This window comes from Parabacteroides leei (assembly GCF_023369805.1).
Taxonomy (GTDB): Bacteria; Bacteroidota; Bacteroidia; order Bacteroidales; family Tannerellaceae; genus Parabacteroides; species Parabacteroides leei.
Genome location: NZ_JAMBQG010000014.1, coordinates 1 through 57,671, shown reverse-complemented (window position 1 = coordinate 57,671; position 57,671 = coordinate 1). Strand labels below are relative to the sequence as shown.

The 57,671-nt window shown below is 43.5% G+C and carries 41 protein-coding genes (1 of these 41 running past the window's edge); 8 read left to right on the top strand and 33 right to left on the bottom strand.

The features are described 5' to 3' along the window. Both M1P97_RS18265 and M1P97_RS18260 read left to right on the top strand, forming a co-directional pair. Positions 1-687 carry the 3' end of an aryl-sulfate sulfotransferase gene (locus M1P97_RS18265; protein ID WP_195373383.1) on the top strand. Its footprint begins 1,113 nt before the window's first position, so the window shows 687 of its 1,800 coding nt (coding positions 1,114-1,800); its start codon lies off the left edge, out of view; it ends in the stop codon at positions 685-687. Positions 688-720: 33 nt separating this feature from the next. Then, positions 721-1,896, top strand: a complete 1,176-nt coding sequence (locus M1P97_RS18260) for a glycoside hydrolase family 130 protein (protein WP_249389821.1) — start codon at positions 721-723, stop codon at positions 1,894-1,896. 67 nt (positions 1,897-1,963) lie between these two features. Here the strand turns inward: M1P97_RS18260 and M1P97_RS18255 are convergent, their stop codons facing one another. The 3 genes from M1P97_RS18255 to M1P97_RS18245 are packed head-to-tail and all read right to left on the bottom strand — an operon-like array spanning position 1,964 to position 6,350. Continuing rightward, positions 1,964-2,635, bottom strand: coding sequence for a DUF2461 domain-containing protein (locus tag M1P97_RS18255; protein WP_129731396.1), 672 nt, complete (start codon positions 2,633-2,635; stop codon positions 1,964-1,966). A 40-nt stretch (positions 2,636-2,675) separates the two neighbouring features. Beyond that, the gene (locus M1P97_RS18250; RefSeq protein ID WP_249389820.1) at positions 2,676-4,085 is read right to left on the bottom strand and encodes a sialate O-acetylesterase; all 1,410 of its coding nucleotides are present in this window, start codon (positions 4,083-4,085) and stop codon (positions 2,676-2,678) included. Positions 4,086-4,136: 51 nt separating this feature from the next. After that, positions 4,137-6,350 carry a patatin-like phospholipase family protein gene (locus tag M1P97_RS18245; protein WP_195373380.1) on the bottom strand — a complete coding sequence of 738 codons (2,214 nt, stop codon included), beginning with the start codon at positions 6,348-6,350 and terminating at the stop codon, positions 4,137-4,139. Between the two features lie 95 nt (positions 6,351-6,445). Here M1P97_RS18245 and M1P97_RS18240 point away from each other — a divergent pair, with 95 nt between their 5' ends. Next, positions 6,446-10,471, top strand: coding sequence for a glycoside hydrolase family 2 TIM barrel-domain containing protein (locus tag M1P97_RS18240; RefSeq protein WP_249389819.1), 4,026 nt, complete (start codon positions 6,446-6,448; stop codon positions 10,469-10,471). Positions 10,472-10,581: 110 nt separating this feature from the next. Here M1P97_RS18240 and M1P97_RS18235 read toward each other — a convergent pair whose 3' ends face one another. Genes M1P97_RS18235 through M1P97_RS18205 form a run of 7 tightly spaced genes read right to left on the bottom strand, consistent with a single transcriptional unit; the run spans position 10,582 to position 18,827 of the window. Continuing rightward, positions 10,582-11,151, bottom strand: coding sequence for a hypothetical protein (locus tag M1P97_RS18235; protein WP_249389818.1), 570 nt, complete (start codon positions 11,149-11,151; stop codon positions 10,582-10,584). 1 nt (position 11,152) lies between these two features. After that, entirely contained in the window at positions 11,153-12,364 is a 1,212-nt protein-coding gene (locus tag M1P97_RS18230; RefSeq protein WP_249389817.1) for a 6-bladed beta-propeller, read from the bottom strand. Positions 12,365-12,401: 37 nt separating this feature from the next. After that, positions 12,402-13,598: a 6-bladed beta-propeller gene (locus tag M1P97_RS18225; RefSeq protein WP_249389816.1), complete on the bottom strand. Its 1,197-nt coding sequence runs from the start codon at positions 13,596-13,598 to the stop codon at positions 12,402-12,404. A gap of 25 nt (positions 13,599-13,623) precedes the next feature. Then, positions 13,624-14,859 carry a TlpA family protein disulfide reductase gene (locus M1P97_RS18220; RefSeq protein WP_249389815.1) on the bottom strand — a complete coding sequence of 412 codons (1,236 nt, stop codon included), beginning with the start codon at positions 14,857-14,859 and terminating at the stop codon, positions 13,624-13,626. Positions 14,860-14,894: 35 nt separating this feature from the next. Further along, positions 14,895-16,415 carry a tetratricopeptide repeat protein gene (locus tag M1P97_RS18215; protein WP_249389814.1) on the bottom strand — a complete coding sequence of 507 codons (1,521 nt, stop codon included), beginning with the start codon at positions 16,413-16,415 and terminating at the stop codon, positions 14,895-14,897. Between the two features lie 21 nt (positions 16,416-16,436). After that, a complete protein-coding gene (locus M1P97_RS18210) occupies positions 16,437-18,443 on the bottom strand; it encodes a M56 family metallopeptidase (RefSeq protein ID WP_249389813.1) in 2,007 nt (668 codons plus the stop codon). Positions 18,444-18,464: 21 nt separating this feature from the next. Next, on the bottom strand, positions 18,465-18,827 hold the full coding sequence (locus M1P97_RS18205) for a BlaI/MecI/CopY family transcriptional regulator (RefSeq protein WP_195373373.1): 363 nt from the start codon (positions 18,825-18,827) through the stop codon (positions 18,465-18,467). Positions 18,828-19,010: 183 nt separating this feature from the next. On the opposite strand from M1P97_RS18205, the gene M1P97_RS18200 reads away from it, so the two are divergent. Continuing rightward, the gene (locus tag M1P97_RS18200) at positions 19,011-20,198 is read left to right on the top strand and encodes a DUF418 domain-containing protein (protein ID WP_249389812.1); all 1,188 of its coding nucleotides are present in this window, start codon (positions 19,011-19,013) and stop codon (positions 20,196-20,198) included. Between the two features lie 94 nt (positions 20,199-20,292). Here the strand turns inward: M1P97_RS18200 and M1P97_RS18195 are convergent, their stop codons facing one another. Both M1P97_RS18195 and M1P97_RS18190 read right to left on the bottom strand, forming a co-directional pair. Beyond that, the gene (locus M1P97_RS18195) at positions 20,293-20,511 is read right to left on the bottom strand and encodes a hypothetical protein (protein WP_249389811.1); all 219 of its coding nucleotides are present in this window, start codon (positions 20,509-20,511) and stop codon (positions 20,293-20,295) included. After that, positions 20,498-20,926 (bottom strand): helix-turn-helix domain-containing protein, encoded by a 429-nt coding sequence (locus M1P97_RS18190; protein WP_249389810.1) that lies wholly within the window; start codon positions 20,924-20,926, stop codon positions 20,498-20,500. The genes M1P97_RS18195 and M1P97_RS18190 overlap by 14 nt, the downstream gene beginning before the upstream one ends. A gap of 201 nt (positions 20,927-21,127) precedes the next feature. On the opposite strand from M1P97_RS18190, the gene M1P97_RS18185 reads away from it, so the two are divergent. The 4 genes from M1P97_RS18185 (at position 21,128) to uxaC (ending at position 24,833) form a co-directional block, all read left to right on the top strand. Then, positions 21,128-21,571 carry a hypothetical protein gene (locus tag M1P97_RS18185; RefSeq protein WP_195373369.1) on the top strand — a complete coding sequence of 148 codons (444 nt, stop codon included), beginning with the start codon at positions 21,128-21,130 and terminating at the stop codon, positions 21,569-21,571. 118 nt (positions 21,572-21,689) lie between these two features. Continuing rightward, positions 21,690-22,733, top strand: coding sequence for a sugar kinase (locus tag M1P97_RS18180; RefSeq protein WP_075559324.1), 1,044 nt, complete (start codon positions 21,690-21,692; stop codon positions 22,731-22,733). A 24-nt stretch (positions 22,734-22,757) separates the two neighbouring features. Continuing rightward, positions 22,758-23,426 (top strand): bifunctional 4-hydroxy-2-oxoglutarate aldolase/2-dehydro-3-deoxy-phosphogluconate aldolase, encoded by a 669-nt coding sequence (locus tag M1P97_RS18175; protein ID WP_129731364.1) that lies wholly within the window; start codon positions 22,758-22,760, stop codon positions 23,424-23,426. A 3-nt stretch (positions 23,427-23,429) separates the two neighbouring features. Further along, complete coding sequence (uxaC, locus tag M1P97_RS18170; RefSeq protein ID WP_249389809.1) at positions 23,430-24,833, top strand: glucuronate isomerase; 1,404 nt, start codon at positions 23,430-23,432, stop codon at positions 24,831-24,833. Between the two features lie 215 nt (positions 24,834-25,048). On the opposite strand, the gene M1P97_RS18165 is transcribed toward uxaC, so the two are convergent. The 21 genes from M1P97_RS18165 to M1P97_RS18065 all read right to left on the bottom strand — a co-directional run bounded on the left by M1P97_RS18165 (position 25,049) and on the right by M1P97_RS18065 (position 57,486). Beyond that, a complete protein-coding gene (locus M1P97_RS18165) occupies positions 25,049-26,536 on the bottom strand; it encodes a RagB/SusD family nutrient uptake outer membrane protein (protein ID WP_249389808.1) in 1,488 nt (495 codons plus the stop codon). A 19-nt stretch (positions 26,537-26,555) separates the two neighbouring features. Continuing rightward, complete coding sequence (locus tag M1P97_RS18160; RefSeq protein ID WP_249389807.1) at positions 26,556-29,774, bottom strand: SusC/RagA family TonB-linked outer membrane protein; 3,219 nt, start codon at positions 29,772-29,774, stop codon at positions 26,556-26,558. Between the two features lie 468 nt (positions 29,775-30,242). Next, positions 30,243-33,716 (bottom strand): type IX secretion system periplasmic lipoprotein PorW/SprE, encoded by a 3,474-nt coding sequence (porW, locus tag M1P97_RS18155; RefSeq protein ID WP_249389806.1) that lies wholly within the window; start codon positions 33,714-33,716, stop codon positions 30,243-30,245. A 47-nt stretch (positions 33,717-33,763) separates the two neighbouring features. Next, a complete protein-coding gene (locus M1P97_RS18150; RefSeq protein ID WP_195370271.1) occupies positions 33,764-34,570 on the bottom strand; it encodes a metal ABC transporter permease in 807 nt (268 codons plus the stop codon). A gap of 169 nt (positions 34,571-34,739) precedes the next feature. Continuing rightward, the gene (locus M1P97_RS18145; protein ID WP_075559329.1) at positions 34,740-35,159 is read right to left on the bottom strand and encodes a phospholipase; all 420 of its coding nucleotides are present in this window, start codon (positions 35,157-35,159) and stop codon (positions 34,740-34,742) included. A gap of 1 nt (position 35,160) precedes the next feature. Beyond that, positions 35,161-36,390, bottom strand: a complete 1,230-nt coding sequence (locus tag M1P97_RS18140) for a 3-phosphoshikimate 1-carboxyvinyltransferase (RefSeq protein WP_249389805.1) — start codon at positions 36,388-36,390, stop codon at positions 35,161-35,163. A 75-nt stretch (positions 36,391-36,465) separates the two neighbouring features. Continuing rightward, complete coding sequence (locus M1P97_RS18135) at positions 36,466-37,713, bottom strand: uroporphyrinogen decarboxylase family protein (RefSeq protein WP_249389804.1); 1,248 nt, start codon at positions 37,711-37,713, stop codon at positions 36,466-36,468. A gap of 44 nt (positions 37,714-37,757) precedes the next feature. Then, positions 37,758-38,786 carry an L-rhamnose/proton symporter RhaT gene (locus M1P97_RS18130; protein ID WP_249389803.1) on the bottom strand — a complete coding sequence of 343 codons (1,029 nt, stop codon included), beginning with the start codon at positions 38,784-38,786 and terminating at the stop codon, positions 37,758-37,760. 5 nt (positions 38,787-38,791) lie between these two features. Next, positions 38,792-39,493 (bottom strand): vitamin B12 dependent-methionine synthase activation domain-containing protein, encoded by a 702-nt coding sequence (locus M1P97_RS18125; RefSeq protein ID WP_249389802.1) that lies wholly within the window; start codon positions 39,491-39,493, stop codon positions 38,792-38,794. Continuing rightward, positions 39,490-40,488 carry a uroporphyrinogen decarboxylase family protein gene (locus M1P97_RS18120; protein ID WP_195370275.1) on the bottom strand — a complete coding sequence of 333 codons (999 nt, stop codon included), beginning with the start codon at positions 40,486-40,488 and terminating at the stop codon, positions 39,490-39,492. Before M1P97_RS18120 ends, M1P97_RS18125 begins: the two co-directional genes overlap by 4 nt. Before the next feature lie 6 nt (positions 40,489-40,494). Then, positions 40,495-41,163 (bottom strand): cobalamin B12-binding domain-containing protein, encoded by a 669-nt coding sequence (locus M1P97_RS18115; RefSeq protein WP_195370276.1) that lies wholly within the window; start codon positions 41,161-41,163, stop codon positions 40,495-40,497. Positions 41,164-41,209: 46 nt separating this feature from the next. Continuing rightward, on the bottom strand, positions 41,210-41,533 hold the full coding sequence (locus tag M1P97_RS18110; protein WP_249389801.1) for an L-rhamnose mutarotase: 324 nt from the start codon (positions 41,531-41,533) through the stop codon (positions 41,210-41,212). Positions 41,534-41,707: 174 nt separating this feature from the next. Then, complete coding sequence (locus M1P97_RS18105) at positions 41,708-43,255, bottom strand: RagB/SusD family nutrient uptake outer membrane protein (protein WP_195370278.1); 1,548 nt, start codon at positions 43,253-43,255, stop codon at positions 41,708-41,710. A gap of 17 nt (positions 43,256-43,272) precedes the next feature. Beyond that, positions 43,273-46,518: a TonB-dependent receptor gene (locus M1P97_RS18100; RefSeq protein WP_249389863.1), complete on the bottom strand. Its 3,246-nt coding sequence runs from the start codon at positions 46,516-46,518 to the stop codon at positions 43,273-43,275. Between the two features lie 51 nt (positions 46,519-46,569). Beyond that, the gene (locus M1P97_RS18095; RefSeq protein ID WP_229058325.1) at positions 46,570-47,568 is read right to left on the bottom strand and encodes a FecR family protein; all 999 of its coding nucleotides are present in this window, start codon (positions 47,566-47,568) and stop codon (positions 46,570-46,572) included. A gap of 241 nt (positions 47,569-47,809) precedes the next feature. After that, complete coding sequence (locus M1P97_RS18090) at positions 47,810-48,424, bottom strand: RNA polymerase sigma-70 factor (RefSeq protein ID WP_195370279.1); 615 nt, start codon at positions 48,422-48,424, stop codon at positions 47,810-47,812. Positions 48,425-48,626: 202 nt separating this feature from the next. Next, complete coding sequence (locus tag M1P97_RS18085; RefSeq protein ID WP_249389800.1) at positions 48,627-50,576, bottom strand: glycoside hydrolase family 97 protein; 1,950 nt, start codon at positions 50,574-50,576, stop codon at positions 48,627-48,629. Between the two features lie 9 nt (positions 50,577-50,585). Beyond that, on the bottom strand, positions 50,586-52,208 hold the full coding sequence (locus tag M1P97_RS18080) for a SusD/RagB family nutrient-binding outer membrane lipoprotein (protein WP_195370281.1): 1,623 nt from the start codon (positions 52,206-52,208) through the stop codon (positions 50,586-50,588). A 14-nt stretch (positions 52,209-52,222) separates the two neighbouring features. Then, a complete protein-coding gene (locus M1P97_RS18075) occupies positions 52,223-55,567 on the bottom strand; it encodes a SusC/RagA family TonB-linked outer membrane protein (RefSeq protein WP_195370282.1) in 3,345 nt (1,114 codons plus the stop codon). Between the two features lie 241 nt (positions 55,568-55,808). Continuing rightward, entirely contained in the window at positions 55,809-56,825 is a 1,017-nt protein-coding gene (locus tag M1P97_RS18070; RefSeq protein WP_195370283.1) for a FecR family protein, read from the bottom strand. Positions 56,826-56,889: 64 nt separating this feature from the next. Beyond that, positions 56,890-57,486, bottom strand: a complete 597-nt coding sequence (locus tag M1P97_RS18065) for an RNA polymerase sigma-70 factor (RefSeq protein WP_195370284.1) — start codon at positions 57,484-57,486, stop codon at positions 56,890-56,892. Between the last annotated feature and the right edge of the window lie 185 nt (positions 57,487-57,671).

The following is a 57,671-nucleotide window of genomic DNA, read 5'->3' as shown; positions in this document are numbered from 1 at the left end:
GTCCCGGCAGGTGACACGATCGCGGTTTTTGGTAACTGGGCTCATGGTAATGCAGTCATTTATTCGGAAGACGATGATTGCATCATCGTGTCCTGTCGCTATCAGGGAGTCGCCAAATTGACCCGTAACAATCAGCTTAAATGGATCCTAACGCCTCATAAAGAGTGGAAAAATTCGCTCACCCTTCTGATGCCTTTAGATGCAAAGGGCGAGAAGATAACAGATATAGAAATCCTTAACGGAGAAAAAAATCATGATGATTTCGAATGGTGCTGGGGACAACATTGTCCCGTATTCATGCCCAACGGAAATATATTGCTCCTTGACAATGGTTTCTACCGTAACTATCAGACCTACGATAAAGACAGGGAAAAAGCGTATACCCGTTCCGTTGAATACAAGATTAATGAAGAGCAAAAAACAATACAACAAGTATGGGAATATGGGAAAGAAAGAGGAAAATCTTGTTTTGCCATGGGAGTATCTTCTACACAATATTTACCGGAAACGGACCATGTGTTATTCTGTCCGGGAGTTGGGACTCCGACTGTTAATGGGCTTGGAGGCAGAGTCATTGAAGTTGACTATAAAACCAAAGAGGTTATTTCTGAAATACATTTTTCAGTACCTAACTATTTGGCATTTCACCGTGCCAAACGAATTTCACTTTATCCGGAGAACTTATAACATTAATATATACGAAGCTGAAAAACTAGAAAAATGAAAATTTTCAAAGAAAAACTAGAAAAATTACAATACTTGCATAAAGTTCTCATATTACGAAAAAATATAAAAGAAGAGAATGATAACGGTATTGTCACCCGTTATACCTATCCGGTAATCACCCGCGAACACATACCCCTGGAATGGCGTTACGACCTCAACCCGGCTACTAATCCGTATTGTCTGGAGCGTATCGGGGTGAATGCCTGTATGAACTCCGGAGCGATAAAGTGGAAGGATAAGTATCTACTGATGGTCCGTGTGGAGGGTTGGGACCGTAAATCGTTCTTTGCCATTGCCGAAAGTCCGAACGGGGTGGATAACTTCCGGTTCTGGGAACGACCGGTCAACCTGCCGGATATCGATCCGGAGGAGACAAACGTGTATGACATGCGCCTGACCGCCCACGAGGACGGTTGGATATACGGTATCTTTTGCAGCGAACGCCATGATCCGGCTGCCGCTCCGGGAGATTTGTCGTCAGCTGTTGCCAAAGCCGGAATTGTCCGTACCAAAGATTTGATCGACTGGGAAAGGCTACCGGACCTGAAATCAAAAAGCCAGCAGCGTAATGTAGTCCTTCATCCGGAATTTGTCGACGGGAAGTATGCATTATATACCCGTCCGCAGGATGGCTTTATCGATGCCGGAAGTGGCGGAGGTATCGGCTGGGCGCTCATCAATGATATTACACACGCAGAAGTTCTCTCTGAACGAATAATAGATAAACGCTACTATCATACAATCAAGGAGGTCAAGAATGGGGAAGGTCCGCATCCCATCAAGACTCCACAGGGCTGGTTACACCTCGCCCACGGGGTCAGGGCATGCGCTGCAGGACTACGTTATGTACTTTATCTGTACATGACGTCCCTGGAGGACCCCACCAAAGTGATCGCACAGCCCGGCGGCTACTTCCTCGCACCTGTCGGGGAAGAACGCATCGGGGATGTCTCGAACGTCTTATTTACCAATGGATGGATTGCAGACGAAGACGGAAAAGTATTTATCTACTATGCATCCTGCGATACACGGATGCATGTAGCAGTATCGACGATAGAAGTTTTGGTCGATTACTGCATGAACACTCCGGAAGACGGTCTTCGGTCGGCCGCTTCTGTTGCCAGAATAAATGAACTGATTGATAAAAATAAAAAGTACAAAGGAGTATGATTTAAGGCAATAATGTGAAAAGAGTCTGAAGCCTTATGTAACACATTACGGCTTCAGACTCTTTATTTTATACCCGCCCTAAAAATTCGTCAACCGTATAATTCAGGAAGTTATTAAACGGGAGTAACTGTTCGAAATGCTTGATCGCCTGGTCCATCCAATCGTCCGTCATAAAAAACTCGTCCGGTTTAACGGTAGCAAAACAGTAATCCTTGTGCCGCATGATCTCACTATATTTGAAATCCGTCGGATAGCCGGCCGGCATACGTTTCAACACTTCGCCCTCCATTACCGGAAAAGCCTCTTTAAAAGACGGATTTTCAATGATACCTACAAACTCGTCGATATGATCGTAAATATCCTGACGAAGCATCTTCAACAGTTTAGGAGGAGGACACCATACACCACCGGACAGCATACAATTACCCGGCTCCAGATGAATATAATATCCACCCCGTTCACTGGCACGTCCGCCTTGCGCCATATAAGCGGCGAAATGAATTTTATAAGGGGTCTTATCCGGAGAAAAACGCAAATCCCGGTAGATACGGAACTGGCAGTCTTTCGCTTCCAGCCCGGCCACCTGCGGATCGAACAGGGCGATCCGGTTGATCAGTTGCTGTACCTCATCGAGAAACCCTTTATGCAATACATCGTAGCGGTCTTTATTTGCCTGAAACCACTCCCGGTTATTGTTCTGACTTAATTCCTTCAGGAATTGTATTATTTCTGCATTCATAAATCTCTGTTTGTTTTACAGGCAAAGATACAGAATAATATCATTCATTACCCCAGTTTCTGTCCGTACGGAACGGAGCAACCGGTAAACCTTCCTTACCGAACAAGTTTCCAATAGTTGCATCATCAAAACAATAATGGACTGCAACCGGCTTTTTCACACGAGGGGAAGTTATGATAACGGTGTTATCCTTGATCTGAGCTTTTCCCGGTTCGAAAACACCGTCTTCTCCTGCAATCATAAACCCGGTCAGCTGTTTTCCTTTACACATTAGTCCGGCATCAGCATGAAGGAATGAAATAACCGCCTTGTTCTTGTCGACCGTCATTTTACTGAATACCGGGCTTTCGTAGCCGGAAGCGAGTTGTCCGTAAGTCTTTCCCAAAGCCATATTTGCCAGACGCAGGCCAACGTTTTGCTTATCTGTCGGATGAATATTCGTTACATCTGCAACACAGTCGGAGATTGCCACCATCCCTGTTCCGGGAACCGTGCGTGACACCCATTCCTGATATTCGCGAACCAAAGCAGCCCCGTTATCGTTTGAATTATATGTATGAGGTGCGATCTGCACCAGATAAAACGGGAAATCCTTCTTAAAACTCTTCCGCCAGCTTTCAATCATTGTCTTCAACAAAATACCGTAAGACGAAGCATGATCGCGATTTGACTCTCCCTGATACCAGATTGCACCGGCCAAGGCATAAGGTACAACCGGATTGATCATCTGATTATATAAAACACCCGGCTCCACCGGCCACCAGGGATATGTTTTATCCGGCATCACATCACGTATCTGAGGATTATTCATCACCAGTTCCTCCGGAGTCCAAACTTCTGCAGGAGTACCACCCCACGCAGAAACGATCAGGCCGACAGGTACGTTCAGATCTTTTTGCAGATCACGACCAAAGAAATAAGCCACAGCACTGGTAGTTTTCATTACATCAGGAGTACAGGCAGCCCAGGATGCTTCACAATCGTTCTGAAGAGTTTTTGCTCCGCGTTTAGGGATATGAAAAAAACGAATATTCGGATAATTAGCGGCAGCGATCTCTTCATCACGGTTATCTATATTGCTCATGGGCGTCCATTCCATATTCGATTGCCCGCTACAAAGCCAGACTTCACCCAGCATGACATCTTTCAGTTCACAACTTCCATTGCCTAAGACAGATACCGTATACGGGCCTCCGGCTCCGGCTGTTTTCAGTGTCGTTTCCCAGGTACCATCGGAACGAACGACTGTTGTCGCCGTATCTTTCGGCGCCCAGCTTCCGACCACTTTGATCGTACCGCTTGCTACTCCCCAGCCCCATACGGGCACATCGCTTTTTTGTTGCAACACCATATGATCTGTAAAAACAGACGGCAAACTGATCTGGGCCTGTACACCGCCCATCAGCAGGGACAAGCCGACAGCCATCCCGGTAAATCGTGTTAGTTTCATGTATTCCTATATATTTGAATGATTAACTGATTAACAAATGTATAATAAAAATCAGAACGAGAATCCCAGATTCAAATAAAACTGAAGACTGGTATTCTGATTAGACATACTGAAATTGGCACTCAACGGTCCGGCGATACTATTATAGGCATACCCGATGCTACCGCCCCAAACGCTTTTCCCTTTTAACAGGTGAAGGAAGTCATCATGATGAATGGCATAGTTACCGATCAGCGAAATATAGTTTCGTCCGGCTATGCGTTGCCGAAAATGAAGGCGGGCCACCGCAATGGCATTGTCGAATATCTCCACCCGGTTGATACCGGCAAACGGCAATTGGTGGGGAACATATTTTCCTTCAACCTCTCCACCCACTGCATTCAGGAAAGGATAGGCCAGATTGCCTCCTATCAGTACACGCCCATAAAGAGACGGCAACACACTCAGATGGGAAGTGATGGGAATAACGGATGTGAAATTAAGCCCGACAGCCGAGAAAGGCGCATGACCGTTATAACTGACAAAGTTATCCGTATAAAAAGAATAATCGGCTTTCAGGGAAACACCTTTAGTCGGGAAATAACGGCGATCGAATGTCTCCAGATGTGCCAGAGCAAAATAACTGATGAAACCTTCCGGTTTAACCTCATACTCGTTGTTATTATCCCCTGTATACAAAAAGGAAGTATAGTTGAAATACTCATAACGTAAGCCCACCTTGAACTTGAAGTTCAGCCAGTTCATATCAGAGTACCCGAACTCCGCCAGATGATGTGTATAACTGGTATTAAAGGTTTTATCTCCTTTCCGATAAATATCCAGATCATTATAAGTAAACTGATATGCCAGATTCAGATTACGCAACGGATTCCGCTCGATCGCATAATCCAGCCGTCCATAGGAGATCTTTCCGCCGACACGTCCGGTAAAAGCCAGCCGGGAATGATTGCGTGCCCTATAATCTAAGGTAGCATTCAGCAAAACACCGATCACCTCTTCCGAATCGAAGCGGACACCCAGATTGATCGAACTGATCGACTTCTTCTGTGCCGTCAGTACCAGATCCTGTTGTTGTTCGCCTGTCAATTTATAATTTACATTCGAATAGGCATTTGAACCGACCAGGATCGACATAGCTTTATGCAACTCTTTCAAGGTGATATGACTATTTTCACGCAGGCCGCTGATCTGCATCAACCACTTCTCATCGCGCGGGTCGGTACCGGCAAAAGAGATATGCCGGATATAAAAACTGTCGGTAGGTAAAACCGGATATGACTTACGGGGTAATGTATGTTCCTCCGGGCGATAATCTTCCGGGATACCGATCTTCTTTTTCAATGCCATAATCTCATCCCAGCGGCCACGGGCTTCCTGCTCGCCACGGCGAATCAGCGTATCGAGTGCCGTCGTACTGAAACTGGCTGCATTATAAGGTGTCATATTCGGCCGGAATAACAAATCGGCCCTTTCTTTATTTTTCGCATACTTTTCATAACCATGCAGGGCTATGATCTGGCCGATTACATCGCCGGGGGTATTCAATCCCTCCAACACTTTCAGGTCGCTGGTCCCGAGATCAACGCCGATAATAATATCAGCCCCCATATTCAATGCGACATCGACAGGGAAATTATCATTCAATCCCCCGTCAACCAATACCATACTGTCCAGTCTTACCGGGGCAAACACAGCCGGAATAGCCATACTCGCACGCATAGCAAGAGGAAGGCTTCCCTTATGGAAAACATAATCTTTTCCATCCACGACATCTACCGCTACGCAGGCAAACGGTATATTGAGATTATTGAATTCAATGGAATCATGGTAGCCGATCGTGAGGTTTGAGAAAAGATTCTGCAAATTCTGGCCTTTGATCATACCGCTGATCACACGGTCCTTCTTCTCCTTCCCGAAAGGCAAAGAGAGAATATATCGCTCGGAATTTTCTTTTTCCGGAAACGACAGGCTGGTACGTGTCACCCGGTCACTCAGAAGCATTGTCCAATCCTGATGTATCACCATGCTATCGATCTCAGCCGGAGTATAACCGATCGCATATAATCCGCCTACAATAGCACCCATACTGGTTCCCGCCACATAATCGATCGGGATACCTGCTTCCTCCAGCACTCTCAACACGCCAATATGAGCTACTCCTTTTGCTCCTCCGCCACCCAACACGACCCCGACTTTCTTTCGTTGGGCCGTCAGAGAAGGCAAAGCGACCAGTAACATCAGCAAAAAGCAAAGTAACTTTTTCATCTGCACAATATTAATTTACGGCAAATGTAATCGGTTTACATCAAAAATTGTATTAAATTTGACCAAATTTCTCACCTTAAGAAGAAAAACTCAATATGCAAAAACTAGCATTATGTCTATTACTATGCAGCTTTACTTTTCAAAGCTTTGCAACAGTAGATCCATTGAAAGGCTATCAGTATGCCTCAGAACAAGCGCCTAAAGGGGACGAATGGGAATCACCCGAAAACATAGCGCTAAACAAAGAACAACCTCATGCCTGGTTTTTCTCTTTTAAAGATCCGGAAAGTGCCCGGAAAGTATTGCCGGAAAACAGCGCTTACTGGCAATCTCTGAACGGAGATTGGAAATTCAACTGGGTACGTACGCCGGAAGAACGTCCGAAAGACTTCTTCCAAACGAACTTCGATGTATCGGGATGGGACAATATCCCGGTTCCATCCAGCTGGAATATCGTCGGTCTCCAAAAAGACGGGTCGCAAAAGTACGGAACTCCTATTTACGTGAACCAGCCCGTTATTTTCCAGCATAAAGTGGCTGTCGACGACTGGCGAGGCGGGGTAATGCGCACTCCGCCGGAAAACTGGACCACCTTCAAAGACCGTAATGAAGTAGGTTCCTACCGCCGTGAGTTCACTATCCCTACGGACTGGGAAGGGAAGGAAGTATTTATCAATTTCGACGGAGTCGACTCTTTCTTCTATCTCTGGATAAACGGCCAATACGTCGGTTTCTCGAAGAATTCACGTAACACAGCCAGTTTCAATATCACACCCTACCTGGTGAAAGGGACGAACATCGTTGCAGCCGAAGTTTATCGTAGCTCCGACGGTTCTTTCCTCGAGGCACAGGATATGTTCCGCCTGCCGGGTATCTACCGCAGCGTATCGTTGACAGCCGTTCCGCAGTTACACGTTCGCGATCTGGTAGCGACTCCCGACCTGGATGCAACCTACACAAACGGTTCACTGAATATCCGGGCTGACATCCGTAACCTGGGTAAAAAGGCTGCTAAAAACTATTCGATCGTTTATTCGCTGTATGCCAACAAGCTCTACTCAGACGACAACACGAAAGTAGACAATGCCACGGCCTCTGCCCCCATTGCCCTTGTTGCAGCCGGACAGGAAATAGGAACCGAAACTGTGTTGACTGTACAAAATCCGAATAAATGGTCTGCCGAACAACCCTATCGTTACACCCTGGTAGGAGAGTTGAAAGATAAAAAAGGCCGTACGGTAGAAACGATCTCCACCACTGTCGGTTTCCGGAAAGTAGAGATCAAAGACACCCCCGCTTCGGAAGATGAATTCGGTCTGGCCGGTCGCTACTACTACGTAAACGGCAAGACCGTCAAGCTAAAAGGTGTCAACCGTCACGAAAGTAATCCGGGCGTAGGCCACGCTATCACACGTAAGATGATGGAAGATGAAGTGATGTTGATGAAACGTGCGAACATCAACCACGTTCGTAACTCCCACTACCCGGACGATCCGTACTGGTACTATTTATGCAATAAATTCGGTCTTTACCTGGAAGATGAAGCAAATATCGAATCGCACGAATATTATTACGGTGTAGCCTCTTTATCCCATCCGAAAGAATGGAGAGACGCCCATGTGGCACGTGTGATGGAAATGGTACATGCGAACATCAATAACCCGTCTATCGTTATCTGGTCGTTAGGAAACGAAGCCGGTCCGGGACAGAACTTCGTTGAAGCCTACAATGCACTGAAGAAAGCAGACTTGTCACGTCCCGTTCAATACGAACGAAACAATAAGATTGTAGATATGGGGTCTAACCAGTATCCGTCTATCTCCTGGGTACGTGGTGCCGTAAAAGGCGATTATGATATCAAGTATCCGTTCCATATCTCGGAATATGCCCACTCCATGGGTAATGCCTGCGGTAACCTGATCGATTACTGGGACGCAATGGAGTCGACCAACTTCTTCTGTGGCGGTGCCATCTGGGACTGGGTAGACCAATCACTCTATAATTACACACCGGATGGAAAACGTTATCTGGCTTATGGAGGCGACTTCGGTGATACGCCTAACGACGGACAGTTTGTTATGAACGGTATCGTATTCGGCGACCTGGAACCGAAACCGCAATATTATGAAGTAAAGAAGGTGTACCAGCACATCGGTGTAACAGAAGTCGATGCCTCCAAAGGCCTTTTCGAAATTTTCAACAAATATTACTTCAACGATCTGTCTGATTATGCCGTAAAATGGTCGCTGTACGAAAACGGGAAAGAGGTAGAAAGCGGATCATTGAATCCGGGCACAGTGGCTCCCCGTAAGCGTGTGCAGGTGGCCGTTCCTTATACTTACAGCAAATTGAAAGCCGAAAATGAATACTTCGTCAAGGTACAGTTCCTATTGAACGAAAATAAACCGTGGGCTGATAAAGGCTATGTAATGGCGGAAGAACAACTTCCTGTAAAAGCGGCAACAGACAAACCCGCTATTAATGAAGTAGCGAATGCCGCCACCGGCAAACTGACTATCGACAAACAGGCTGATCCACGTTTCTCCACCATCAAGGGAGATAACTTCGAAATTAAATTCGACAACGAGATCGGTACTATCTACAGTTTGAATTACAACAACGAAACAATCATCGCCGATGGTAATGGACCGAAATTGGATGCTTTTCGTGCCTTTACCAACAACGACAACTGGTTCTACGGAAGTTGGTTCGAAAACGGACTGCACAACCTGAAACATAGAGCTACAGCCTCTAAAGTTCTTAATAGAAAAGACGGTGCTATCGTACTGTTCTACACCGTAGAATCGCAAGCTCCTAATGCCGCCAAGATACTGGGAGGAACTTCCAGTGGCAAGAATAGTGTGGAAGAACTGACCGACAAAGTTTTCGGAGAAGACGACTTCAAGTTTACTACCGACCAGGTATGGACCATCTATCGCGACGGCTCCATTGAACTGCAGGCAAGTATCACATCCAACAACCCGAGTCTGGTTCTGCCTCGTCTGGGTTATATGATGAGAGTTCCTCAACGTTATGAAAACTATACTTATTACGGACGTGGCCCTGTTGAAAACTATGCAGACCGTAAAGTGGGGCAGTTCATCGAAATGTATAAATCGACTGTTGCCGACCAGTTTGTGAATTTCCCGAAACCACAGGACATGGGCAACCACGAAGACGTACGCTGGTGCGCCCTGACCGACAAGACTGGTAAAGGAGCTGTCTTTGTAGCAACAGACCGACTCTCTACTTCGGCATTACAATACTCTGCACTCGATCTGACACTGGCCGGACATCCTTACCAACTACCGAAAGCCGGTGATACCTATCTGCATCTCGACCTGGCCGTTACAGGTCTGGGAGGTAACAGTTGCGGACAGGGTGGCCCATTGGTACAGGACCGTGTGTTTGCCGGGCAAAATAACATAGGCTTCATTATCCGCCCGGCAGCGCAAGATCTTTCGGCAGTGGCACAGGTTTCAGCCGCAGGTGATATTCCTTTCTCTATTACCCGTAGCCGTACAGGTTTGGTAAAACTGTCGTCTATCGACAAAGAGGCCGTTATCTGCTACACGATCGGTAAAGACAAGAAAGCGAAAGAATATACGGAAGCCATCCCGATGCGTGAAGGTGGAACGATCACTGCCTGGTTCAAGAATAACCCGGAGGTCAAATCGACTAAAACTTTCAATAAAATGGAAAGTATACAAACGGAGGTCATCTATGCCAGTAGCGAAGAAGTGGACGGAGGTGATGCCAAGAACCTGGTAGACGGTGATCCGAACACGATCTGGCACAGTATGTATTCTGTTACCGTTGCCAAATATCCGCATTGGGTAGATTTGGATGCGGGTGAAGAAAAAGCACTCAAAGGCTTTATCTACCTGCCGCGTCAGGATGGCAGCAATGGTAACATCAAGGAATATTCCATCCAGGTCAGTCCAGATGGTAAGAATTGGGGAGAACCCGTTTGTAAAGGCCGGTTCGCCAACAACAAGGATGAAAAGAAAGTCCTTTTCGACAAACCGGTAAAAGGACGTTATATCCGCTTCACAGCCTTGAGTTCACAGAACGGACAGGATTTCGCAACAGGGGCAGAACTTACTGTTCTGAGTGAATAGAAAATCCATCTGTATAATTCTATACAGATAATACTTAAAAAGAAGAGCGATTAGAATCTATTCGCTCTTCTTTTTTGATCTATATTAAGGCTGGTCCAATCCTCATCACCTCACTTAATAATCAGATCAAACCATATGTATTCTTTCATATCGAACGCGTTATGCCATTCCTTAGGTGGTAACTTTGCATTACGGACGTCACAATAACTACCTGCCAATCTTAACTCCCCATCAACCATCACCTCCTGTAAAGCACCACTTGTATAGCCAATTAGAGGGATTGTATCATCTGAATGATAAAAGTCTGTCGGATATATTTCTAATAAAATACTATGTAAAACATCATCCACTTCTACTTTTTCCTTAACCTGCTTTTCTCCTTCAACAATAAAACATACCTCATGTGCATGGAGCGGTTCAGCTTCAATATGAATCAATAAAACTGTATCCTTTATTACATAAGAGGGGGCATTCAATATTTTATAAGATACAGTTCCTTCTTTGTAATGAGCCATCCGTATCCTATAAGTTTGTCCTTGTAATTCGCCGGATAACTTTATTTTTTGAATACTTGCCGGAGATTCAGTTTCTTCATATTGAAGACGAACTGGAAACGATTGTTTGTTGTCGCAACCAATCATTAACAGGAATAATACGATCAATTGAAAATATTTTACCATCTCATTTTAAATAAACAATCATCAAGACCGGGTTATCATCCTCTCCTATTCCTTTTAGTTGCTCCTGATTGAGAATTTCAGGATTCTTTTCGGCTTCTTTGAATATATCCTGTACTTCCCAAACATACAATAAAGTTTTACTATCTAATGATGCTACAGGACGAAGAGGTAATCCTCCGCTCAAATCATTTTTAATAACACCACCGATTAGTTTATAACAATCTCCGGTTTTCTTATCAAACATGGCCATTTGCTGTTTGCGTGCATTCTCACCCGCCCAGTTTGAATAAGGCATAAACAAATAAGGATCGGTTTCTATTGCCTGATACCTAATATAAGGAGCAGCAAGCGACTGGTATCGTTTATTATCTCCGTCCAGATATTCAAAACGACATTCAATAGGTAAAGAATATTTTCCCATTTGAAATATATAACGCGGTTCAAGTAAATCCTTTGTGACAATAAATAAAGTATCATTGTAATAATCCTTACAGCAAACCATATTTTCATATCGGAACATATAGCGGTCTGTGGAACTGCTCATCATCCATGAATACTGGCTATTGAGTTCAAACAAATCTGATCGCGGGAAAGTTTTCAACGTATCCCCTTTGATATCAGAAATATAAATACGAGTCTTTCTTTTCCCGTTTGTGTTACGTACAAATGTAACCGATGTCGTATCATTCAGCATGGAGAAATCACCCGATTCAATATCCGGACTTTTCATTGACCGAAGGAACTTTCCCGACTCCATATCATAAACATTAATCCGTTGAGAGGTTGTCATCATAAAAACCAGTCCTTTTTTTTCGTCGACATCTATTTGAGAGATCCAGACAAACTCACCAGGACCACTTCCTTTGCGCCCGATCTTACGGACAAATTTACCATCCGTGGTATACTGAAATAAAGTTTCGACCCACGGCAGAAAGAAATACTTATCTGTCTTCAAGATGTTCGCGTCTTTTAAAGCCCTGATCAGACATTTATCATTCGTCTCTAACGGTATATATTTTACAGAATCAGCAATTTCACTCAGTAATACTTCGCGCTCTGTCTCTATACCGGTTTCAAACGGAACAGTCATCGGATATACTGGAACTGCCGGCAATACCTCTACTTCTTCTGCAGGTTTCTCCGCCTTCTTTCCTCCGCAGGAAAACAGGAAAGAGGTAATAATTACTATTGATAAAATTTCAAATCGATCCATTCCGTATATATTTAAGTGATTACTAAACGATTCCTGTTCATTTTAAATAAACAATCATCAAAACAGGATTGTCATCCTCTTTCAGATTCTTTAATTGCTCATATTCCATAACAGAAGGATCTTCTTCTGCCAATTCCAACACTTCGGATACTTCCAGATAATAAAGCAATATATCATCTGCAATACGGGCTTCCGGATAGAAGGGCAAACCACCCTCCATATCGTTTTTAATCCGGTTATCCTTTACCTTGTAACAGTCACCCTTCTTTTTGTCATACATGGCCAACCGGGGAAGTTCACCTTTATTGGTTACGTCCCAGGAAGTATAAGGGAGGAATACCCAACTGGTAGTTTCAAGGAAGCCCGGTCGCAAATAAGCTTGTGCCGGTTCGGAATAGACAGTCCAGTTTCCTTCCAGCACTTCGAAACGCTTTTCTTTCGGTATCTTATACTTTCCCATATCCAGGATATACCGGGGTTGAAGTTCCTGCGGTGTAACAGTAAAGACAGTATCATTATAGTATTCTTTACAACAGGCTTCCTCTTTAAAAGAATATACATAACGGTCGTAGCTTCCCCACAGATAGTAATTCAGACCGTTGGCTATCGTGAACTGGTCGTACTGCGGATAAGACTTAAACGTCTCCCCTTCTTGATTAACCAGGAGAAGCCGATCTTTCTTTTGTCCCGTATTATTATAGATATAACCGACATAGGTGCTATCGCCCAATAAGGTGAATTGCCAGCAGAAAGGTATTCTGTTTTCCCCCACATACTTTCCATCGACAGAATAGATAAGGACCTTTCCGTTATCCATCAGATAAACCTGTTTCAGTTTGTCGTTTACTGCAATAAATCGTATAATGGCGTATTCACCCGGTCCTTGTCCCCGTTTGGCCACTGAACGGACAAATTTCCCGTCATCCGTAAACTGCAATAATCCTTCGCTACAAGGAATAAACAAGTTATGATCCACCATTTGTATCATTCCTTTACTCACCTTAGCCACCAGGCATTCCGGCTTCGTTTCCAACGGCACGATCTTTACCTCTTTGGCTATCTCGCTTAACAGAACTTCCTTTTCCGTATCAATACCTTTCGCAAAAGCGATCGTTACTGGATATTCCGGATCAAATACTGTTTCCGAAAGAGCTTGTTCACCGGATTTTTTTCCACCACAAGCCGCCAGGAGCAAACCAGCAGAAAATATAAAAGATATATAGATCTTATTCATAACCGTATCTGATTAATTATCCCGCTTATTTCGATAGTAATTCATTGATAATGCCAATAATCTCCTCATCCGTTGTATCCGTACTATACCCCTGTATGACTTTTCTGATTATCCGCTGACCATCGAGGATGAAAAAGAAAGGGAGTGCCCTTCCTGTTTGAAAAGCCTCGACGACATCATCGTCGGCAGCTAAGAAAGTATACCCTATTTTATGCTTGCCTACATAATTCTGAAGGGCATGTCCTTTCCGCCCCCATGTTTCTATGGCAACCACATCGACATCTTCCGTCTTGTAATTCTGTTTCAACTTATTCAGAAAGGGGATAGATGCCATGCACGGTCCACAACCGATTCCCGTCAACTGAATGAGCAAAACTTTGCTTCTGTCAAAATCAGACAACGAGACAGTCTTCTCATTAGCGTCTTTCAATGCCCAATCCGGCGTTTTCTTACCAACGAGATCAGACTTTCGCGTCGTGTCCCTCTCTTCCCCACATCGCCTGATCTCATAGCCTTTCGGAAAATAGCTGAACAAGTCGAAATCGGAGATTGATATATTATTTAATTCCGCATCCACACAGTTTGAAGAAGAAATGCTATGCGACATTTCCCTACGATATTTATAAGGTAAGTCATCTGATTTACTGAGCCATAACTCATAGACAGAAGTAGGATCTCCCAAATCGAACGGAGGCTTGGGAATATAATAAGCCTTTCCGAAAAACTCAACCTGCCTGTCCTCATGGATAACCAGTTTCAAATAACGGTAATCGTCGAACTCTTTCAAATCGGTCGATACACTATCGGCCGTCTGCAGGATATAGTTGACAATACTTTTGGTATAATTAAAAAAGGGAGGTGAAACAAGCCTGAATGGCAAATTTCTACTTGTAAAATCATCAATAACAATCTCCTCGTCTTCAGGATAGATTACAGCCCGTACTTCTCCATTATATCCACCCTTGAAACAGGTAGTATCCGTTCCTTCCAGTATAACATAACTGCTTCCGATAGCTGTATCCCGTAGATTCGTATATTCTTTACGGAACTGACGCACAGAATATATCGGGATCGTATCACCCGGTTCCCATGCTTTAACATCTTCATAATAGGTAGCCGAATTAATTTTATCCAACTTCTCCCATACCTTTTTCAGGTACTCTGCCGTACCGGCATCCATCTTTTTCTTTTGCCCTTCACAAGGTATGCAAAGGATAAGGGCAAGTAGCCATATACCCGCCATCCCAATCCGTTTTCCCATATTTATTCTTATTTAGGTTATTCAGACTGTTTCTCTTATTCGAGAGTTCCCCGGGCTGCTTTTCTCCCGGCATTAAAGTCGTTGGCCGAATCCTTCGAAGCAATCTTTTGCTGTTCCCGTTTCTTCATGGCAGCACGCATCTGTTCATGATGTTGCTTTTCTATTTCAGGAGGTTCGGGCAAGCTGTTAATCAGAGAACGTAAGTCGATCAATGAGAGTTTGCTCTTTTTCCCATCCGGAGCCAACATCGTCAACTCGCTGACACTACGGAAAAAAGCTTCCTGATACAAGTCTTCCAGGAAAAAACGATAACTATGAAGTCCTTTGGCCGATTCATTCCGATTAATATATTCGGTCAGGTAGATATACTTACTGAAAAGTGTCTTCTGCAATTTCACCTCATCCTCAAACAGGCCAGCTTCTATTCCCCAATAATTCTTACTGATCTCATACAGGAAATTCAGTTGCGTCGGATCTTTCTTCCAGGCCTCATAATACAACTTTTCCGCTTCTTTGAAACGACCGTCGCGTTCTAACGTACTCCCTCTGAAAGTTGTCAATAAATTGACAAAGAAGGACTTCGGTTTCATACATTCTTCCGCTTGATCGAATAGCTGATAAGCCCGTTGCCGATCGTATGTCTTACCTAATGAAGCACCGTAAAGAAGAACAGTTTCCACATCAGTAGAATCAATGTCATAAGCAAACCCTAAGGGCTCGACAGCATCCAGCGCATGGCCCGACATATAGCGGGCGGCTCCTGCATATTTGAGGTTAAGGAAAGAAGAATCGCCTTCGGCCAGTAAACCGGTATAGACCGTATCCGCTTTAAGATAATTCTTCGTCATATACAAAGCCATCCCCTGACTCTGTCGTATCTGACGATTATCCGGATTATAGAACAAAGCCGTATCGCATATCTGTAAAGCCCCCTTTCCATCTCCCATCCGAAGCAAGGTATTTATCAGGGAAGAAGCCACACGGATATTCTCTGGATTTATTTCCAAAGCACGTCCATACAAGGAAAGAGCGATCAAAGTATTCGGACCGGTTCCTTTTTTTATATGGCAATCGGCAAGGCCGGCAAGAATGGAAGGATTATCACTTTCGAAGGAAGCAAGCGTATGGTAATATTCCATCGACTGCCCGTAATCGCCTAACTGATAATAAAGACGGGCTAACTGATTATTGGCATAAAAGTTCAGCGTATCCGATTCCAGTACTTTCTGGAAACAACGCTTCGCCTCTGTTATTTTTCCAAAATTAATGGCTGCACGGGCAACTGCATTCAATGCATCCACATTGGTCGTATCCATCGACAGACAATGCCGGAAACATTGGTATGCCTCCTTATACCGGAGCATGCCTTCATAAGCCTGGCCGATAGCCGACATAGTAACATAGTCGGCAGAATCTGCCGCTGTAAGACTATCGGCCCGGGCTATCACCTTCGCAAACTGCTTTTTGTTTACCAGTTCCTGAAGCGATAAACTCTGTGCCTGCCCCATAAGGGACAGGACACCGAGAAGAAGTAAAACAGTATATTTATGCATCATCAGCTTTACTATGTTTTGTAATTACTGTAATCTGAAAGTAAGAGGAACAGTGTATTTTACTCTCACTGCTTGTCCACGCTGAGTACCCGGTGTCCACTTCGGCATTTCACCGATGACACGTAAAGCTTCCTTATCTAATGCAGGATCAAGTCCCCGAATAACCGCAACATCACTAAACGAACCATCCTTTTCTACTATAAACGAACAGACCACCACTCCCTGAATTCCTTTTTCCTGAGCTTCTTTCGGATATTGTATCGTTTTCGACAGGAAACTGATAAGAGCACTCTGTCCGCCAGGAAAGCCCGGCATCTTTTCTACCATTGTAAAGACCTGATTGGAGGAGTTTGACTGATTGTCTGAATTACTGCTACCATATCCCACTACCATGATGCCTTCGTTATCATTATCATCATTCGGAACAGGACTAGTACCATCCGCTCTTTGCAGGCGGAAGGTAACGGGTACTGTATATTTAACAGCCACGTCTTGTCCTCTTTGTTTTCCGGGGGTCCAGTTCGGCATTCCCGAAAGTACCCTGACTGCTTCTTTATCGAGTGACGGATCGACACCCCGGATCACCTCGATATCACGGATGGAGCCATCCTTTTCCACAATAAATGAAGCCGTTACACGCCCCTGGATACCATTTTCCTGGGCAATCACCGGATATTTAACACTCTTTGCCAGATATTTCAACAATTCCCCTTGTCCACCCGGATATTCAGGCATCACTTCCACTACGGTAAACACCTGATCCGACACTATTTGTGGTGTATTCGACGATCTCTGCGGAGTAGTTGACTGAGGTTGCGACTGCGGTCTGGAAGCTGTTCCATCCGAATACAACTGTACCTTCAAATCTCCCAATACATCTTTCACTGCCACTTCCTTTGACTTCGTCCCCGGAAATGAGAATACAAGAACTGCATTTTTCGTCGTCTCCAGAACAAATTTTCCATCCAAGTCCGTTATTGTCCCGATGTTGGTTCCTTTTACTATCACGTTCGCACCGATAACCGGTCCGTTAAAATCGTCTATCACCTGACCTTTCACCTTTACGACGTCTCCCGAAGCGATATTGAACTCGGTAGCTTCCTTCACTTCGGCAACGGCATCGGATGCAATTTTCCCTGTGATACGGGCAACCGCCTCGATGTTGCTAAGCAGCATCAGGAATGCCGCAAGAGGAATGAATATCAGGTATTTTGTTCTTCCGATCCCGTGGGTTCTCTTTTTATTCATCATACTGATTCTGTTTTTTAGATGTAATACGTTAAAACTATTATATAATGTTGCTGCAGCCTGATAATGATGGGCAAGGCCTAACAGGTGATACTGATAGCTCTTGCTGTCGTATCCGGATTGGATAACGGTATTGTCCGCCAGGTATTCCAGATTATGGCGTACTTCACGTTTCAGAAGCCACGCAAAGGGGTTCACCCAACATATAACGGTAATCAGCTCGCAAATCATCACATCTACCGAATGCCATTGGAATACGTGTGTACATTCGTGTGTAAGTATCTCATCTATCTCTTTATCCGAATGGCTTTCCGGATGTATAAATATCATTTGGAAGAACGAAAAGGGTCCGGCGGGTTTACTGAGCCGGTAGACCGGCACGCCATGTATAACTGTCCGTTGGCTGTTATAGGCCAGTAGCAGGATACTGCCGAACTGAACCAGAAAACGGACTAAAAGAAGAGCCATGACACCCCAGTAAAAATAGGAACTTGCCGAAAGCAGGATGCCCTTCCAGTCGGTCTTCACCACCACCTCGGGTGTTACAGTGATTTCCGGCAGGATGGCCGAATACATCTGTATCACTTCCGTCATCGGCTCCTGTTCTTTCACCCATTCCTGTATATTAAGTAAGGGGTAAAACAGCGCCAAGCCAAAGAAAGCAAGAAGGGAGATACGGCGCAACTTAAAGAACGTGTCCTTATAAAAGAGCAAACGATAGAAGGCATAAAAGAGTACAAAGGCTACATTCACCTTCAGAAAGTAGGCAAATTCCGGTGTCATGGTAATAAGGTGTTAAAAGGTTTATTCTTTTCCTTTTTCTATCAGATCGATGATATCTTTCAGATCATCCGTAGAGATCTTCTGCTCTTTGGCGAAGAAGGAAACCATCTCTTTATACGAGTCTTCAAAGTAGTTACGAACAACACCGCTCATAAAGGTACGTTTATATTCACTCTCCAGTATCAGCGGAGTATATTCGTACGTATTACCATAGCGTTTGTTCTTCACATACTTTTTACGTTCCAGATTTTTCACGATAGAAGCAAGCGTGGTGTAAGGGGGCTTCGGGTCCGGATACTTCGCCAGTATATCTTTAACGAAACAAGGACCAATCTGCCATATCCAGCGCATTACTTCTTCTTCCTGCATTGTCAATTTTTCCATGATTCTTATTTATTTACGATTATATCGCAAATCTACGAAAATATCGTATACATACAACAGATAAGAAGTTAATAAGTATTAAAGAAAATTTCCAAAAACGATCACGCACCTAACAATTCATCTCCAAAAATTCAATACATTTGTAATTCAATTCTAATACCATAATTTATAAAGATAGAGACTATGCAACAAACAACCCTTACAAAAATTCCACGCATCGAAGTGGTAGACGCCCTGCGCGGCTTTGCCGTACTGGCTATTATTCTTGTTCATAACCTGGAACACTTCATCTTTCCGGTATATCCCGACCCTGCCAACCAACCGGAATGGCTTAATATCCTCGACGAAGGTGTATTCAGTGTTACTTTCTCTCTCTTTGCAGGGAAAGCTTATGCAATCTTTTCGCTCTTATTCGGTTTCACATTTTACATTCAATATACCAATCAACTAAGAAAAGGAAAAGACTTCGGATATCGTTTCCTCTGGCGTCTGCTTCTGCTGGCAGGTTTTGCCACGCTAAATGCCGCCTTTTTCCCGGCAGGTGACGTCTTATTGCTTTTCTGCTTTGTCGGATTATTCCTTTTCCTCGTCCGTAAATGGAACGACAAAGCTGTACTGACCGCTGCGATCATCCTTCTATTACAGCCCGTAGAATGGTTTCATTACATCGCCTGCCTCTTCAATCCTGAATATACCTTACCCAACCTGGGCGTAGGTGCCATGTATAATGAAGTGGCCGAATATACCAAAGAAGGTAATTTCTGGAATTTCATCTGGGGCAATGTGACGCTGGGACAGAAAGCAAGTTTGTTCTGGGCAATCGGAGCCGGACGTTTCCTGCAAACAGCCGGACTGTTTATGTTGGGATTACTGATCGGTAGAAACCAACTATTCGTTACTTCCGACAACAACACCCGTTTCTGGGTAAAAGCGCTCATCATTTCAGCCATCCTGTTCTGCCCGCTTTACCAGCTGAAAGTAATGCTTTACGACAACAGCGATGCCGTTATGATAAAACAAACGGTAGGTGTCATCCTGGATATGTGGCAGAAATTTGCTTTCACAGCCGTATTGGTTGCCTCTTTTGTACTGCTCTATCAGAAAGAATCATTCAAGAAACTCACAGCAGGATTACGCTTTTACGGTAAAATGAGCTTGACAAACTATATCTCTCAATCCATTATGGGGGCTATTATCTATTTTCCGTTCGGATTATATCTGGCTCCCTATTGCGGATACACAGTCAGCCTGCTGATCGGCTTCGTATTATTCCTGTTGCAGGTAAGTTTCTGTAAATGGTGGCTGAAAGGACATAAACAAGGCCCGCTGGAAGGTCTCTGGCATAAACTGACTTGGATCAATTCCAAATAACAGGGTAAATCTGGTTTAAAACGAGCGATATTTCATTTTAAACGGGGGTAAAGTCCGTTTTAAACCAGAAAAGAATCTGCAGGAAGAAGGAATTTCATACTGAAGGAATGAGAAAAATCACACTAAGCAATTGCTTGTCGATAATTATCAACAACAAACGGCTAAAGGAAGAAAGCTGCACAACCACCGTACGCATATCATACCAATCGAAACGAGAAAGATCATATTCCCAAAGCAGGGACTCGGAGACCTCTGCTCCTTTACTTTTTTTGTTCCCAATCACTGAAAAACATAGACCTTTACTTCTTTTCATTCAATAACTTCTCCAATAAAGCTACTTTCTCTTTTTCATTAGCCAACATACGTTCATACAAGGATGCATTTTCTTTGGTGAGTTCGATTATCTTTTCAACGGGGTGTTGGTTCAATTCATTGACTTCACCAATATAACCTATACCACCATTCTCAAAATTATTATTCTCTATAACAACAGAAACCGGTGTCTCTTCCATGTTTTCAATCACTTCCGGTGCAACCTTCAAGATCGCTGCAATTTTTACAAGATAATCTCTTCCTATTTCACGTTGTTGTTCCAGTTGAGAAATAAACTGTTGAGTAACACCCAGTTTTTCCGCCAGATCCTCTTGCTTTATATCTTCATATCGGCGTATCTTACTGACATTTAAACCTTGATGAACTTTCTTATCCTTTACATTTTCTGTTTCCATGCTATCCACTTTCTTTTAAGAGTGAAACAAATATATGAACAAATCTCCATATTTCGATGAAGATGCAGGGATATAACAAAATATCCGGACTTTCTGCTCCTTGTACGAACTTGTAAAATACAAGTGAGCTACTTGTATTTTACAAGTAAATATTCCACATCTATTCAAAATTATATGCCGAACTTTGCACAAAGAGTTGTTATGAATAAAATATACACACTACTATTAATGGCGTTAGCCTTATCCCTGCTGGTTCTTTGGAAAAGTCACGAAAAGAAAGAAAAAGAGCCGTTTTGCGTGACTTATCATGTAGCCGTACATACATTGCTTCCACGCAAAATAGTTGTCACTTACACGGATGACAAGGGATTGGAACAAGAGACTTTTGTCGGCAAAAGATGGGAACAGAAAGTTTGTTTATCTCCCGATGAAATTGCTTCGCTGCGGATAGACGAAATTGCCGAGCCCGGAAAAGATTACCGCTCCTACTTTCACGAAACAGAGAAAACACATGAGCCGATTGACAAAGATTTCATCATCCATCCTCTCTCGATATGGATCGAACACCCGAAGAAAACAATCCTTCGTGCAGGAAACAAATGTTTACAGGTATCGCTGCTTGCTTCGGAGATAGATAAAGATTGACTATTATAAACAAGACATAGCTGTTTTAATTCCATTTTGTATAAATGTTTTCGCACACACATAGTAGGAAATTAAATATAATCTACTACTTTTGCACTGGATAATAAAAGTTTATGCCATGGATAAAAAAGTAATAACCTTTGGAGAGATAATGCTCAGACTGGCCACACCAGATTATCTCCGTTTTAGTCAGAGTAATCAATTGAATGCCACCTTTGGCGGTGGCGAAGCCAATGTTGCCGTATCGTTGGCAAATTACGGGATTGCAGCAGAGTTTGTTACCCGTTTACCGAAAAACGACATTGCACGTGCCTGTGTAATGGATTTACGTAAATATGGTGTAGGTACTTCACATATTGTTTATGGAGGCGACCGCTTGGGTATCTATTTCCTGGAAACAGGAGCCGTAGCCCGTGCTAGCAAGGTTGTTTACGATCGTGCACATTCTTCTATTGCTGAAATCCAGCCGGGAATGATCAACTGGGAAGAGGTATTGAAAGATGCTTCCTGGTTCCACTGGACAGGTATCACGCCGGCGATCTCGCAAGGTGCTGCCGATGCTTGCCTGGAAGCGATCCAGACAGCCAACAAACTGGGTATTCCCGTATCCTGTGATATTAACTATCGCAAGAATCTGTGGAAGTACGGAAAGACAGCTTCCGAAATAATGCCGGCCTTGGTTGCCGGATGCGACGTTATCCTGGGAAATGAAGAGGACGCAGAAAAGGTATTCGGCATCAAACCCGAAGGATTTGACGTAGCACAAACAGCCGGTGAGGTGAACGCTGCCGAATTCGAATCGGTTTGTACACAGCTGATGGCTAAGTTCCCGCGTGCAAAGAAAGTGATTATCACCCTGCGTGGTTCGATCAATGCCAACCACAACACATGGGGCGGTGTTCTCTATGCAGACGGAAAACTATATCAATCGCGCCGTTACGATATCACACATATCGTTGACCGTGTAGGCGGTGGCGACTCATTTATGGGTGGTTTGATTTATGGCCTGCTTACTTATACGACCGACGATCAGAAAGCGCTCGACTTTGCTGTTGCCGCTTCCTGCCTGAAACATACGATATATGGTGACTTCAACCAGGTAACTGTCGACGAAGTGGAAAAATTGATGGAAGGCGACGGTTCAGGACGAGTTTCAAGATAATGAATAATTAATAATGAATAATTGATGGCTAGATTTAGTAAAATGCAGGTATTGGATGCGATGATCAGCACCGGAATGGTACCTGTCTATTATAATAAAGATATAGAAACAGCCAAACAGGTACTGAAAGCCTGTTATGAGGGTGGTGTACGTGCATTTGAATTTACCAACCGCGGGGATTTCGCTCACGAAGTTTTTGCCGAGTTGGTAAAATATGCAGCCAAAGAATGTCCGGATATGATCCTGGGGATCGGCTCCATCGTCGATCCGGCTACAGCCGCTTTGTTCCTGCAACTGGGAGCGAACTTCGTGGTAGGCCCGTTGTTCAATCCTGAAATTGCAAAGGTATGTAACCGCCGCTTGGTTCCTTATACTCCGGGATGCGGTTCTGTTTCCGAGGTTGGTTTTGCACAGGAAGTGGGATGCGATTTATGTAAGGTATTCCCTGCCGGAAACGTTGGCGGTCCTTCTTTTGTTAAGAATATGAAAGCACCGATGCCCTGGTCATTAATCATGGCTACCGGAGCCGTAGAGCCGACGGAAGAAAACCTGTCTGCCTGGTTCAAAGCCGGTGTTACTTGTGTAGGCATGGGGTCTAATCTCTTCCCGAAAGAAGCTATTGCCGCGAAAGACTGGAAAGCGATAACAGACCTTTGTGTCAAGGCTTTAGAGATCATCAAAAAATACCGTTAAGTTATGAAAGCATTTCTTGATTCCGATTTCCTGCTTCAGACGGAAACAGCCCGGAAGCTGTACCACGAACATGCAGCGAAAATGCCGATCATCGACTACCATTGCCACCTGATCCCGCAACAGATTGCCGACAATTATCAGTTTGCCGATCTGACTGAGATCTGGCTGGGTGGCGACCATTACAAATGGCGTGCGATGCGTGCCAACGGTGTTCCTGAAGAATATATCACCGGCAACAAACCTTCGTTCGAGAAGTTTGAGAAGTGGGCCGACACCTTGCAGCACGCTATGCGTAACCCGCTTTATCACTGGACTCACCTGGAACTGAGCCGTATATTCGGTGTAGACAAGGTGTTGAACCCTTCAACCGCACGCGAAATATACGACGAATGTACAGCGAAGCTGCAAACACCCGAATTCCGTGCCCAGGCAATCATGGAGCGTATGAATGTGGAGGTAGTTTGTACAACCGACGATCCGTCGGACTCGCTGGAATATCATAAAGCGATCCTCAACACCCCGTTGAAGACTAAAGTGCTTCCCACTTGGCGTCCGGACAAAGCGATGGCAATCGAAAACGTTGTTGTTTACAACGAATACCTGACTAAACTGGAAGCAACTTCGAATATATCGATCCTGTCTTTCAAAGATTTGCTGGGCGCTTTGCAGAAACGTCACGACTTTTTCGAGTCATTGGGCTGTCGCGTATCAGACCATGGGCTAAGCACCTTCTATGCAACGCCTTATACAAATACAGAAATAGAGGCGATCTTTATGAAAGCCCGTATGAATAAGACTCTGACCGGTGAAGAGATCAACAAATTCCGTTCTGCCATGCTTTACGAACTGGCCGTGATGGATGCACGCAGCAACTGGGCACAGCAGTTCCATATCGGTCCGACACGCAACAACAATTCCCGCATGTTTAAGAAGCTAGGACCGGATACCGGTTATGACGCTATCGGCGACCTGGAAGTGGCCGAGCCGATGATTCGTTTCCTCAGCCGCCTGGAAGAAGAAGGTATGTTGACAAAAACGATTTTCTACAACCTGAATCCGAAAGACAGTGCCGTGATGATGACAACGGCGTATAGCTTCAACGACGGTTCACAGCCGGGCAAAATGCAATACGGTGCCGGTTGGTGGTTCCTGGATCAGATCCATGGTATGGAAGACCAGATGAACACACTTTCCGACCTGGGCCTATTGAGCCGTTTCGTCGGAATGCTGACCGACTCACGCAGCTTCCTGTCATATCCGCGTCATGAATACTTCCGCCGTATCCTTTGTAATATGTTAGGCAAGGAAGTGGAAAACGGCGAACTGCCTGTTTCCGAACTGCCTTTCATCGGTAAGATGGTAGAAGATATCAGCTACAGGAATGCTAAAGAGTATTTCGGATTTTAATCAATTTCAGGTTTATCTACATTATAATATAATTAAAACGTACTCCAGCCAACTTCAATTCAACTTGAGCTAATTCAATGATGGAGTAATAAGAAGATATTTCATAATGTGAAATTATAAATTAATATTGTAAAGTAAAAGCGGTGGAACTAAACTTCCATATAAAAGTTTATCCACCGCTTTTCATAAAAGAATTATTTCAGAAAAATTCACTTTTAATAGTTCTTGCTGCAAAGTGAATTATAGTCTGTTTCTGCTTTAGGAATCTCCCATACCCAGCCATCGGCATCGGCATCTTTTTCAAGGAAACTACAAAATGCAATATTGAAATTCGATCCTCGCTTAATAGGTAAATGCAAACGTTTCAAGTCATAGAAACGGAAACCTTCCCCCCATAATTCAACACGGCGGCTATTCATGATCTCTTCCACCAGAGCCTCTCCGGTGTTACTTGCTTTATATTCAGGGTCACGCGTTACCTGGAACTTGGCGAATACGGCTTGTGCTTCGTCATACTTTCCAATACGTGCCAGCGCCTCAGCTTGTATCAGATATATTTCAGCCAGACGCATGAAAGCAATATCTCCCACGGCATCAGCAGTTGAACGGGCTGTAAATTTGCGATTCTGGTATGTATTCTTTGCATAAGAACTTCCGGGTACACTTGCTTCACCCGTAGGATCCCACCATGCCCGGCGCAAATCGGTTTCCGACATGGTTTGGTAAGTCTCAGCATTTATACATTTTACTCCCTGCCGAATCGCGCTCGAGTTAAAGTTCCATGACATATATGCGTAGAATGAATAGAAATAGACCGTCTTGTCATCCGGTGTCATTGCAGCATACATAGCTTCTTTCGTTTCTGTCGTAATATTGGCAAATCCGTTATTCAACTGGGCTCCCCTCATCAGACTACATCCGGCAACTTCTGCCAATGCAATCGATTTTTCAGCATAAATAGCTGCGTTGGCATAATCTTGCATGGCCAAAGCGACGCGGCTCTTCAATCCCCAGGCAACCATATCGCTATAATGGTTCACATCATTTACCTTGATACCACCTAGCAAAATACAGGCTTCATCGAGATCTGCATTAATTTTGCTGTATACTTCTTCCACTGAATTACGAGCCTGTTCCGTCGCTTCCGGTAATACCCTGTAAGGAATGCCATCCTGCGAGTTTGTAGTTCCTGACGCATAACGCTTCGCATAAAGTTGAACCAGGTTGAAATGAGCCCAGGCACGAATACAAAGAGTTTCTCCTTTGACCTGATTAAACAGATCCTGATTTGTATTTTCAACGGTATCCAATCCTTTCAATATCTTATTGGCATTCAGAATCCATTGGTAATAGATCTGCCAGTGCTTGGTATTATAACCATTCTTACCATCCATATTACACGCCCATCCCAAATTAGCTGCTTTCATCCAGGTATTGGTCTGCCAGGTCATATCATCAGCCTCTGCATCCCGACTCATCATAAACCCGGGTTCTCCTCCCATACTTTGATAACCTGATTCCTGAGAAACCATTTCTTTATGAATGCCATTCAGTGCCAGGTAAAGATTTTCCAGCGACGAATTGATTGTCTCTTCTGAAATAGAGGATGTCGGAACAGTATCCAGATAATCGCTTGTACAACCGGAGATTGTCATTGCTCCAATTACAGCCAATCCCAGCGTTATATGTTTAATATATTTCATGATTTCTTACATTTAAAAATTAGAAAGACACATTAAGACCAATTGTAAAATTACGAGAAGGCATATACTCATTATAAGTTACACCGGAGTAATTTGCCATAGGATTCAACCCCTGGCGAGCTTTCAGCATAAACAAGTTTTCAGCAGTCAGATTCAAACGGGCATTCTTCAACATGATTCTGTTCAGTAATGATTTAGGGATCTCATAACCGACTGTAACAGAACGCAGGTTTAATGCATTAGAGCTTGTCAGCCAACGAGTCGAATAAGATTGCCCTACACTGGTGGTATGATTCGTATTATTATCCAGGCGAGGAACGTCTGTAACGTCGCCCGGATTTTGCCATGCATTCAATAAATCAGGACTTACAGCATAACCGAACTCGGTCATACTCATCATTGTTCTATAATTGGAATCCAAAACCTTACCTCCCAATTGATAAGAGAAAGTGGCAGATAAATCGATATTCTTATAGCCCACTTTCAGATTAAACCCACCATATACTTTCGGGATAGCACTACCACTAAAATCGTATTTTGCATAACTGTAAGAATTAGTCAACAGCTTACCGTCCTTTTCTACAATTGTTTTCTTTGCCGCGTCGGTCAGCGTCCCGTCTGCTTCATTATAAGCATCTGTGTCAAGGAAATATAAACCATTTCCACTTTCAGGATCAACACCATACCATTGATATAACCAGAACTCATACATCGATTTCCCTTCCATCCATTTTTTAGAACCGGTGACATATCCGTTTTCTTTCATTGTTGCAGGAAGATTTGTTATCTTATTCTTAATAAAGGTAGCATTAGCGCCTATCGCTACGTTCCAATCTTTATTTTTAAATACATCATAATTCAATTCAATCTCAACACCGGAATTTGTAACTTTACCTATATTCCGGATAATGGAGGGTACTCCCACAGAGGTAGGTTGAGAAACATCAAACAATAAATCTTTAGAATCTTTTCTGAAATACTCAATGCTACCACTCAAACGGTTGAAAAGCCCAAATTCAAGAGCGACATCGGTAGATACCTGAGTTTCCCATTTTAAATCAGGATTAGCGATAACAGTAAAATAAGCTCCTGCTTCATTACCATTTTTATATCCCAGGCCATACAATGTCTGGTATGGATAATAATCCGAGTTACTATCCGAATCCAATGTCTCATCATTACCTGTTTCCCCATAAGAAGCACGCAGTTTCAAATTATTCACCCATTTTACATCTTTCATGAAATTTTCTTCGCTGATTCTCCAACTCGCACCGAATGACCAGAAATTACCCCAACGGTTATTTTTCGAAAAACGGGAAGAGCCATCGTGCCGATAAGAAGCGGACAGATAGTATTTATGAGCATAATCATAATTCAAACGGCCGAAATATCCTTCTTTCTTATAGGTATCAGTATATGAGGAAAGTGAACTGATATTTACAAAGTTGCCAAACTCATTAATTCCGGATATGGTTTCCTGGGTTTTCATTGCATATAAGTATTCATATTTGTATGAATAATTTTCATGACCCAAAAGCACATCGAAAGAATGTTTGCCTATCGATTTATTATAAGTGATCAATTGATTGAATGTTTGAGTCAATGACCGGGTTGACATTTGATTTAAGCGTCCCGGTCCGGCTGTACCATCCCCTACATGTGGATTCTCGTACTCTTTTCGACGATAATCGACATTATTTATTGAATAATTAGCTGTCAGATCAAGACCTTCTATAGGAGTGATAGTGAAATACGTATGTCCGATTTGATTCATACGGGCAAACTCGCGCATATTAAATTCTGTTTCGGCAATAGCATCGCGACCATTATTCGATAAACGAGTACCGTCATAATCATAAACATACTCATTCGGATCAGAAGTAACCTCCCCTTTGCTATTCAGATATTGGCCGGTAGACAAATCATGTTTATGAACAGGATAGATAGGTGCCATCACACGAGTAAAACGTGTTAAATTGCTATAAGAGGATGAATTAGAAGATGTAGAACTCGAATAATTAGAGATGGTACGTGTTACTCCCACATTCAAACCGGTCTTAAACCATTTCACCGGATATACGTTATAGTTTAATCGTCCCGAATAACGTTCAAAATCCGTTTTAAGCATATAGCCATCATCACTCAAATAACCAATAGACGCATACGTATCGCTTTTATCAGTTTTCGTATTATAACTCAAATTATATTCTTGGCGATAGCCGGTTTTAAAAGCTGCATCTTCCCAATCCAAATCATCTCCCCATTTTAAAGAATTTGCAGCGGGATTCAAACGACCGTCCATACCAACGATTTCATTATCAGCAATACCTGTAAAAGGATTATATTTTAATGTACTTCCAATTTCTGTCGAGGCCAGCGAAGCTGCTTCAGAAGCTGTTTTACCAGAAGATATATAAGAGTTTTTAAGCATCTGCCACTGTATCGGATAGTAATCCCAAATACCAGCTTTAGCATAATCTGCATATGCTCTATGTGACCATCCCTGGTTAATAGTCAGGTTCACACCGGTACCACCGGCTTCGCGTCCTTTTTTGGTAGTTATTAAAATAACGCCATTTCCGGCACTTGAACCGTATAAAGAAGTAGAAGCTGCATCTTTTAATATTGTCATCGACTCGATATCAGACGGGTTAATATCTCCTATACTACCATTATAGATAGTTCCATCCACTACATACAAAGGTGAATTAGATGCATTAACAGAACCGAAACCACGAATACGAATAGAAGCGGATTCACCCGGCTGACCTGTTGCCGCTGTGACTTGTACTCCGGTAGCATTCCCTTCCAATGCCGCAGTTACATTGGTCAGTGCCCGCTTCTTTATTGTTTCCGTACCAACAGTTGATGCAGAACCGGTAAAAGAAGATTTCTTTTGCGTGCCATAAGCGACTACGACCACTTCATCTATTTGTTCAGCGTCACTCTTTAATACGACTATTTGTTCACCGTCTTTGATTGCAATTTCCTGAGACTCCATGCCTACATATGAAATAACCAATGTTTTTGAACCAGCCGGTATATTGGCAATTGTATATCGCCCGCCGACATCAGTGATTGTTCCGATAGTTGTACCTTTTACCAAAACGGATGCTCCAATTACAGGCTCATTATCTTCCTCCGAAATTACTTTGCCAGTAACTCTAGAAACCTGAGCAGTAACCATTCCTATGAACAAACACAGAATGGTTAATAACACTTGTAGTTTTCTTTTCATCTCTTTCAATCTTAATATTAATACTGTATTTAGTTTTTGCATTATACCTGTAAGCTACTTAACTTTCAAGTATTGCGTTATCATACAAATCTGCTGATGCAAAGGGAGCTCCAAACTATATATCTCTCAAAATCAGATCATCACCCCATCAACCCAAGGTTAACAAACAAAAAAGACCTAAGATTTTTTTAAGCAAACAGAGCATAAAAAAGGCCATAGTCCTATGTGAACTATGGCCTTTTTTAATAATCTGCAAATCAAACAGATAAAAAAATATATGAAAATCAAACGCTAAAAAATCCACCTCTTAACAGGAAGGAAGAAAAAGGGCTTGGTTAATTTTTGTTATATAAAGTCTCCAGTACGCGGTATTACGCTTTTTTTTATAATTTTGTTTTCACAGTGTAACAGACTGTTTAAATGCAATAGTTCACATAGTACTCATGTTCCGAACCATCTTCTAAAGACTTATTTTTTACGAGCACGTGCAGCCGCCTCCTTAGCCTTTTGGGCTTCACGGCGGGCTTTCTCTTTGGCTCTGAGTTTTTCCTGATACTCTTTTTCCTTTTGCTTGCGCTCTTTTTCTTTCAGCTTTTGCCTTTCCTTATACTCGCGCTCCTTCTGCTTACGCAGTTCTTCACGGGCTTTCAGCTTGGCTTTACGATCGGCTTCCGCTTGTTTCAACTTATTCTTACGTTCCTGTTCAAGCTGTTTTTCACGATCAGCTTTTGCTTTCAGAAGCGCTTTTTCTTCTTCCTGCTGTTTTTTCAGTTCGTCCGCACGCTCTTTGGCTTTCTGCTCCTGCAGTTCTTTTTCAGCCTTCTGCTGTGCTTCAAACTCTTCACGGGCCACCTTCTTACGGGCTGCTTCCTCTTCAGCTTCACGTTTACGGATCGCTTCGATCTCCTTCAATGTAAGTTCTTTCTCTTCCGGGGCCTGAACGGCAGGAACACTATCCTGTGGTGTTACAGTTGTTACAGTTGTTACCGTTTCCGGTATAACCGGTTGCACAGAAAGGGTATCGAGAATTTCTTCGCGACGAACTGGTTCTTCTGTTTCTTCTTCCGGACGGATTTCTTCCGGCTGCTGTTCCTCTTCGGCTGCTTCTTCTGTCTTTTCTTCTTCAGCTTCCATACGATGCTTCCAGCGGGCAGCCAGTTCAGGAACCTCTTCGCCGTAGTTTTCTTCGAAGAAGTTGATATATTCTTCGAGCGTCTTTCCACGCATCAGCGTTTCGTAATTATCGTCGGATATCGGAAGGATAGCCACATTTTTATCCAAAGCCTGGGCGTAACCGTCCTTACCATATATCATCTTATAATACTGGAGAATTTCATTGATTCCGTTAAATCCGCTGATATTGAGCATTGACATCGGACCTGCTTCTTCGAAGGTCAGGTCGAACTCTTTCACCATAAAGTTGGCAAAGTTGTAAGCTGCTACGGCAAATAGTAACTGGTTCTTATCCACGCTTCCGTTCGGATACATCAGGATCATACGGTATGAAGTATTCGGTTCGGCTGTGAAAGTACGTGCCGAGTCGGCAGCAGACAACGAACCGTCTTCACCCAGACCAAAACGCAGGTTCCAGGCCATACCGGTTACACTACCCTGCATCAGCGTACGGCCCCGAAGAATACCTTTCAGCATTTCACCGGCAAGTTCCGTAACATCTGCAGTCGGATATTTTTCAACAAGCGCTTTCAACGCGGCCTTAAAGCCTTCGGCATCCCCGGCCTGCACATATGTCAGTGCATCAAGGAACATAAACTTAGGTATCAAGGTAGCCAACGGATATTTAGCAGTTACATCCCGGTAATTCTTACGAACGGCACTCGTGTCGCTAGCCAGATAGCTACTATAAGTTTGCTGATAGATCGAATCCTGTACGGAGTCCATCATACGGATATTATATTCATAATTCGGATCGGCTATGGCGATCGTATAATCAGCATCCGGGAAGGAATTCGTCATTTTGGTCTTGTACTCGGCAGCCAACGCGGTATTGCCCGTACGAAGTGCCATCAGATAAACTTGATAATAACTTTCCAAACGATGCGAGTTATCCGGGAAACGACGTTCCAGTTCCTCAAACGCCTCTATCGACAATGGCAGATCTTCCAGTTTATCTTTATAGATCATAGCCATATTATATAAACCGTCCTCTATTATTATATTGGAAGCAGCAACTTCTTCTTCAGTAAACGGCAACTGTTGCAAATAATACTCGCGCGACTTGGGATCATCTGCCGCGACTCCCGGCAGACCGGCTTCCAGTGAGTCAGTCTGCAGAGGCAGACCGTCTGCTCCGACGGCACCAGAGTCTGTTTCCGCCATATCTTCTTCCAGAGGGCCATCATTGAATGTAGACATTTCCTTCTTACGGCGGCGCCAGTTATCTTCCAGTGCACGTCGTCCCCACTTGCGCTGGAATTGTGCTTTACCTTGTGAAACAGTAGAAGGATTATAGAAATAGAAAGAGGTCCCACCTGAAGTGGTCGGCAATACAATACCGCCCGTCTCTGTCCCGGGACGATCGATTCCCGTTCCCTTAGCAGCCTGGTCAGCCAGATAGGCTTCTTTCTCAGCCAAGGCTTTGGCTTCCTCTTCTTCTTTCTTTACCTGTTCGATAATCTTATCGATCACAGCCAGCCTCTCCGGCTCCGGCATCTTGGCCAGGGTCTGTAAACTATCTTGTAAATGGACAGCTTCCACGTGTACAACCAGTTCATCGAGCACGGCCGAAAGCTTCGATACACGCTTGAAGTCTTTATATTCTTTCTGTATCCCTGACAAAGCACCGCTAAAACAGGGTTGAGCCTTTACATAATCACGCATGGTGAAATAGATATCCCCCAGTTTGATCTGACAGATCGCTTTCTCCAACCCGTTCTGCGTACTCTTTTCGATACCCAGTTCGTAGTTCCTGATGGCATTCACGGTATCCTCACGATTCAGATAGATATTACCCAAAGCATAATACACCTGATCCAGATAATCCTTATTCTTATCGCTCTTCGCCATACGTGTAAGCATCTTGACCACCTTCTGGTAATTGTTGCCGGTAAAGACTTCGGTCTGACGGATACGGGCAGCAAATTCAAGTTCGTAAGGCGGATTGGCCCGGGCTACCTCGTTGAACATCTTATAAGCCATCCCGTCCTGATCCTGTGCAGCATAGATCTGTCCCAGCAGGTATTTCATACGGGTACGCTGACGTTTGTTCTTTTCTGATTTGATAGCGGACTTGAAATAGGGGATTGCATCGTCGAACTGTTTGTTCTTCACCAGGTAATCGGCATATACGGAAGCATACTGTTTCAGGTTCTTTTTAGGTATTCCATTGGTATTCAGTTTACCCAGAATATCTTCTGCTTCGTAAAACCATTCCATTTCCGAATAGCAGCGTGCCTGCCACAGGCGGGCTTCAGCCACCATTTCTTCATCCTGCGAATAATGGCGGGCAATATAGGAAAATGTAGCGGAGGCTTGCAGGAAATCGGCATTATAGAATTGTCCCTGGCCAATGAGCAGCCAGCATTTTTTCAGGAAAGGGTTATATTCTTCCTGCTCCTGGAAGGCACGTTGTTTAGGATCGTTCCGCCATCCGGGCTTCTTGGCAGGCTTTGCTTTAATCGAATGAAGCTTGATCGCCTTGTTTCCCTTCTCGATAGCACGGTCGAAAGGTCCTCCGGTTTCTTTCTTGTCTTTCGGCTGTGCACTGATCGGATACATGTGGATCATTTCGGAGTAACTTTCCTTATAACCGGTCTGCATACCTAATAAAGATTCATCGAAAGAAGTTTTCCCGTTAAAATAGATATTATAACGAGACGTAAAAGCATGATAGAACCGACTTGATTTGGTGTTTTTCTTCGTGCTGCACGACCAAAGCAAGAGTACTACGAATATTGAAATTATATAGTAAAAACCTCTCTTCACGTATTATGATAGCTCTTTATCATATAATAAACTAAGAACAAACTGTTTTATTGCCTTTTCGTAAAGAATAATACGCCTTTCAGAAGCAAAAAGACCAATACCAGAACCAGGATGATAAAGGCACCGGAAGGTACGTTCAGAAAATAAGAAAGGATCAGGCCGGTAACGCATCCCAGGAACCCCAGAACGATGCTACCTACAATTATCTTTTTAAAGTCGGAAGTGAAGAGATTGACGGTGATCTGTGGCAAAGTCAAAAGACTCATCAGCAACATAATCCCTACCAAACGGATAGACAAGACAATGGTAACGGCAATAAAGAACATCATCATATATTCGATCCACTTTACATGAATATGCTGTGTCTTGGCAAAATCACTATCGAAAGCAACATATACTATTTCCCGTAGATACAGGGCAAAGACAGCGATCAATACGACTGCAAAGGCGGCTATCCAGATTATATCAGACATGGAGATCGTCAGGATATTACCGAACAGGTAAGCCGAAAGGTTCGGTGAATAGCCGGGCGTAAGGAAAATAAATATCACCCCCAAAGCCATACCCAGCGCCCAGACACCGGCTATCGCCGAGTCTTCGCGGACATTCTGCGTCTTGCTGGCCCACTCCACTCCGAAAGCGGAAAGGACGGAAAAGACCATCGCCATTAGGATGGGATTTGTCCCCAGGTAAAAACCAAGCCCCAGACCACCGAAAGAGGCATGTGTTATACCACCGCTGATAAACACCAGCCGACGCGCAACCACATAGGTTCCGACAATACCGCAGGTGATGGCGGTTAACAGGCTACCGATCAGGGCATGTTGAAAAAAAGTATATTGTAATAGATCCATATTCATTCCGTATGATGGTTCGTCTTATTTGTGCAATCTTATCTTCATATCCAGTACGAGGTGTAGAAAGTTTCACTGGGAAGAAACAAATGTTTCACCTAAGAGAAACAAGTGTTTCACTAGGGAGAAACAATCTTTATATCGAACACTTGTTGACGTTCTCTACCGTTTAATGTATTCTCCTCTCACCGACAATAAGGAATGCTTCATCCTTCAGGGCATCCGGCAGGTTCACGGCACGAAGCTGGAGACTACGGAGCCACCCGGCCACCTCGATATCCTGCAAGGTATAGAGCACTTCACGGAATTCGTTGACGGCTTCTTCATCGTATTCGTCACCTTCCAGTCCCCGGAAACGATCCAGTTCCTCATCGTCGTAATATTCTATTTTTTTACTTACGGCAGCCAGTAAGCTATCGCGTTCGCAGGTCTCATGCTGTCCGCAACACTCTTCAGGTATTTCGCGGGCTTCGGGGATCTCGCTGATCTCCCCGCGTTCCAGCATCTTCTGCAGTTTCTTATTTCTGAAATAACCGGCTACGGCGGCAAGAACACCCAGCACGATTACACCTATGATGATATACCACATATTAAACCTCCTCTACAGTATAACCAGTTTCCCTGAGATCATCCCAGTAAGCAGGGTAACTCTTCGTTACCACTCCGGGATCGGCTATCTTTATTCCCTGCTGCAAAACCAAAGCAGCCGGGGCAAAAGCCATAGCCATCCGATGATCTTCGTAAGTGGCAATTACCGGATCCGATTCCGGCTCGCATCTTTCTCCGTTCCATTCCAGTATGCTGTCGTTGCTGTCGGTCAATAGATAACCGAGTTTACGAAGTTCCGTTTTCAGAGCTTCGATACGATCGGTTTCTTTTATCTTCAGTGTTTGCAGCCCGGTGAAACGGAAGGGGATATTTAATAACACACAGACAACAACAAATGTTTGTGCCAGATCCGGCTCGTTCACAAAATTGTAGATAAGTTTCTTTGCCACATTCCCATTGCGTTTCAACTGCACACCGCGGTCGGTAAAAGTGGTGCCGACTCCCAGTTGGGCAAATAGTTTCGCTCCGGCAGCATCACCTTGCAAACTATTCCTGAATAGGCCGAGTAGTTCTATTTCAGCGTTTTTCGATAAAGCCATCATGGAATACCAGTAAGAAGCGGCACTCCAGTCTGACTCTACAGTAAAACGGATCGGTTTATATTCCTGAGGAAGTATCTTGATTGTCTGTCCGTTCCAGGTAGCTTTCACACCGAACTGCTCCATCAACTGCAATGTCAGGTTGATATAAGGACGGGAAATAATATTCCCTTCGAGGTTAAGCGTCAAACCATTCTCCATCAGCGGAGCGATCATCAATAAGGCAGATATATATTGCGAACTGATACCTCCGTTCAATGAAATCTCTCCTCCCTGCAAAGCACTTCCGAAAATACGTAAAGGAGGATAGCCTTCTTTTTCGATATATTCGATACGGGCACCTAAAGAATTCAGTGCATCGACCAGCAATTTAATAGGGCGGTTCTTCATCCGTTCCGTTCCGGTGATCGTCCATTCACCGATGATCTTGGAAAGGAAAGCGGTCAGGAAGCGCATCGCTGTTCCGGCTGCTTTTATATCGAAGTCACTACTATTGGAGTTCAACGCCCGGATCATTACCTCCGTATCATCACAATCGGAAAGATTCTGTATATCGTAAGGACTATAACTCAGGGCATTCAATATCAATGCACGGTTACTGATGCTCTTGGAAGCAGGAAGTTGTACGGAAGCCCGGATAGCTCCCTCCGGGCCTTTTATAAGATATTTCATTGCTTTTGTCTGTTCTTTAAATTAGAAGACAAAAGTACGGAAATTATTCTACTTATATACAAAATGAAGTTCAGTTCACCTGTCATTAAATTCTTTTACCGCATCAAACATGGCGATAATATTCTCCGGCGGAACATCCGGAAGTATATTATGTACAGTATTAAAGACAAAGCCACCACCGGACGACATGATCTCCAAACGCTCCAACACCTGTTCACGCACCTGATCCGGTGTGCCGTTATTCAACGTACCGACGGTTTCTACACCACCACCCCAGAAAGTACAATCCTGTCCGAATTCTTTTTTCAGGAATTCAGGGGACATATCCACAGCATTGGTTTGTACCGGGTTGAATACTTCAATCCCTGCCTCGATCATATGGGGCATCAATGAAGAGATAGAGCCACAGGAATGGATAAAAGTGTGCATCTGACTATGTGATTTGACATAATCACATAACTGCTTATGACGAGGTTTGAAAAGGGTCTTGTAAGTATCCGGATCCATGAACGGCCCGGTCGTCATTCCAAGGTCATCCCCAAAACGGATAATGTCTACAACGTCGCCGACCGAAGTACAGACCTTTTCCAGTGTTGCCAGGTGGCGTTCCAGTAATTCATCCAATACACGCTCCACCTGGTCCGGATCACAAAGCAGGTCCATCAGGAAATTATCCATCCGGCGCAGGAAAGTACCCCATTCAAAAAGGTTACAACCACAGACGATCATCAATGCCTTATCCGTTGTTTCCCGCAAATGCAGGGCATTTGTTCTCAACTGCTCCCAGAAACCATCATCGGCAGCATGATCCCAGGGACTGTGCACGTAACGCGACCAAAGGACACGTCCCATCTCGTCATCCAGATTATCATAGCTGTCGGGATAGCCATCCACATAAGGGAAATAAGACTGGTCAAAGAAAGTGGCACCCTTCGGCATCATTGCCAATACCCGCTTTCCGTCCGTATCATAGCAGTGATAAGAGCCATTCGGTTGTTCTATCGGGTGGAACCAGGCAGGATATAAAGCCTTATCTCCGTTTGCCAATATTGTTTCGTGCCAGTCGGAAGGTCGTAAATTAAACGTCCGGCCAATATCGAGGACATCGATACCGAACTGATCGATCAACGACATATCCGGTTGTGCCAGTTGCTGTACGACATCGTATATCTGCACCGGCAAATCGGTTCGTCCTAAATGTTTCAGCAAATTGGAATAGGCAATTGCCGAGATACCCGAACTGGGAGTTGCTCCCATATCGACCGGAACACGGTCGGGCTCTTTATGAGCTATAGCTGATAAAACACGTTCTCTTGAAGTCATTATTTTTCATTTTTCAATTTTCAATTCTCAATTTTCAATTTCCATCACTCTCCCCCACTCATTCCAATAATGAAAGAAGCGGTAACCAATACAGCCAGACCGGCATACATCCAGGCTTTCGTCTTTGTATCCGTAGCTTTCCATTCCCCCCGATATAATCCCCAAAGGGTAGCAAAGACAATGGTCAACGACATCAATATGCCCCAGGCCGTAAACGAGAACTCTCCCATCCGGCTTTTTCCCATACCATAAAAGATAAAGTTGACAAACCAGAGAAAGCCGGCCAAACCACAATAGAGATAATTGCTTGAAACTGTAATATCCTTAGTCTTTACAAAAGCTTTCAGGTTGTTATTCTTTTTCGACAGGAACAGACACCAAAGTGCAGTAGCCAGAAAAGAGCCGCCGAACAATACGAAAAAGACTGGCAATGTCTGGAATAACGGATCGATACCCGAAGCGAGCAGGGCTAACGAAATGCCGGCTCCCTGTTCTATACCCAAAGCTTGCGATGCTCCGGTTATGCCGACAAAGAAAACCAGTACCAGCCCTTTCCCGAAATTAAGTTCCGGATTCGCTTCCGGTCCGGCACCGTTATCTTTCCGGTAACCGGCATATCCACTCAGAGCTATACCGACTGCGGCAATCAACAGACCTACAATCAACATAGTTCCTCCGGATTGTTGCAAAAGAATACTCAACCGCCCGTCGATAGCCGGAGGAATGATCGTCCCCAGTATCATCATCAATCCCAGAGAAAGCGAAAAACCTAACGAGAGTCCCAGATAACGCAGGGAAAGTCCGAAAGTCAGATTACAAATGCCATAGATAATCCCCAGTAAAAAGATCCATCCCAATGTCTGTACCGGGACATCGGACAGCACATTCATAAAGCCAGGACAAAAAACATAACATGCCACCACAGGCACGATCACATAAGCAAACAAACTATATATCAGCCAATAGTTTTCCCAGGCCCAGTTACGGGTCTTTCCGAAAGGAATCGAAAAACTACCTGACGAGAAAGCTCCGATAGCTATCAGCCCGATTCCAAATAATAATTCAAATGTCATAACTCTTATTGGTTTTTTCTTCTAATATTCCGATACGCACAAGAGGTACTGTTGCAAATGTCACAGCCATAAGGTCGCTTTCTGACCTCATCCCCTATTCCTATAATTCCGCTAACCGATTTAATCGGTTGCATCAGACAAGATTCATTGATCGTGATCCCCGTCGGATGATCGCCGATATAAGCGAACAGATCACGCTGCCCGGAGAGTGCCCATTCGCAATAACCGGGACTATAACGGTTCGTGATCTTCTTTCCCTGTTCCATCATCGCATTCTCCAAATGCAGCTGTACCTTATCCATCGCATTCTCAACGGTCGCCGAGCCAATCGACTCGACTACAAATGCTTCCAAAAAATCGCCATTCTGTTGATAAACATGCGACAATTCGGTAAAAGTTTTCCCCGCCGTACAAAGAAATAAAGCGATCCGACCGGCTCCTTTCATATAACCGCTAATCTTACGTCCCGTATGCAAGCGACCTGAAGAACAAGTGACTATTCCTTCTTTTATATTTACTTCCGGACAATCCAGTATACGATATCCGCCGATGATCTCTTTCGAATCTTTCAATTCGTCAAAGGTCCTCTCCACAATCTCCGCAACGAGAACATAGCTCTCCGAATCGGGAATCTGGAGGTACTCCATCAATACCGGTATTTCCGGACGAACCTCCTCAAACGAAAATGTATATGACCGGAACATCATTTTCCCGCATTAAAATCAGCTATTGCCTGATAGAACGCTTTGATATTTGCATCCGGAACCAAAGGCGGCATATCACAGCCGGAAGAGATAACAAAGTTTTTATACTGCAATGTTTTTGACAGAAGATCGGCTGTGGCCCGGTACACCTCTTCTGATGTAGCTTGTTTCAGGATGCCGACAGGGTCGATGTTTCCCATCACAATAAGGTCTGACGGACATTGTTCCAATGTCTCAACCATATCCACAGCATTTCCGAAATGTAGAGCTGCAGCGCCGGAATCGATCATAGCTTGGGTACATTGTCCTTTATTTCCGCAGTTATGTAAGATCACGGTAAAGTCTTCATCCTGTACCGCCTCCACTATCTGCCGGACATAAACGGTCGAATATTCCTGACAGTCCTCATTGGAAAGTAACCCGGCAGCCGGTTCAGCCATGATCACACCTGTTGCACCGATCGCTTTCAGCTCCCGACAATAAGCAGTAATATAAGCTGTACATTTATCCAATAATGTTTTAATCACATCCGGCTCGATATAAATTCCGACCATGATCTCGGACATATCGTAGAGTCTTCCCGCTAATGAGAAAGGACCGATACAACCGGACAGGACAGGTTTGTCCTTTATGTTTTCAACAGCCAGGCGGTTTGCTTTCAGATATTCCGGCATCCGGCCGGCAGATAAAGAAGGAACCTGCAGATTGTTCACGGTTTCTTCATCATATACCAGTCGGCCTGTAACACTGGGCACTTCATGTTCCGGCATATTGATCGTACAACCAAAAGCCTCTGCCTCAACAGTCAAATCCATTATGACGGTACAAGCCGTTGTATGGTAAGTTTCCGTCACATTCCTGATTGCCTGATAGTGTACATTTCCGTCCGTAACGGCATCGATCACCTTTTTCCCGATCGCTTCAATACCGGGATGAGTCATAATAGGGATAGCGATCCGCTTGTCACTGTCTTGTAATTGTTTGATAAACTTATTCATACGCTATCAGGCTACGATTGAATCCAACCAGTTAATATTATCCTGCGGATCACGGGCATAAGCATCCGCTCCGATCTTTTGTGCAAACTCCGCATTCAACGGAGCTCCGCCGACGACAACTTTAGTATTGGGATATTTTGCCCGGATAGAGGCGATCATCGGTTGCATATTACTCATGGTTGTAGTCAGCAAGGCAGACATACCGCAAACAGCTCCCGGATGTTCATCCAATGCCTGGATATACTTCTCGGCCGGCACATCCGTCCCCAGGTCGATCACTTCCCAGCCGGAACCTTCCACCATCATACCCGTCAGGTTCTTGCCGATATCGTGCAAATCACCCATAACGGTACCGATAACAAATACTCCTTTCCGTTTGATCTCACCATTCTGAAAATAGGGTTTCAGATGTTTCATAGCACTGTTCATCGCTTTAGCCGACAACAACATTTGCGGTACGAATATCTTTCCTTCCGTAAACTTATTGCCGACCCGGTTCATTGCCGGAATCAGGGCTTCATTCAGTATTGATTGAGGAGATAAGCCGCTCTCCAAAGCCTCGCGGGTCAGTTCATCTGCACCGGGCAAGCCTTTCATTGCCGGCGGATAGGGCGATGCCAGATTGATCTTGCCGAATTCCACGCATTCGCCAAGTTTACTAATAATGTCATTCATGTTCAATAATATTTAAAGCTTATTCATTTCGAAAGAGGCACTATATTCAGTCCGTATGGAAAACTTCTTCCATAGCCGCCCACCATTCTCCGGGCCTACGGTTCTCTAAGGCTTGCTGACAGGGATCGGTCAGTTTCCACCATTCCTGCGTAATGGGATCGGCAGCCATTCGCTGCATATCTTTTTCGTAATCATCACCGATATACTCATAATAACTATACAACATCCCGTCCCTATAGAAAATCGAATAGTTCCGTATATTGCACTCTTTTATCATCGTTAAAACATCCGGCCATACGGCAGCATGTAACTTTTTATATTCTTCCAGCTTTTCCGGTTTTACACCGATAACACTCCCGTAACGTTTCATACTTCTTATGTATATTAGATTAAGTATCACAAAGATATTGGATCCAAAACAACAGGAGTTTTCAATATTCGTGGTTATTTTGACTGTTTCCGACATTTACCGGCCTGAAACGGTAAAACGCAAAAAGCCCCTGGCAAAAGTGAACTGCCAAGGGCTTTTATTATCTATGAATAATCAATATCCAGGATTCTGTACCAATGATCCTTTGGCCAGATCGATTTCAGTTAAAGGAATTGCCCATAAGTAATTCTTGTTCGGATCGAACTTGCGTTGTTCTACCAATACCTTTTTCCCGTCGAAAGTCATACCGTAAGCAGGTTTATTCACACAAGCTTCGGTTGTCTTCCAACTACGGGTTTCAAACAAATGGATTCCTTCAAAGGTAAATTCCACACGACGCTCACGTCTAATGGCATCACGCATTTGATCCTTCGTCAGATTAGCCGGTAAAGGAGGAAGTTCCACACTTGGACGCTGACGGATCTTGTTCACAGCATCATATACGGAAGCATCCGGCCCATTTAATTCGTTCTGGGCTTCTGCGTAGATCAGTAATATTTCAGCATAGCGGAACAGGATATAATTAGTCCAGCCGGGATATTCGTTTCCTACATTTTTCGGATTAATATATTTACGCATGGTATAGCCGGTACGGGTGGCATTCCCATTCCCCATTGTTCCTTCCGTGCTGTATATCTGCCCTCCGAATTCACAGCCATGCCACAGGATTGAATAAGCCAGGCGGGGATCACGATTCTCAAAAGGCCTATCCGGATTATATAACTTCGAGTCCTGAATAGATTTTCCATCCATACATTCATAGGAATCGATAAGATCCTGTGTCGGCGACAAGGCCTCCCAACCGCCCATCATCAACGGAGAGAAGAATTGATCGATCCAGCTGCCTGTGTAATCATAATCCAGTGCATTCTCCATGTACTGATGATCGAATATCACTTCACTGTTATTTTCATGTTCAGCAGAGAACAGATCCCCATAATTACCATACAGACTATAAACCCCCAAGTTCATTACCTCCTTTGCCGCACTGGCTGCCATATCATATTTCTTCATCAGGTAACTGATATGGGCTTTCAAAGCCAAAGCAGCCCCCTTATTGGCACGCCCCAATTCCGTGTTATCGGAACGGGTTAACGGTAATTTTTGTGCTGCCTTATCGCATTCCTCTACAATAAACTTATAGACTTCTTCTTCCGTATTGCGCGAAGGGATTGTTTCATTCAACTCCAAAGCACGAGTCAGAATAGGAATACCACCGTAAAACTTTAGCAAAGTGGCATGGAAATAAGCCCGTAAGAATTCAATCTCACCAATCAGGACCGTTTTCTCATCTTCTCCCATATCTACCTTGGCTATATTATCCAGGAAGATATTACAGCGACGGATTCCACGGTAAGCATCCTGCCAGACCTGCTTGAAGTGAGGATTCGAAGCCGTGGCGGTACAAGACGATATATCACCCTGCTCCGCATGAATATGAACGGGCACAGCATTATCCGTATAACAATCGAGCATAACCATATGGTTACCCGATTGAACCAGGTAACGATAAGTGGCTGCGGAATACTTCACAGCATCTTCTTTCACCATCCAGAAAGATTCGTCAGAAAGCTGGTCTGTTGGGATCTTGTCTAAAAAACCGTCGTTACAACCGGTTCCGGACAACAAAATAAGTGAGATAAATAAATATTTCAGTTTCATAATTCGTCTACAGTTTATTAAAATGAAAGGTTAACACCAAATGAATAATTTCTTGTCAGCGGATAATAGCTGCTAGCCACAGATAAGTCTTTCATATTGTAAGCCGATTCCGGGTCAACACCGTCAAATCCGGTAATAGTGAACAGGTTGTCTACACTAAAGTACACTCTCAGGCGAGTAATCCCCGAATCTGCCAGCACCCGTTTAGGTAATGAATAACCAATCTGCATATTTCTCATCTTCAGATAAGAGGCATTCTGCATCCAGAAAGTAGAAGTCATCCAGTTCTTTTTAGAATCTTTCATAGACAAACGGGGATACGTAGCATCCAGGTTATCCGGTGTCCAGCGATCCAAATGGTATTCGGTTACTTTTCCTCCATTATAGAATGCTTTGTTGATCTCATCCTTCACAATTGCATTGACCATTCCGGCTCCTTGCAACAAGGCTGAAAAGTCAAAGTTCTTATATTCGAACCCCAAACGAAGTCCGTAGTTTATTTTAGGGAAATAAGTACCCAGCGACTGACGGTCGTTTTCATCGATCTTCTTATCATTATTCAAATCTTTATATTTTAGGTCACCCGGCTTAGCACCCCAGATTTGTGTCGGATGCCCATCGATCTCCGCCTGGTCTTTAAAGATTCCTTCACAAACATACCCATAGATATTATTGATCGGATCGCCTACAGAACGTCCGGGAGTATCACCTCCGCTCAGGTCAGTAATTTCATTATGCACATAACTGAAGTTGAATGTTGCATAATATTTGAAATCATTGATCTGGTTGTTATGGCTGATCTGCATTTCCATACCTGTATTACGAACCTTACCGGCATTCTGCATCGGGGGCTTCACACCTACGATCTCAGGGATAGGCAACTCCAGCAGGATATCTTTTGTATTCTTTACAAAGAAGTCGCCGGTAAAACTCAACTTGCCGCCGAAAGCATCCGCATCGACACCAATATCTATCTGGTCTGTCTTTTCCCAGGTAATGATCGAGTTGGCCATCTTTTCATTGATAGAAATACCGGGATACAACATATTACCGAAGTTGTAGTTCTGACCGAACATATAGGTATTATAGAAGGCATAATCGCCAATCTCCTGATTACCCAGTTGCCCCCAGGAAGCACGCAACTTCAGGTTATCGACCCAGGAAGCCGTAAAGAAACTTTCTTCAGACACACGCCATCCGGCAGAAAAAGAAGGGAATGCTCCGAAACGGTTATCTTTCGGAAAGCGTGAAGTACCGTCATATCTGATATTCGCCTCCAACAGGTAGCGGTTGTCAAACGTATAGTTCACACGGGCAAAGGCTGAACGCAAAGCGTATTCCACCATATTCCCTTCGGTAGCCTGTGTCGTAACGTCACCGGCATTTACTTCACCCAGGCTGTTATTCAGAGGAAGATCTTTACGGGATGCTCCTAAGATACGATACTGGTTATATAATTGGGAATACCCCAACAGTCCCTTCAGGTCGTGTTTGCCGAAACTCTTCGCATAATCCAGATACGCCTGAAGATTTACTTCCAGCATCTTGTTGTCCTTGTTTTCTACGGAACTGCGGGTAGTACGGATAGGATCCGTAGAATCTGCTGTATAGAATTTCATACTTCTGAGGAAAGTATGTTCGTCTTTCAGGTTAAATGTGGTTGAAGCATTTCCCCGCAAAGATAATCCCTCGATGATCTTATAGGTAAAAGAAGCACTTCCCTGGAAGTTATTATTATAGGTACGCGCAAGACCACTTTCCCGGGCTGAAGCTACCGAGTTGTGCTCATTCTTAAACAAACCGTAGTTTCCGTTCTGAAACTGAATCGGAGTGACAGGTGTCTCACGAAAAGCATAATACATGATATCAGTCATACCGGTAGCAGGAGATGCCATACGGCTACGATAGGCCGAAAGGTTTAAAGAGATATTCAGCCGGTCGTTGATCTTGGCATCGAGATTTGAACGGACATTGAACTTATTATATTCGGTATTGGGTATCAACCCTTCCTTATTATGATAACCAAAGGAAAGGGAATATTTAATGGCCTCAGACCCACCGTTCACACTCAAATAGTGATTATGGAATAGTCCGTTTTCGCTAAACAAAGCACCTAACCAGTCGCTATTGGCAAAATGATCCGGATCAGAACCGTCTCTGAATTTCTGAAGGTCTGTATCGGAATACAGTCCTTCCAATCCGTCATTCTTATAGGCCTCATTCAACAGCACACCATAGTTATATGAATCCAGATATTTCGGTAAGCGGGTTGCTTCCTGCCAACCTACATATCCATTATAGGAGATGACGGGCTTACCTACAGAACCTCTTTTAGTAGTAATCAACACAACGCCGTTTGCCGCACGCACACCGTAAATAGAAGCTGCCGCAGCATCTTTCAATACGGAAATATTCTCGATGTCGTTCGGATCGACATTACTCATCGACGACTCCACACCATCAATGATAACCATCGCTTCGGAATTACCGAGCGTACCGACACCGCGAACACGCAAAGCAGCTCCGTCGGCTCCCGGCTGTCCGGCATTCTGTACAATGGTCACACCCGAAACGTTACCCGTCAGCATATTTACCGGATCCGAAGTCGTTCTGTTTTCAAGCACATCTGCTTTCACACTACTTACGGCGCCGGTCAGGTTCACCTTCTTTTGTGTTCCGTAACCGACAACAACGATCTCATCCAGATTCTGTGTATCGTCCAGAAGAGAGACAGAAATATCATTCCGGTTGTTAACCGGGATTTCCTGTTCCATATAGCCGATATAGGAGATTTGCAGAACTGCATTCCGGGGTACTTCCAACGTAAAACGTCCGTCGAGGTCGGTCACTGTCCCGTTTGTTGTTCCGCGTTCTATTACATTCGCTCCGATCACCGGTTCTCCGGTTTTGTCCTTCACAACACCTGTTACTTTTTTCTGTTGCTGCGGGGTCGATGTTTTAGCGGTCTTTAGTGAAATAACGATCATTTTACCCTGAATAGAGTAGCTTAATCCGTTATCCAGAATAGCCGACAAGACTTCATCTACAGATGCATCCTTAAAATTATGATTTATCTGTTTTTGCTCATTCACTTCATCTTTTTTATAGATGACTGAATACTGGAGCTGTTTCTCCACTTCCTCCAATACTGTTTTCAAAGGGACATTCCTGAACTGTTGAGTGATTTTCTGGGCGTCCACCGATAATGAGCCGGATAGTAGTAAGGCCAGTATTAATGACCTTCCCACGAGTTTTTTGTACATCATAAGATAGATAGTTAGTTATTAGATTTAATACATATATAAACAAATGCGCTATTGTTTTCTGATATAAATATCTTGCCCCTGCCGTTCAAAGCGTATCGGGATGATATCGGACAATGCCCTCAGGAACTGATCGATAGTCTCCTCGTTCCGCAATGTAACCCTGAAGGTGGCGTCTTTATCAAGCGTTGTATCCAGATGTATCTTCACATCATACTTTCTTGACAGGCGGACAGCCAGTTCGCCCAAAGCTATTTCGTCATATTCGACCCTTCCTTCTATCCACGAACGGTATTGCGAGGCCTGTACCTGATGGCAGGTAAAGTCTTTCTTTTCCCTATCGAAGCAGAGCATTTCGCCGGGCTTCACTTCCATTTGCCGGCCTTGATACAAAACATCGACAGCTCCTTCCAATAATGTCGTTGCCGAAAAAGGGTCTTCCGGGTAAGATGTCACATTGAACTTGGTTCCTTTTACCACAACATCATAGCAACCGGTCTTCACCAGAAAAGGAGTTTTATCGGATTGCTTTTCCACTTCGAAATAAGCTTCTCCTTCCAGTTCCACCACCCTGTTCTTTGCATTAAAATTATCGGCATAGCGTAAAGTAGATCCGGCATTCAGCCAAACAACGGTTCCATCGGTCAGCATCACTCTGCTTTTCTCTCCGTAGGCAGTGACCAAGGCAAAGTAAGCGGGATCTGCCTGCTTACTAAAAAGGGAAAATATCCCATAAGAACCACCTAACAATACGACTACGATTACAGCGGCTACTGCCACTGCCTGGCGCAAACTATATCGCTTCGGCCTCAACATCTCCGGCATGCCGCCTTGTATCCGGACGCGCCGTTGCAAATGTTTCCATTCGCTGACGACATCCTGCGCAGGTACAGCAGATTGCATCCACCCTTTTTCCCACAGACGGAACATTTCATAATTATCCGTACAGGCATTCACAAACCGGAAGAGCTCTTCCTCTTCCGGTAATGTGATGTTCCCTTCAAAATAATGCACAGCTAATCGATGAATATTCTCCTTTTCCAATTCCATAATTTTTGATTTCTATATGATGTAACAACTCATTTCTATTTTACCCAACCCCGGGAATCCGTTTTTTATCCTTGGAACTACTTTTTCTTTTACCGCCTGCGTAGATCTATAAAACATACCATGAAATAACTTTTTCGTATTATATGAAAATTTAGTGGCATAATATATGATGCTCCAGTAGCCTCAGAGGAAGATTATAGACAGCTGATAGAGAAAAGACCGACAAGTCTAATGTTACTTTCTAATCGGATAACAACCATGCAATAACAATAATATAAATATCAAGCGGATACTTATCTTTGAAATATTTGGAGAAGGTCATTAAGGCTTTGGCTATATGCTTTTCAACAGCGGTCGTAGAGATACCTAAAGCTTCAGCTATCTCACGATTTTTCTTTTTATCAAAACGGCTCATAATAAATACTTCACGGCAACGTAGAGGCAGTGTGTTTATAACGGCGTCCACCTGTTCCTGCAATTCCTTATATAATAAGGTACATTCGGGAGTCAGGTTAAAATCAAGACTATAAAGTTCTTCTTTTCCGGGAAGAGTGGCCAGATACTCGACACTATGCTGTTCTACTATTTGAATATGTTTTAAATAATTCAGACAGGCATTCCGAACCATTGCAAACAAAAGGGAAGACACGGATATGGCTTCTATAAACTGACGTTTCTCCCAGAATTTCAGAAAACTTTCCTGGATAATATCCCTTATGGCCTCCTGATCTTCCACAAAACGAGAGGCATACCCGCGCAAACGAGGATAATAACTTCTGAAAAGAAATTCAAAAGCCTGATCGTTTCCGTTCTTTATTTCCCGTAATAATGTTTTCTCGTCGGTAAAATCTGCCATACATCACCATGTAACGCCATTAATAAAAGACAAATGTAGAGAAATTATTCTGAAGTTTACACGACAAACCTTTCTTCTACTTTATACAAGCACTGCTTTATGTCAGATATAAAACAAAACAACCCTTCGGATATGTATACCCGAAGGGTTGTTAATAAAAACTAATGGTCTTTTTTGACCGGGACCTTCCCTTCTATTTCAATCATTCCAATATGGCAGCCCAACCTCCGTTACGAACCATACGGATCGTTACGCTTGAGGAAGCATCCACTTTTTTACTATCCTTTTTATAATCCATGGCCTGGCGTTCTGCATTTACGCCATCCTGGAAATAGTCCATATTAAATTCTTTACCTTCTGGCAAGAAATCAAGGTTTATCGTTACCTCTTTTCCTTTACTTCCGGAAATTCCTCCGATATACCATTTATCTCCTTTGCGACGGGATACGACAACAGCCTCGCCCACCTTGGCATACAAGCAACATGTTTCATCCCAGACAACCGGAACGGAAGCCATAAAGTCCAGACAATCCTTCTCCCGGTTATAATAAATAGGATTATCGGCCAGCATTTGCAATCCACTTTCAAAAACAACATACAAAGCCAACTGATAAGCACGGGTACCGACGCTCATAGCATTGGTGCGGGTATAATGTACATCTTCGGGATGCGCACTGACCATAGAGCCCGGCGTGTAATCCATCGGACCGACAAAGTTTCGCATGAAAGGCAAATAGATACTGTTGTCTGGTATGCAACGGTTCCCCTGCTCCATTCCCAGTACACCTTCGTAAGAGATCACATTCGGATACTTATGTTCCAGTCCTGCCGGTTTAAATGAGCCGTGAAAATCGACAAACAAATGGTGCTTGGCTGCTTCTTTGGCCACACGTTCATAATAGTTTACCATCCACTGGTCGCTGCGATCCATAAAGTCGATCTTCACTCCGGCAATTCCCCATTCGTTGAATTTCTGGAACAGGTCGAAGTTATTTTCCACTGCCAGCCAGGTAAGCCAAAGGACTATCTTCACATTCCGTTCTTTGGCATAACTGATTAGTTCGAACAAATCAATTGTGGGATTGGGAATGAAAGGATTATAAGTCGTCTCGGCCCATCCTTCATCCAGCAGCATATAAGGAATGCCATTGGCAGATGCAAAATCAATATAATATTTATAAGAGTCCATATTATAACCAGACTTGAAATCCACTCCATATAATGCTGCATCATGCCACCATTCCCAGGCAACATGACCGGGTTTTACCCAGCTCACATCCCCTAATACATTCGGAGACGACAACTTACAAACCATATCGTTTCCAATCAGCTGCCGATCGTCTTTGGTGATCATGAAGAAGCGCCACGGAAAGCTACGGCTACCGGAGGTGTGTGCTATATAATCCGCTTCTTTTACGATCTTCAGACTGCGATCGCCATCTTCTCCAAACTCTAAAGGGCAATTCGGGAATACAGAAGTCAGGCCATTTCTTCCTGTACTTCTGAAAAACATACAGGGATAATCGGACAAATCGGCTTCCGAAATCAATATCTTATACCCTTGCTCATTTTCCAGCAGGATAGGCAAATAGGTCATCTTATCATTTGCCTTATAGTCTGTTGTATGGATATGGGTATAAGGATATTCATATGATGTTTTAAAACTGTTGGGTTGCGAGATATGGGCCAGATAATCGCTGCCGAAATTGATACCGCAAGTTTCATCATAAATATCGATCTGTCCTTTCCGGGCTGTTATAAAACGATAGGCAACACCGTCGTCGAACACTCTGAATTCGACAGAAAAATCTCCCTTAAAGTTAAGCAACAGGGTATTGCAATTGTTTTCCACCACTGCATTCTTAAAGGTAATCTCAGGTTTTATCGTTTCATGAATAGTCCCCCGCTTGACAGTTTTCAACACGGCTGAAGTACCCAATACCTCATCACCCAAATCCAACCGGAGGGAACAATCTTTCAACAGAAGGTCGTCGCCGGCATAAACAGAGTAAGCGATCTGTCCGGCAGTATTGACCGAGACTTTCAACTTCTTATCAGGAGAATACACATCCTGAGTAGCAGCATGCATTTGTGCTGCAAAGAGTAAAAGCAGCAGCCAGAGGCTACTGCTTATTGATACTACTTTTTTCATATACTAGTTTTATTTATAATAAGGCAAAGCCCACCACACATCATTCATATAATCGTTTGTCTTATTGGATAACTCAGCCGTTCCATTCAGATAGTTGGCTTCATTACGTACCATTTCATCTTGCGGATAAGGCAGACGACCGATCATTTTTCCATTTGTAACGCTTAACTTGCTGGGGTTAGGATTGTCGGTAATGACACTCGGATAATGTGTACGTCTCCAATCGTTCCAGATCTGAAGACCATTGCCGAACAGTGCCAGCCATTTTTGTGTGATCACTTCATCCAGCGCACCTCTCAGGTTCATTGCTTTATTTTCACCCAGTGTGGGAACCGTATTGACATAGTTTTCGATTTCCTCATCGGTGATAGGAGCTCCGATCAGAGTCAACGAACGCATACCCATGCGGATACCTTCCCGGTAATATGTATCTGCTGTTCCGGATATATAGCCTTTCAACACAGCTTCAGCCAACAGGAAATAAACTTCGGCTGCACCCATTACTGTTGTTGCGCCTTTCCGGTTGAGCACTGTTTCTTTTTTGAATGAAGCAAAGCCGTAACGTCCGATATTAGGAGCAAAATCTTCATCAAATGTCATATCTTTCAAAACGTCATCGACATCATCCATTTCACATCCGTTCTTCATACCTTCGTAATCCTCATAATTGTCGTAAAACTTTCCTTCGCCATCGTAAACGGCAGCTATATATTTCAGGCGCGGATCGATTTGAGAAGCACTGTATTTCTTGAATGCAGAAATATAGGTACTTGAATAACAGTAACCACGTGAACCGATATAATACAAGATATCGGTAGCCCATGTGTTATCGAGGTAACTGGGTTGTCCGGTCACTGTCGGCTGGTGATTGACTTTCGCCACTTCATCCATCGAAGAAATAACTCCGGCTGCAACGGCTTTACTCACGTACGCCTTAGCCAGCTCCGGTTCTACATTCGATATCTGGATAGCCATACGCAGCATAAGTGAAGCTCCGAATTTAATCCATTTGTCGCGGCTACCGCCATACAGGATATCGTCTTCGAAAACCGGATCAGAAGAATTTTGCAATGTCTGAACTCCATCATCCAGTAATTGCAGAAGACCTTTGAATTTATCCGTCCCCAGATAGATATCCTTTTCAGTTCTGTATACGGGATAAGAAATTCCATTCAGAGCCTTTCCTCCTTCATCATAAGGAACGGGACCGAATGTATCGGTATATCTGCTCGATACAAGTGCACGGACAATATCGACCTGTGCTTGTTTTGAAGCTGAAGCTATTTCCTCTGCCAGTTGATCGTCCATCAGGTTGATATAACGCAGGTAGTCTACACAATAAGATCTCCATATGCTTGAGTAAACGCCCATTGCGGTTCCGTCCACCGTAAATGTATTACCGACAATATCGTAGTTACCATTGGTCGTTGCCGTATATTGCATCATCGGAGCGAAATATTTCATTTCGCCGGAAGGTATACTCAATGTACCTACTACATTGTGGAAGAGATTGTCTGTTCCTATCTTCGTCACTTTATTGGGATCTTTATTCAAATCACCAAAGTCAGCATTACAATTAGTCAATGTAAGTCCCAGTAATGCCATCGACAAATAATTTATTATATGTTTCATTGTTTACCAGTGTTTTAAAATTTAAGATTCAGATTTATACCTAAAGAACGTACAGCAGGTTCACCACCGTTTTCAACACCTTCCATACCCACGGTCGAATTCAGTGAGAATGTCGGATCACAAAAATCGCTTCCCCTCCAGATGAAGAACGGATTACTGAATACCAACGAGACATTAGCCTGTTTAAGCATCAGCTTGGAGATAAAGCTTACCGGTAATTTATATCCCAGCGATATTTCCTTCATACGGATAAAACCACCGTTATATACGTTCTGAGAAGCTGTAACACTCTGGATCTTACCTAACTTCAACGGATCGAGACCAGTTCCGTTTGCATAATAGTCATCGCGTCCGGGCACTGTATTGATATGGGTTCCGTGTTCATACATCCAACGGGAAGTCTTTGAATAATACTTATGTCCCAGACGGCTGTCGATAGTCAGGTTCAAATAAAAGTCTTTGTATTCCAGATGACTGGTAAGTCCCATAATCACTTTCGGAATAGCAGAGCCTAGATAAGAATTATAACTCTTATCGTACAATGGGTATCCATTGGCATCGCGCTGAATATTCCCGGAGTCGTCATATAGATAGTCTGAGCCGTACATCACGCCGTAAGGTTCACCCTCGATAGCCATTACACTCATTGCCTCCACAAAATACATCTGTATGCTCTTCAATCCGTCATGCAGTTTCTTCACCTTGCTATAATTGCGTGACAACGTAAAGCCCAGATCCCAGGAGAAATTTTTTGTCTCGACAGGCCTTCCGCTCAATGAGATTTCAAAACCATGATTGTTCACAGAACCAGCATTCATCAGGCTGGATGAAAATCCAGATGAATTAGGAATAGGGATCTGCAAGATCTGATCTTTTGTCGTATTGTTATAGTAGGAAACATCCAAGCCAAGACGATCGTTAAAGAAACGGATATCGAGACCATATTCGGCCGAATTTGTTCTCATCGGCTTCAGGTCAAGCGGTGGCAGCTGTGTATTCTGAATATTTCCGGGGTATACAATCGAACCCGATTCAGTGGGAAAACCTCCGGGGAATAAGCCGTAATACATATCCAACTGATAAGCATTCGTATCACTACCGACCTGTGCCCATGAAGCACGTATCTTACCAAAGCTGAACCAGTCCGGGCGATCCATTAACTCAGAAAAAACCAAGCTACCTCCGACAGAAGGATAGAAATAAGAGTTATTCTGTTTAGGCAGAGTAGAACTCCAGTCGTTTCTGGCCGTAAATGATAGGTAAAGAAAGCGGTTATACGACAGGTCCAAAGAACCATACATACCCCACATACGTTTATTCATCATATAAAAAGAGGCTTTCTGATTTTTGGCATTGCTCGGAGTATATAAACCTTCTGCAATGAAGTCGGCAGCTTCTACACTGGTGCTGCGGGTTTTCTGTGACCAGTAGTTTCCTCCCATCATCGCATCCAGTCCGAACTTACCGAACTCTCCATGATATTCTGCATACAAATCACTATTCACCAGCAGGTTCTTACTATTATACTTGCTCATTCCACCCTTTGTCATATAATCGGAACGTCCGGCCATAGAAGCCCAGAAACCTGATCCCTGCGGAATAGTCTGATCGGTATTAAAATCGGTCATTTCTAACCCCTGGCGATAAGTGACTTTCAGGTTATTCAGTATCTTATAACTGACAGAAGCCAGTCCGTTGCCATTATAGCTCTGGTCGTTATTCTTATATTGATACAATATATAATAAGGATTCAGTGCACCGTCCCAGTTGTTCATCAGACCACCGGTAGTGATATCACGTCCCATAGCTTCCAGTTTCTTCAAATCCGTATCGGCTCCCATAATGGGTAATACCGTTGTCGGGTTGAATTGTCCGTGTCCGCTTTCCGGGCGTTGATGGGCATTTGTTACATTAAAATTGATTTTGAAATCATAACTCAGGCGTGAAGTCAGATCACCATTCATACGCATGGTCAGGTTATGTTTCATATAATTAAAAGCTGGAGTAATATCCTTGTAATACTCGTTTCCATAAGCAAAACGGAAAGTGGCTTTCTTTGTTCCACCGATGATAGAGAGCGTATTGGCTGTATTAAAACCATTATTATAAAAATCCATCGGTTTATAACGGGAAACATATTTATGTTCCGAGCCATCGATAAAGACAGATGTCGTATTTGGATCGAGTTTCGCGCCATAAGCGTCTTCAGAAACAGCCATAGCATCGGCCAGTGTCTTCGGATAGTTTCCTCCTTGTCCGCTACCATACACCTGCTGATACTGGGCCAATCCGGCATAAGGCATCAACATGGATGTATTTGTGTTGAACTCGATACCGATTCCCTGATCGGCTACACCTTTCTTTGTAGTGATAAGGAGAGCTCCACGGGAAGCCTTCGAGCCATAAAGAGCGGCAGCCGACGGACCTTTCAGTACACTGATGGATTCAATATCATCCATATTCATCCCACTCAGGCCATCACCATAATCTGTTCCACCGAACGGACTCACATCGGTATTGTTCGAGTTATCGACAGGTACACCGTCAATAACATACAAAGGTTTATTTGTAGAGCCTGATGCTATTTCACCAATTCCTCTTAAAACTATTTTAGTAGAACCGCTACGTTTATTCCCGGTAATATCCAATCCGGCGATCTTACCTCCCAAACTTGTCAGTAAATTTCCTGAATGCACTTCGCTTATCTCCGATGCGGATAACTGGGCGGCAGAATAATTCAATGCACGTTCGCTCTTTGAGATACCCAAAGCTGTTACCACTACTTCATCCAGCAATTGGGTATCTTCCAATAATTGAACAGACAGGGTTTTCTCTTTACCTACTACAATTTCGCGGTTCTTATATCCGATATAGGATACCAGAACAACCGGACTTCCGGATATCTCCAGTGAGAAATTACCATCCATATCGGTAATTGTACCGTTTGTAGTTCCTTTCACTGATACATTGGCTCCAATAACCGGATCACCTTTCTGGTCGGTTACACGTCCTGTGATTATCCGCGTAGATTGTTGTTTTACCTGAGCCGAACGGGCAGATAAAACAATCTGGTTATTCTCTTTCAGAATATAAGTAATTCCTGCTTCAGCAACTATTTTATCCAATACTTTCTTAATATCTCCACTGGTTGCTTCAACAGACACAACTGTGTTTAAACCGGTCAGGTCTTCATTATAGAAGAAACGATAATCGCTATTCTTTTCGATATCTTTAATAACTTCACGTAAAGGTTTATTCTTTGCAGCGATTGAAATCTGGGCAGCAATTGTCATGCCTGAAGAGGCAAGCATAAGACTGCATAAAGCTGCCCGTAAAATTATTTGCTTGATGTTACTCATTTTTAGATGTTTTTTAATCGTATAAAAGATTATAAATAGTAACTTTACAAGCAGAATCAAGAGTCATTAAACTCCGGAGATAACCGGCAAGTTATCTCTATAAACAAGGAGAATGATTGATTCTGATTTGTAAAAGATCGTGTGAGTGGGACAGCTCTCCTTTGGAGCCTGTCCCCTTTTTTTGACTATTCTTACGTCATAGGCTATTCAATTTTTAAGATTAACAATTTATTTATTCTCACTACGGCTTCGCATCCAATATGATCGTGTCTCCATGTGACTCATAAATAATGGGAGCTGTAAGGCTTATTATCTCTATTACATTGTCTAAGCTATTATTCTTGATAACACCCGAAAAACGATAGTTCCTTATCTTGTCTGATTTAAACTCGAGCCGTACATTGTACATTCGATTCAGTAAGAGGGCAATGTCATCCAGTTTCTCTCTTTCAAAAGCGAGTTCGTTATTACGCCACATGCGGGCATACGATACATTCTCGGACTTACCGACAGTCAGGCTCCTGCTTTGCCGATTCAGACTGACATGCTGGTCTGGAGTTAGGATAACCGAATTATCCTTCCCCGTTCCGGCCTTTATACTTCCTTCAAACAGGGTAGCGACAAAATCGGGATCTTCATTATATGCCTTCACATTGAATGATGTGCCCAAAGCCTCCACCTCCATCTCACCGGCTTTTACAACAAAACGATGTTCCTTATCTTTCGACACCTCAAAATAGGCCTCCCCGTTTAAAGAGACATTCCGTTCTTTTACACCGTAATCACTTTTGTAACGGAGCTCGGTATGCGAATTCAGCCAGACCTTGGTTCCATCCGGTAGTACGATACTTGCCCTCTGTCCTTTTTCTGCCGATACGATATATTCACTGGCAACCTGCGATTTATTCAGAGTATATAAATAAGAAGAAAAAATTCCTATACATAATAATATAGTAGCTGCATAAGGCAAGAAACGAGTAAAAGACAATTTGGATTTAATACTCCTAGTTTCCCGTCTTTTTTGTGATTCCTCTATTTCATGCATTCTTTCCTTAATGCGCAGGAACATCCGTCCCTGAACTTCTGCAGGCAACTCTTCATCAAAGGTTTCAATCCACCGCTGTTGATAAAAGTTCAGAATTTCATTCCTCGACGCAGAATTACGGAACCATTCCAGAAGCAACTGCTCTTCCTCCGGAGATGTTTCGCCACGCATAAAGCGATCGAGTAGCTTTATATTTATATTGTTTTTTGTCATCGTTTAAGTTGTATATCCGAAAAGAAGGGCAATCCCTTACAAGGGGAGTAGAAAAAACTCATATTTAACATTCATTAGCCAATACAACCAGTAATATAGCCAATAAATGATCATTGGATAATTTCTCTTTCAAAAAACGTAATGAACGGTAGAGTTGAGTCTCTACTGTTTTTTCGGAGATCGATAGACGGGCAGCAATTTCTTTATTCGACAAGTGTTCTCTACGGCTTAACTTAAATATTTCTTTTCTGGACAGAGGCAATTGTTCGATCAGGTTATCGATATAGAGACGGAGTGAATCTGCATCGATTTTCTCTTCCATCAGAAAGTCTTCATTAGTTTGCTGCTGGGACAATGCATAAAATGCAGACTCAGATAACAGGCGGTTCTCCGTTTCCTTATAGACCATATTACGGGCTATAGTAAAGAGATACGCATCAAAACCCTTATCCAGGTCTATCGATTCACGTCTCTCCCATATTTTCATAAAAACACTCTGAGTAATATCTTCGGACAAAACTCTGTCATACAATAGCGAATTGATAAAGTTGAAGACATGCGAATTATATTTCCAATAAATAGATTCGAAAGCAGTTTCATCTCCTTCCTTCAGGCGTCTCAGTACTGTAGCATCTATATCCTTCAGTGTGTGCTTTTCCATATCTCTTTCTCTCCATTAACTCCGGCAAAGATAAAAATTTATTTGAATGTTAGATTCCTTTTAGCGACACAGAAATAAGACTTAGAAATATATTGATCTATAAATGATATGCACCCTTTTCCTGTTTCAGGTACAATCTACAACATGCCCCTTTTTATTGACCTAGTTCATAAAGGACTAAGTCA

What these genes read in the sequence shown, in the direction of transcription:
- M1P97_RS18260 (WP_249389821.1), top strand. Translation starts at nt 721, where the DNA reads ATGAAAATTTTCAAAGAAAAACTAGAAAAATTACAATACTTGCATAAA.
- M1P97_RS18255 (WP_129731396.1), bottom strand. Translation starts at nt 2,635, where the DNA reads ATGAATGCAGAAATAATACAATTCCTGAAGGAATTAAGTCAGAACAAT.
- M1P97_RS18250 (WP_249389820.1), bottom strand. Translation starts at nt 4,085, where the DNA reads ATGAAACTAACACGATTTACCGGGATGGCTGTCGGCTTGTCCCTGCTG.
- M1P97_RS18245 (WP_195373380.1), bottom strand. Translation starts at nt 6,350, where the DNA reads ATGAAAAAGTTACTTTGCTTTTTGCTGATGTTACTGGTCGCTTTGCCT.
- M1P97_RS18240 (WP_249389819.1), top strand. Translation starts at nt 6,446, where the DNA reads ATGCAAAAACTAGCATTATGTCTATTACTATGCAGCTTTACTTTTCAA.
- M1P97_RS18235 (WP_249389818.1), bottom strand. Translation starts at nt 11,151, where the DNA reads ATGGTAAAATATTTTCAATTGATCGTATTATTCCTGTTAATGATTGGT.
- M1P97_RS18230 (WP_249389817.1), bottom strand. Translation starts at nt 12,364, where the DNA reads ATGGATCGATTTGAAATTTTATCAATAGTAATTATTACCTCTTTCCTG.
- M1P97_RS18225 (WP_249389816.1), bottom strand. Translation starts at nt 13,598, where the DNA reads ATGAATAAGATCTATATATCTTTTATATTTTCTGCTGGTTTGCTCCTG.
- M1P97_RS18220 (WP_249389815.1), bottom strand. Translation starts at nt 14,859, where the DNA reads ATGGGAAAACGGATTGGGATGGCGGGTATATGGCTACTTGCCCTTATC.
- M1P97_RS18215 (WP_249389814.1), bottom strand. Translation starts at nt 16,415, where the DNA reads ATGATGCATAAATATACTGTTTTACTTCTTCTCGGTGTCCTGTCCCTT.
- M1P97_RS18210 (WP_249389813.1), bottom strand. Translation starts at nt 18,443, where the DNA reads ATGACACCGGAATTTGCCTACTTTCTGAAGGTGAATGTAGCCTTTGTA.
- M1P97_RS18205 (WP_195373373.1), bottom strand. Translation starts at nt 18,827, where the DNA reads ATGGAAAAATTGACAATGCAGGAAGAAGAAGTAATGCGCTGGATATGG.
- M1P97_RS18200 (WP_249389812.1), top strand. Translation starts at nt 19,011, where the DNA reads ATGCAACAAACAACCCTTACAAAAATTCCACGCATCGAAGTGGTAGAC.
- M1P97_RS18195 (WP_249389811.1), bottom strand. Translation starts at nt 20,511, where the DNA reads ATGAAAAGAAGTAAAGGTCTATGTTTTTCAGTGATTGGGAACAAAAAA.
- M1P97_RS18190 (WP_249389810.1), bottom strand. Translation starts at nt 20,926, where the DNA reads ATGGAAACAGAAAATGTAAAGGATAAGAAAGTTCATCAAGGTTTAAAT.
- M1P97_RS18185 (WP_195373369.1), top strand. Translation starts at nt 21,128, where the DNA reads ATGAATAAAATATACACACTACTATTAATGGCGTTAGCCTTATCCCTG.
- M1P97_RS18180 (WP_075559324.1), top strand. Translation starts at nt 21,690, where the DNA reads ATGGATAAAAAAGTAATAACCTTTGGAGAGATAATGCTCAGACTGGCC.
- M1P97_RS18175 (WP_129731364.1), top strand. Translation starts at nt 22,758, where the DNA reads ATGGCTAGATTTAGTAAAATGCAGGTATTGGATGCGATGATCAGCACC.
- uxaC (WP_249389809.1), top strand. Translation starts at nt 23,430, where the DNA reads ATGAAAGCATTTCTTGATTCCGATTTCCTGCTTCAGACGGAAACAGCC.
- M1P97_RS18165 (WP_249389808.1), bottom strand. Translation starts at nt 26,536, where the DNA reads ATGAAATATATTAAACATATAACGCTGGGATTGGCTGTAATTGGAGCA.
- M1P97_RS18160 (WP_249389807.1), bottom strand. Translation starts at nt 29,774, where the DNA reads ATGAAAAGAAAACTACAAGTGTTATTAACCATTCTGTGTTTGTTCATA.
- M1P97_RS18150 (WP_195370271.1), bottom strand. Translation starts at nt 34,570, where the DNA reads ATGGATCTATTACAATATACTTTTTTTCAACATGCCCTGATCGGTAGC.
- M1P97_RS18145 (WP_075559329.1), bottom strand. Translation starts at nt 35,159, where the DNA reads ATGTGGTATATCATCATAGGTGTAATCGTGCTGGGTGTTCTTGCCGCC.
- M1P97_RS18140 (WP_249389805.1), bottom strand. Translation starts at nt 36,390, where the DNA reads ATGAAATATCTTATAAAAGGCCCGGAGGGAGCTATCCGGGCTTCCGTA.
- M1P97_RS18135 (WP_249389804.1), bottom strand. Translation starts at nt 37,713, where the DNA reads ATGACTTCAAGAGAACGTGTTTTATCAGCTATAGCTCATAAAGAGCCC.
- M1P97_RS18130 (WP_249389803.1), bottom strand. Translation starts at nt 38,786, where the DNA reads ATGACATTTGAATTATTATTTGGAATCGGGCTGATAGCTATCGGAGCT.
- M1P97_RS18125 (WP_249389802.1), bottom strand. Translation starts at nt 39,493, where the DNA reads ATGATGTTCCGGTCATATACATTTTCGTTTGAGGAGGTTCGTCCGGAA.
- M1P97_RS18120 (WP_195370275.1), bottom strand. Translation starts at nt 40,488, where the DNA reads ATGAATAAGTTTATCAAACAATTACAAGACAGTGACAAGCGGATCGCT.
- M1P97_RS18115 (WP_195370276.1), bottom strand. Translation starts at nt 41,163, where the DNA reads ATGAATGACATTATTAGTAAACTTGGCGAATGCGTGGAATTCGGCAAG.
- M1P97_RS18110 (WP_249389801.1), bottom strand. Translation starts at nt 41,533, where the DNA reads ATGAAACGTTACGGGAGTGTTATCGGTGTAAAACCGGAAAAGCTGGAA.
- M1P97_RS18105 (WP_195370278.1), bottom strand. Translation starts at nt 43,255, where the DNA reads ATGAAACTGAAATATTTATTTATCTCACTTATTTTGTTGTCCGGAACC.
- M1P97_RS18100 (WP_249389863.1), bottom strand. Translation starts at nt 46,518, where the DNA reads ATGTACAAAAAACTCGTGGGAAGGTCATTAATACTGGCCTTACTACTA.
- M1P97_RS18095 (WP_229058325.1), bottom strand. Translation starts at nt 47,568, where the DNA reads ATGGAATTGGAAAAGGAGAATATTCATCGATTAGCTGTGCATTATTTT.
- M1P97_RS18090 (WP_195370279.1), bottom strand. Translation starts at nt 48,424, where the DNA reads ATGGCAGATTTTACCGACGAGAAAACATTATTACGGGAAATAAAGAAC.
- M1P97_RS18085 (WP_249389800.1), bottom strand. Translation starts at nt 50,576, where the DNA reads ATGAAAAAAGTAGTATCAATAAGCAGTAGCCTCTGGCTGCTGCTTTTA.
- M1P97_RS18080 (WP_195370281.1), bottom strand. Translation starts at nt 52,208, where the DNA reads ATGAAACATATAATAAATTATTTGTCGATGGCATTACTGGGACTTACA.
- M1P97_RS18075 (WP_195370282.1), bottom strand. Translation starts at nt 55,567, where the DNA reads ATGAGTAACATCAAGCAAATAATTTTACGGGCAGCTTTATGCAGTCTT.
- M1P97_RS18070 (WP_195370283.1), bottom strand. Translation starts at nt 56,825, where the DNA reads ATGACAAAAAACAATATAAATATAAAGCTACTCGATCGCTTTATGCGT.
- M1P97_RS18065 (WP_195370284.1), bottom strand. Translation starts at nt 57,486, where the DNA reads ATGGAAAAGCACACACTGAAGGATATAGATGCTACAGTACTGAGACGC.